Genomic DNA, 44,588 nt, shown 5'->3' on the forward strand with positions numbered 1-44,588 from the left:
GAAAAGAAAAGAAAGCCGGCCACCGCAGGTAAACCAAAAAACCCCAGCCACCCGCAGGCAAAACAAAAAAATCACCGAACCACAACCTCAACAGCGCGAACGCGCTCCCGATGCACAGCATCCTTAATCCCACCAGGCGAGTCCACGAGCAATTTAGCCACGGCCCCAGCATCCACCCCCCGCGCAGCAACAAGCGCAACCCGCAGCCGCTCCGCCTGCGGATACTCCCGCATCTCAAACCCCAACCGCCCCCGCGCATCCGCCTCGCAAGCCTGCAACGCTTCAGCAAACCGCGCAGGTTTCCGAATCGCATCACACCGCTCAAGCAACCTCACCAACGCGGCAGCGCCCATCTCCATCACGCGATGGATATTCCCATGCTCCCGCGCAACCAGCACCGCCAGATCGCGACACTCATTCGGCACCCGCAAGCGCTCACACAACGGCTTCAACAAATCCACGCTACGCGATTCATGCCCGATATGCCGCGGCAATACATCCTCCGGTGTCGTCGCCTTGCCGAGATCGTGCGTCAACGCAGCAAACCTCACCGCCAACGCATAACCCTGCGCAGCCGCATGATCGACCACCATCATCACATGCACCCCCGTGTCGACTTCCGGGTGATAGTCAGCCCGCTGCGGCACACCGAACAACGCGTCGATCTCCGGCAGAATCCGCACCAACGCACCGCACTCCCGCAACACCTCGAACATCCGCGACGGCTTCTTCTCCATCAAACCGCGTGATACTTCCTGCCACACACGTTCGGCCACCAGCGCATCCACCTCGCCATCAGCGACCATCTTGCGCATCAGCGACATCGTCTCCGGCGCCACGGTGAAGTCGACGAAACGCGCGGCAAATCGCGCAATCCGCAAAATCCGCACAGGGTCTTCCAGAAACGCATCGCTCACGTGACGAAACACCCGCGCCTGCAAATCGCGCCGTCCATCGAACGGGTCGATCACCGGTCCCGTCAATTCGCCGTCCGGGCGCACTTCGCGCGCCATCGCGTTGACCGTCAGATCCCGGCGCGCAAGGTCTTCTTCAAGCGTGACGTCCGGTGCGTAGAAAAACTGGAAGCCGTGATAACCCGCCGCCGTCTTGCGCTCGGTGCGCGCCAGCGCGTACTCATCCTGCGTCTGCGGATGCAGAAACACCGGAAAATCCTTGCCCACCGGACGGTAACCCTGCGCCACCATCTGCTCGGGCGTTGCACCGACCACCACGTAGTCCCGGTCCTGCACCGGCACGCCCAGCAACTCGTCGCGGATCGCTCCGCCTACTGCATAGATATTCATGGGCATACGTCTTGATAGGCAATCCTGTGCGTTTCCCGAAGCGCCGCGTCGATCCACGCCTCCACCGCCGGTTGCGTCTTCATACGCTCCACATAAGCCGTGGAGACTTCCGACAACGCCGGCCGCCACGTGTTGAAGCGCATCACGACGGGCGCGTACATCGCGTCGGCAATGCCGAAATCGCCGAACAGGAACGGACCGCCATAGGTGTCGAGACAATCGCGCCAGATCGCCTCGATCCGCGCGATATCGGCCATGGCACCCGGCGTCGCGTTCTTGCCGGCAAACGACGCGCGTATGTTCATCCACATGTTCGAGCGCAATTCGCCGAAGCCCGAATGCATCTCGGCGCTCACGCAGCGCGCGCGGCGCCGCGCCGCCGGATCGCGCGGCCACAGCGCATGCTGCGGATAACGCTCGGCCAGCGTCTCGGCGATCGCGAGCGAATCCCAGGTGGCCGAGCCGTCGTCTTCAACGAGACACGGCAGCTTGCCCGGGCTCGTCGGCGCGTGAGCGAGGATCGCGGACTTCGTGCCGGGGTCGTTCAGATGAATCAGCACCTCGTCGAACGGAATGCCGAAATGCGTGAGGATCAGCCACGGACGCATCGACCATGACGAATAGTTCTTGTCACCGATTAGCAGTTTCATGCTTCGTATAAGCGAGAAAGATAAAAAACTCAGCGACCCGCGCTGGCGCGGAAGGTATTGAAGCGCGAACGCATCGACGCGCCGGTCAGGTACACCGGCGCGATCGTTTCGATGCTGGCCGGCTCGATGCCGAGTTCGGGCGCAAGCGGTCCGCTCAACACGTTGTCGACTTTCATCGAATCGAGATTGTCGCGCGAGATCACCGGTTCGCCAGGCGCCATTTCGAATGAGAACGCCTGCAGCCGCGCGAGCGCTTCCGGCAGACGAATGATTCGCGCATGCTTGCCGATCGCGTCGCCGCAATACTTCACCAGATCTTCGAGCGTATAGACGGTCGGTCCGCCGAGCTCGTACGTGTGGCCGCTGGCGGCGTCGAGATCGAGCACGTTGCAGATCGCGCGAGCGACATCGGCAACGTACACGGGCTGGAATTTCGCGTCGGGCATTGCCAGCGGAATCATCGGAAAGACCCGTTGCAGGAACGCGAACTTGTTGAGGAACTGATCTTCCGGACCGAACACGACAGAAGGCCGGAAAATCGTCCACGCGAGATTCGCCGCATGCACGGCCTTTTCGCCATCGCCCTTCGAGCGCGAGTACATGCTTGGGCCGTTAGGGTCGGCGCCGAGCGAGCTGATATGAATCAGCCGATGCACACCCTTCCCCTCGCAAGCGGCAACGATTTTCGTCGGCAGTTCGACGTGCATTCTCGCGAACTCCGGCCCGTATGGTTTGCCGCGTTTGCCTTGCAGCGTGGCCACGAGATTGATCACACAATCCGCGTTCTCGACAAAACGCGCGAGTTGCACCGGATCGAACACGTCGGCTTCGATCACATCGATGGGAAGCAAGGTGAGATGGCGCGCGTTATAGCGGCGCCGGGTGGCGATGCGTACGTCTTTGCCCATTTCGACGAGCGCATTGACGAGATGGCTGCCGATAAAACCGGAACCACCGATGACCGCTATGGCTTGATGTCGCATTTTCGACTCCCTGGTGGAAGCCGCGGCAACGGCTGGCGTGGCGCGCCGCCGAGTCGAAGGGACGCGGCGGCGGCACGGCGCTTACGGTGCGATGTAACCCAGACGCGCCTTCAGCGATTGCGGACGGCCTTCGAACAATGCCGCGTAGTAGACCGTGTTCGACAACACGTTTTTCACGTAGTCGCGCGTTTCCTGGAACGGAATGGCTTCAGCGAAGATCGCGCCTTCAACCGGACGCTGCAACTGCTGACGCCAGTTGCGCGGACGGCCCGGCCCAGCGTTGTAACCCGCGGTGGCCAACACGGCGGAACCGTCGAACTGATTGTAGATCATCGACAGATAGTTCGTGCCGAGCAGGATATTGGTGTTGATGTCGTTCATCTGCTCGCGCGAGATCGGGCCGAGGCCGATCTTTTTCGCGACCAGTTGCGCGGTACCCGGCATCAACTGCATCAGACCGCTCGCGCCGACTTCCGAGCGCGCGTTCATGATGAAGCGCGACTCCTGACGAATCAGCCCGTACGCCCATTCCACATCGAGCCCGTTCGATTGCGCGTCGCGCTCGACGATATCCTTGAACGGCGACAGATAACGCAGCGAGAAATCGTGTTCGCTCACCGTGCGATCCGCGGTGTTGACGGTGCGGTCGTACAACTGGATACGGCGCGCGTATTCCGCGGTGGCGAGCAACTGGCGGTCGGTCATGGTGCGCAGCGGCCAGTTCCATTCGCGATTGCCTTCGAGCCGCAAATTCAGCGCATAGAAACGCTGCGCCAGATCGAAACCCGGCGTATTGCCGGCCTGCTGCACCTCAGCATCGCTGACAGTGGTTTTCGGCGGCACCGTTATCTTGCGGCCAAGTTCTTCCGCGGCCAGTTGGCCGTAGAAGTTGAAGCCCTGCGAGATCGATTCGAATTCCTGGTTGGCCGTGGCCGTATCGCCGGCCTGCTTCAATGCACGCGCATGCCAGTAAATCCACGAAGGCTGGTTGCGCAACGCCGCCGGCATCTGTTCGATCGACCAGCGCACCATCGTCCAGTCGCCGGCGAGCAGCGCAGTGCGGGTGCGCCATTCATAAGCGGGGTTCGACAGCGGCGCATTCACCGAGAGCCGGTACCAGTCGACCGCGCCCGGCATCTGTTTGGCGGCCGCCTGATAGGCAATCGTGCCCCAGCCGATCGCGCGTTCCGGCGAACTCAGCGACGGCGCCACCGAAGCGAACGTAGCCGCGGCCATGGCCGGATCGTTGCGCGCCATCCGCGTGATCGCGAGCAACGCAAGCTGGTGCGACTGCGTGTCCGGGCCGACGCCGCGCGCGAGCAGCAACGGCGGCGTACTCGTTGCCTGATTGAACAGCACCGGATCAGGAGGCTGATTGCTGAGCGCGTCGACCAGTTTGCTGCCGGTGTTCGTGTAGTTCTGTTCGTACGCGAGACGGATCTGCTGCCACACGTCGTTCGAACTGAATTGCTGGTTGACCGCCAGCGACGTGATCAGATCGACGCAGCCGTCGCCGTACCACTTCGGATCGACCAGTAGCGCACGCGCTGCGTCCGCCACGTTTTCGCCGCGCGCGGCGCGCGATTCGAGCGCGTAGCACTTCACCTGGGTGTCGTCGTTCAATACGAAGCGCGCGTATTGCTGGTCGAAGTTGCGCCAGTCGTGACGCGCGCCGAGCACCGTGAGGTAGTCGTTGCGCAAGCGGTCGGCGATCGCCTGGCCGTCGTACTTCTGCAGGAACGCGAGCACCGGTGCGTCCGGCGCGTCGATGCGCGCATGACCGCTGGAATCGAACAACTGCGGCTTGATCTGGAAGTACTCCAGATACGACGGCGCCGGATAGCTCGGGATCATGCTCGCCAGTTGCGCTGCGCGCGCTGCGTCGTTACTGCGCGCGGCTTCGCGAAGCTGGACGAAAATCTGGTCGTCGTTCGTGAGTTGCGAGAGAGGAAGAGGCTTGACGGCGGAGGCCGTACTGCAGGCGACGAGCGCACCGGCGGCCAGCGCCAGACCGGCTGCGCGATATACTCGATAGAGTCGTTTTGACATCGTTGTTTCTGGAGCGCGAATTGGACCCAAGCATAGCACGCAACCCCGCCGCGGAATCGAAAAAGGCGCTGCGTCGAATGCTATTGGAAGCAAGGCTACAAGCGGCTTCCGAGCCCGCGCACAACGCCGCGCTCGGGCGTCGTCTGCTCGACGCGTTGAAGCACTATGGCGTGCGCAGCGTGGGGTTTTACTGGCCGCTCGCGGGCGAGTTCGACGCGCGCGGCGCGATCGCCATCTGGCTCGCGGCCGGCGCGCCTCGCGAAGCGAGTTTGCCAATCGTCAAAGGGCGCGGTGAGCCGCTCGAGTTCCACGCGTGGACACCCGACATGCCGATGAAAATCGGCCATCACAAGATCGCCGAACCCACCTCGGAACAGGTGGTGACGCCTGAACTGCTGTTCGTGCCGTGCGTCGGCTTCGATGCGCACGGTTACCGGCTCGGCTACGGCGGCGGCTACTACGACCGCACGCTAGCCGCATGGCCCGCGGCGAAAAAACCGGTCACGGTCGGCATCGCGTATGAAGCCTGCCGCACCGAAGCGCTGCAACGCGAAGCTCACGACATCCCGCTCGATCTCATCGTGACCGAAGCCGCTCTTTATCCGCAGCCCGATCGCGCGAATTAAGCGTTCGAGGAGCGCGGCGCGCCGCACGTCCCGCAGCCATCGCGCTCGTCAGCGCCGTTATAAAGACGCCGCGGCCCGCGCCGCCGTGTCGTACAAGCCGGACGCGTTGCGCATCAACTGCGCGGCCTCGCCGATCTGCTCATTGGTCAGGCCGCTTTCCTTCAGCGTCGAAATCAGGCAGCTCTCGCGCACCTCGCGATACTTCAGACAGAGCTCGCGCCCTTTGTCGGTAGCGGAAAAGAACACTTCCTTGCCGGTCTTTTCGCTGTTTACATACCCTCTAGCTACGAGCTTCTTCAACGCGTAGGTCGCGACGTGCGTGTCCTCGATGTTCAGCACGAAGCAGATATCCGCGAGCTTCTTGCGCCGCTCGCGATGGCTCACGTGATGCAGCAGCGAGACTTCGATGGCGGTCATGTCCTTTTCGCCGGCCGCCGACATGCAGCGCACCATCCATCGGTTGAATGCATTGCCGGCCATGATGAGCGCGTACTCCAGTTCGGACAATTCCGCGCTGGTCTCGGACACGAGATGTTCCGACGAGACGATCTTGGTGGGATGGCGCGACATGATGGCGATTCTCGGCAACAGGATGAAAGGTGTCGGGAGTGTACGACGAGCGCTTCCAAACCGGGAGCCTGGCAAAAACTCTTATTGATAATTTGTTGATATTTTATTGATAATGTACGCTTCAATCGTCGCGCATCGGATGCCGTTATCCAGATGATGAGGTGCGCCGCAACGAATTCCTCGACTCGACCTGAGCTATCAAGCAATGAGCCAACCAAGAATCTTCCCGCTCGGCGATGCCGCGCTAGTCTGCGAAGCGCCGCCGCCTGCCACGCTGGACTGCCAGCGGCGCGTGTGGGCCGCCGCCGATGCCGCGCGCGACTGGCCGCATGTACTCGAAGTCGTGCCGGGCATGAACAATCTGACGCTCGTGTTCGATCCGCTCGAAACCGACTGTGACGCGCTCACGAGCCGTTTGCAGGACGCATGGAACGCCGCCGGCGACACGCCCGCGCCCGGCCGCGAAGTGGAAATCCCCGTGCAGTACGGCGGCGAGTTCGGCCCCGATCTGAAGGTGGTGGCCGATCACACCGGCTTCACCGTGCGCGAGGTCGTGCAGCGTCACGCGGATGGCGAGTACGTGGTGTTCTTCCTCGGCTTTCAGCCCGGCTTCGCGTACATGGGCGGACTCGAGACCGCGTTGCACACACCGCGCCGCGCGTCGCCGCGGCTCGAAGTGCCGGCCGGGTCGGTCGGCATCGGCGGTGAGCAGACCGGCATCTATCCGGCTACGTCGCCCGGTGGCTGGCAGGTGATCGGCCGCACCGAAACGCCGTTGTTCGACCCGTCGCGCCGCCCGCCCACGCTGTTGCAACCGGGCGACCGGGTGCGCTTCACCGTCGCGGGGATCCACGCATGATCGATGTGATTCGCGCAGGTCTGCTGACCACGATTCAGGATCTCGGCCGTCATGGCTACCGGCATCTCGGTGTCGCGATGGGTGGCGCGCTCGACCGTCTGTCGCTCGAAGTCGGCAACCGGCTGGTCGGCAACCGGCCCGACGCGGCCGGTCTGGAAATAACGTTCGGCCCCACCGTGCTGCGCTTTTTGCGCGCCACGCGGGTGGCTATCACCGGTACCGAATTCGGCGCGACGCTCGACGGCAAACCCGTCTACTCGTGGTGGAGCCTGCCGGTGCAAGCAGGCCAGGAACTGGTGCTCAACGCGGCCAAACGCGGGATGCGCGGCTATGTGTGCATCGCGGGCGGCGTCGACGTGCTGCCGATGCTCGGCTCGCGCAGCACGGATCTGGCGGGCCACTTCGGCGGACTCGGCGGCCGTCCGTTGCGCGACGGCGACCGGCTGCCGGTCGGCGCGCCGCCGCAGCGCGGCCACGTCGGCTTCAGTCCCGACGCGCCGGAGTTCGGCGTGAAGGCGCCGGCCTGGTGCAAGTTCGTGCTGGTCCACGAACCGCTGCGACGCGGCCGCCATCCGTCGGGGGTGCCGTGGGCGGTGCCGATCCGCGTGCTGCGCGGTCCCGAATACGACAGCTTCACCGCCGACGCGCAGGAAACCTTCTGGGCCGACGAGTGGCTCGTCACGCCGAACAGCAACCGCATGGGCTATCGGCTCGCCGGCACGGAGCTGAAGCGCACGCACAAGACCGATCTGCTGTCGCACGCGGTGTTGCCCGGCACGATCCAGGTGCCGCCGAACGGTCAGCCGATCGTGCTGATGGGCGACGCGCAGACCACCGGCGGCTATCCGAAGATCGGCGCGGTGATCCAGGCGGATATGTGGAAGCTCGCGCAGGTCCGGCTGAACGCGGCCATCCGCTTCATCCCGACCACGCCTTATGAGGCGCGTCAGGCTTTGCTGGAAGAACGCACGTATTTGCGGCAGATCGACGCCGCGATCGCGATGCACGAAGAACGTTGCGCGCGGCAGCAAGCCGTCGCGGCGCTGTCATAGCGAGCAGGAGAAACACCATGGAAATCGATCTGAACGCCGACCTCGGCGAAGGCTGCGGCTCCGACGAGGCGCTGCTCGAACTCGTCAGCTCGGCGAATATCGCGTGCGGCTGGCATGCGGGCGGCGCCAACGCAATGCGCGACTGCGTGCGCTGGGCTGTGCAGAAAGGCGTGTCGATCGGCGCGCATCCGAGCTTCAACGATCCCGAGAATTTCGGCCGCAAGGAAATGGATCTGCCGGCCAACGACATCTACGCGGGCGTGCTGTATCAACTCGGCGCGCTGTCGGCGATCGCGCAGGCCGAGGGCGGCCGCATCGCACACGTCAAACCGCATGGCGCGCTGTACAACCAGGCCGCGCGCGACGCGAAGATCGCCGACGCAATCGTCTCGGCGGTGCACGATTTCGACCCGTCGATGGCGGTGTTCGCGCTTGCCAACAGCGGGCTCGTGACGGCCGCACGCAACGCGGGCTTGACCGCCGTCGAAGAAGTGTTCGCCGATCGCGGCTATCGCGCCGACGGCTCGCTGGTGCCGCGCAAGGAGCCGGGCGCGTTGCTCGACGACGAAGAGCGGGTGCTCGAACGCACGCTCGCGATGGTGCGCGAGCAACGCGTGCAGTCGGTGGACGGCCAATGGGTGCCGCTGCACGCGCAAACCATCTGTCTGCACGGCGACGGTCCGCACGCGCTGGCCTTCGCGCGGCGTATCCGCAACGCGCTGCAGGAGGCCGGTATCGAAGTTCACGCTGCCGGCGCGGCAAGCGTCTAACCGGCTCGCGATCGGCACGAAGCCGACGCCAAAGCCGACGCCGCCGCCGACATCGCGAGTTGAATCGAATCGAATTGCAGAACCCTGAACGCCCCGCTCCACGCGGGGCGTCTGCCAGGTGGGTGTGCACGTGAAGTTGCAGGTGCAGGTGAAGTCGAAGCAAGGCGGCCAGCAAGAGCCGCAGCAGTTAAACGGCGCGTGGCTCAACCAGGCGCCGGCCCACGTCGGCCGCAATAAGCGGCATGGTTGAAAAAAACCTGTTTGGAGATCCAGATGCAAGCAACTGTCAGTCTATGGCCGCTGATTGGAGTGGCCGTGATCATCGTCGGCTTTTTATTGCGGTTCAATCCGATGCTGATCGTCGCGGTCGCGGCGATCGTCACGGGCCTCGCCGCGCACTTTCCGCCTGAAAAGGTTCTCGCCGAAATCGGCACCGGCTTCATCAAGACGCGCAACATCCCGCTGATCATCCTGCTGCCGCTCGCCGTAATCGGTCTGCTCGAACGGCATGGTCTGCGCGAGCGCGCGCAGGCGTGGATCGGCGGCATCAAGGCGGCGACCGCCGGGCGTCTGTTGATCGTCTACCTGCTGGTGCGCGAATTGACCGCCGCGGTCGGCCTGACCGGCCTCGGCGGCCAGCCGCAGATGGTGCGTCCGTTGATCGCCCCGATGGCCGAAGGCGCGACCGAAACCCGCTACGGCAAGATCAGCGACGCGGTGCGCTTCAAGCTGCGCGCGTTCGCCGCGGCAACCGACAACGTCGGCCTGTTCTTCGGCGAGGACATCTTCGTCGCGTTCGGCGCGATCGTGTTGATGACGACCTTCCTGAAAGAAGCGGGCATCGTCGTCGAACCGATTCATGTGGCGGTGTGGGGTATTCCGACCGCGATCTGCGCGTTCCTCGTGCACGGCTTCCGCCTGTATCTGCTCGACCGCAAACTCGAACGCGAACTGGGCGGCCAGGCCGCCGCGAACGGCGCCGCCGTTGCACCGAAGCAATCCGCAGGAGACAAAGCATGACGCTCACGATTACCTATCTGTTCTGGCTGCTGGGCGTGGTGCTGCTGATCATCGGCGGCATGATCGTCACCGACCGCGAGCATCCGCGCCGCTTCACCGCGGGTGGCTTCTGGCTTCTGTACGCGCTGATCTTCCTGATCGGCGACAAGCTGCCGCCCGCCGTGGTCGGCGTGGTCGTCATCGTGATGGCGCTGATCGCCGGTTTCGGCGGCGTCACCGCGGCAAAGCCGAAAGTGTTGTCGCTCGAAGCACGCAAGGCGAGCGCCGCGCGACTCGGCAACAAGCTGTTCGTGCCCGCGCTGACGATTCCGGTGATCACCGTGATCATCACGCTGGCGGCCAGTCATCTCGTGTTCGGCGGCATGCCGCTGTTCGAGAAAGCGAACGTGACGCTGATCGGTTTCGGCATCGGCTGTGTGATCGCGCTGGCGGTGGCCTGCGTGATGACGCGCGACACCGTCGGCCAGTCGATGAAGGAAGCCCGGCGCCTCGTGGACGCGTTGTCGTGGGCCGCGGTGTTGCCGCAGATGCTCGGGATGCTGGGGCTCGTGTTCTCCGACGCCGGCGTCGGCAAGGCCGTCGCTCACGTGACGACCGCGTACATCAGCCTCGACTACCGCTTCGTCGCGGTGGCCGTGTACTGCATCGGCATGGCGCTCTTCACGATGGTGATGGGCAACGGCTTCGCCGCGTTTCCGGTAATGACGGGCGGCGTCGGCGTGCCGATTCTGGTCGGCGTGTTTCACGGCAACCCGGCGGTGATGGTCGCGATCGGTATGTTCTCGGGCTACTGCGGCACGCTGATGACGCCGATGGCCGCGAACTTCAACATGGTGCCGGTGGCATTGCTGGAATTGCCGGATAAGAACGCGGTGATCAAGGTGCAGGTGCCGACCGCGCTGACGTTGCTGGTCGTGAACATCTTCCTGCTGAATTTCCTGATGTTCCTGTAGGACGCGGGCAGTCGACCTCAAGTCGATGCCGAAGCGGTGTCGGAGCGATCCGGCGCCGCTTCGGCCAGGTCACCCCGGCTTCGACGAAATACCGCAATCGAATTAGGACGCGTCCGACCTCCCGGACGTGAGGTGAGCCATAAGCTGGCGGATGATTTTTCGGCTCCTTGCCGTAGCGCGTACGAAACGCGCCGCCGCCATTCCTCATCTCCCACAGGTCCACATGGAACAGCAGTCCCGCTCCGATGACGCGCGTGTCGCCGCGCCGCCTTCTTCCTCGCCGTCCTCCTCGCAGTTCACCTCGCAGTTCACCTATCTGGTCTCGGTATTCGAGGCCGCGCTCGACGCCCATCAGGCTGGCCGGCTGGACGACGCCGAGCCGCTCTACCGCGAAGCGCTTGCGCTCGACCCCAGACACGTCGGCGCGCTGCACTACTACGGCGTGCTGCACCACCAGCGCGGCAATCATTCCGCCGCCGCGCAATGGATGAGCGAAGCGCTCGAACTCGACCGCACCGACGCTGCGTGCTGGAGCAACTGCGGCCTCGTGGCCGCCGCGCTCGGTCATCACGACGAGGCGCTGATCTGCTATCACCAGGCGCTGCAGTTGCAGCCGGACTTCGCCGACGCGCGCAACAACCTCGGCGTCGCGCTGCAAGCGCAAGGCGCGTTCGACGCGGCGATCGAACAGTATCGGCTGGCGTTGTCGGCGAATCCCGCTTTCGGCGACGCGCAGTTGAACCTGGGTAGCGCGCTCGCCCGACTGGGCCGCCACGACGAAGCGCTGACCTGCTATCGGATTGCGTTGTCGCTCGATCCGCGCTCGGCGGAAGCGCACTTCAACGCGGGCAACGCGTACACCGCGCGAGGCGAGCATGCCGAAGCGATTGCGAGCTTCGAACAGGCGCTGGCGCTGCGCCCTCAGTACGCGCAAGCGCATATCAACCTCGGCAGTCTGATCGGCAAGCTCGGCGACTATGCCGGCGCCGAGGCGAATTATCGGCGCGCGGTCGCGCTCCAACCGAACCCGACGAATCTCGTTTGCCTCGGCGGGTCGCTCGGCGCGCAAGGCCGTCTCGACGAAGAGGAAGGCTACTATCGCCGCGCATTGGCGCTCGACCCGAGCTATGCGGATGCGCATCAGAATCTCGCGTGGTCGTTGCTCAAGCGGGGCGATTACGCGCAAGGCTGGGGGGAGTTCGCGAAACGCTGGCGCAAGCGCGACTACGAAGCGATTGCCGTTCCGGGTGTCGCCGAATGGCACGGCGAGCCGCTTGGCGGACGCCGTCTGCTGCTGGTCGGCGAACAGGGATTCGGCGACCACTTCCAGTTTCTGCGCTACGTGCGCGTGCTCGAACAACTCGGTGCGACCGTCGACGTTCGTGTGCGCGAACCGCTGTTGCCGCTGGTCGAGCGCATGGCGGGCGTGCACCGCGCATTCAGTGGCGAGCCGCAGCACGACTACGACTTCTGGGTGCCGATGATGAGTGTGCCGGCGTGCGTCGGCACAGACCTATCGACCATTCCCGCCGACCTGCCCTATCTGTTCGCCGACCCCGCGAAGATCGGCGCGTGGCGCAAGCGAGTGAATGCGGGAAGTCGCAAGACAGCACGCAAAGTGGGCCTGGTGTGGGCCGGCAGTCCGACATTCGGCAACGATCGCTACCGGTCGATCGCGTTGACCGAGCTGAATACGCTCGCAGCGTGGGACGACATCGCGTGGTACGCGCTGCAGAAAGGGGCGGCCTACGACCAACTGGCCGATGCGCCGCAAGTCTTCCGCGCTAACGATTTCACCGCCGACCTCCAGACCTTCGACGACACCGCCGCGCTCATCATGAACCTCGATCTGGTGATCGCGGTGGACACCGGCGTCGCGCATCTGGCCGCTGCGCTCGGCAAACGGGTGTGGGTGCTGCTGCCGGCGAACTCGGATTGGCGCTGGCTTGAAAACCGCAGCGACTCGCCATGGTATCCGTCGATCAAACTGTTCCGGCAAGCGATGTTGGGCGAGTGGGCGTCGGTGGTGCAGCGCGTGGCCGGCGAACTCCGCAGCAACGGTCTTTGAAAACCGCGGCTGTGCCGATTCGCTACCTATCGGCACAAGGGGCACAACGGGCACAAGGGGCACAACGGACTCAGCAGACTCAGCGTTCGTCTGAAATCCATTGAGGCGTGCGCAAACGGGCGTGCCCTTTAGCGCTTGCGCTGCTGCGCGAGCATGTACGCGCGCAACAGCTTGTTGATGCGCGTCTGGTAGCCGGCGCCCTGCTCCTTGAACCAGTTCAGTACGTCTGCATCCAGACGCATTGTCACCGCCTGCTTCGGCGGCACATGCAGTTCGGCATTGTCGAAAAAGTCAGCGCCCAATTCGGGCAAATCGCTTGTGTCGATCTGTTCGTCGCCTGCCTTTGCAAGCCGCTTCCAGTCTGTTCCCGATGTTTTACCCATGATTCACCTCTGCTCGTTTCCGGTTTGTCGCTCATCCGCACGTCAATTCCAGGCTCTGTACTTGTAGCGCGCGACTTCGTGTTTCGTAGCCTTGCGGGCCGAAATGATCCGGATCACGTCCGCATCGCGTTCGACATACACCACCACACCGACGATTGCCGCCATCCAGCCCAGCGCGATCCAGCGTTCCTCACCGTAGTCTTCGCGCTGGTCCAACGCAGTCAGCACGGGATGATTGAACACGTCGATCGCATCGACGAAATCGATGCCGTGCTTGCGAATGTTGATCTGATTCTTGAGTTCGTCCCATTCAAAACGCACTGAACACCTGTATTGACGTTTGTACATACATCATAGCACGTAGACGCACTATGGCCATACGGGCCGCGAGCAGTGTGCGGCGCACGTCAGCATCGGACTAACGGTTCGAAATTGCGGTTCCAAAGTTGGCCGAACGGCCTACCCGGCTTAAGGAAAGGGACGACAAGCTGCTGCGCGCGACTCGTGAAAAGCAGGGGGAAAACTCAAAACGCATCCACCACGAACCCATGCTGCCGCAACAACTGCAGCACGCCCTTGCGCCCGCCCAGATGCAACGCGCCGATCGCCACGAACACCGGCTTGTTCGGCCCGGCGATCAGCAGCATCCGCGAGACGAAGCGGCGGTTGCGCTCGTACACGATCTTGTTGTCGATCTGATTGGAGACGCGCTGGTCGCGCGCGAGTTTTTCCGACTTCGCCGCCTGCCATGCGGCGATCGCATCGGCGTCGCCCAATCGCCATAAGCGGTGCAGCGTGCGCACGTCCTCGACGTTTTCTTCGGGTGTCTGCACGAGGTCCTGCGCGAGCATTTCGCGCTGCTGCGCGAGCGTCAGCCCCGTGAACGCGCGCATCTGTTGCGACAAAGTTTCGAGTCCGACGATCTTGCCGCGCGTGCGGATATAGACATTCTGCAGTTGCGCTTCGGTGCCGTATTCGGTCTGCAATCCGGCGCTCAGCGACGCGTAGGTTTCGACCAGCAGCGACGCGAGCCACGGCCGCATCTTCTTGATCGCGTCGAGCGCGGCGGGGTTGCCGCGCAAGCGGAACGCGAGCTTGCGCCACAACGGATCCGGCAGCAGGCCCGGCAGACAGTCGCTGCGGCACACGCCGTACTTCGACACGTCGTCTTGCGACACGAGCAGTTCGTCGGGGGAGAGTTCGAGCGCGAGCGTCGGCGAAGCGGCCAGCGCGCCGAGAATCGGTGGCCGGAACGGCTGCGCCGCCGGATAGTCGGCGGGATCGCCGACATGCAGGGTGCCGAGCACGTAAATGGTGGTGGTGCCGCGTGTTGCGACATAGAACGGCATGCGCGCAGGTTGCGTGCGCACCGGTCCGCTTGCGGTGGTGCCCGGCGAGGCAGGCGGCGGATTGAAGCCCGGCAGTGTGGCGCGCGGCTGCGCCGGCATATTGGGCACCGGCAGCGCCGGTCGGCCAGCCTGGGAAGGCGCATTGGCAGCCGCGCCGGCCGCATGCGCGAGGCCGACCGGCGCCGTGCCCGGATCAAACACTGAACACGCGCCGAAGAGCGCGGCACCGGTCAGTGCACGCACGCTCCAGCGCCGCGCGAAAGCAGCGCTGCGGCCGCCATCACGCAAGCGGCGCGTAGGACGACGCGCCGCCAGGCCATCAGGCATCCACGTCCCCCACCTCCTCGGCGCGGTGACACGACACCTGGCGGCCATCCACTTCACGCAGCTTCGGTTCCTCGCTGCGGCAGCGGTCGATCACGTACGGGCAGCGCTGATGAAACGTGCAACCCGACGGCGGATTCAGCGGCGACGGCATTTCGCCTTGCAGCTTGATCTTGATCGTGCGATCCGCTTCGAAGATAGACGGCGTGGCCGACATCAACGCACGCGTATACGGATGGCGCGGATTCGAGAAAATCCGCTTCTTGTCGCCGAGTTCTGCCACGCCGCCGAAGTACATCACCATCACGTCGTCGGCGATATGCTCCACCACCGACAGATTGTGCGAGATGAACACGTAGCTGGTCTTGAACTGCTGCTGCAGATCCATGAACAGATTGAGAATCTGCGCCTGAATCGACACGTCGAGCGCGGACACCGGTTCATCGGCCACCACGATCTGCGGATCGAGAATCATCGCGCGCGCAATCGCCACGCGTTGCCGCTGGCCGCCCGAGAACATATGCGGATAGCGCTTCGCATGTTCCGGCCGCAAGCCGACGGTGCGCATCATCTGCGCGATCCGCTCGGCGCGCTCGCCGGTGGTCAACTGCGTGTTGATCGCGAGCGGTTCACCCAGCGTCTGCTCGACGGTCTTGCGCGGATTGAGCGACGCGAACGGATTCTGGAACACCATCTGCACGCGCCGCCGCAATGCTGCGATCTTCGCGTGATCGGCGCCGGCCACGTCTTCGCCGTCGATCAGCAGGCGGCCCGCGCTGGGCGCCTCGATCATCGTCAATTGACGCGCGAGCGTCGATTTGCCGCAGCCGGATTCGCCGACCACCGCCAGCGTCTTGCCACGTTCGAGCGCGAACGACACGCCGTTCAGCGCCTTCACCGTGCCGGACGTGAACATGCCGCGTTTGACGGTGTAGTAGCGCGCCAGGTGTTCGGCGACCAGCACGTGATCGCCCGCATGGTCCGACTGGCGCCGCGTTTCGAGTACTGCGTTCATCGTGCGCCTCCATGAGTGTGAACGTTGGCGTCGCCGCTCAGGTTCAGAGGTTTGATACAGCGCACGCGGGCGACTTCCGCGTGGCCCTGCATCGGCGCGAGCGCCGGGCGTGCTTTCATGCAATCGTCGACCACGTACTTGCAGCGCGGCGCGAACAGACAGCCTTTCGGACGGTCGTCGCGGCCCGGCACCATGCCCGGCAACGCAGCAAGCCGCACCGCGCCGACATTGTGCTCGGGAATCGCCGCGAGCAACGCCTCCGTGTACGGATGATGGGGCGCGGCGAAGATATCCGGCACGCGGTTCGTTTCGATCACTTCGCCAGCGTACATGACCGCGACGCGCTGTGCGACTTCCGACACCACCGCCAGATCGTGCGAGATCAGCACGAGCGCCATGCCGCGCTCCTTCTGTAGCTTGATCAGCAGTTCCATGATCTGCGCCTGGATCGTGACGTCGAGCGCGGTGGTCGGTTCGTCGGCGATCAGCAGCTTCGGATTGCAGGCGATCGCCATCGCGATCATCACGCGCTGGTTCATCCCGCCCGACATCTGATGCGGAAACGAGCCGATGCGGTTCTTCGCGTCCGGAATGCCGACCTGATCGAGCAGTTCCAGCGCGCGCCTGTCCAACGCGCTGCCGCGCAGGCCTTCGTGCAGCTTCAGCACTTCCTTGATCTGATAGCCGACGGTGTAGCTCGGATTCAGGCTGGTGAGCGCGTCCTGAAACACCATCGCGATATCTTTGCCGATGATCTTGCGGCGTTCCTTCGCACTCGCCTTCAGCAGATTCTGGCCGTTGAAGGTGACTTCGTCGGCGGTGACTTTGCCTGGTGCGTCGATCAGGCCCATCAGCGCCATCATCGTCACGCTCTTGCCCGAGCCCGATTCGCCGACTACGCCGACCACTTCACCCGGCGCGACATCGAGGTTGATGCGGTCGACCGCGGGAAGTCCGTTGAAATTGACCGCCAGGTTGCGGATGGTTAATAGGCTAGTCATTCATGCCATCCGTTTCAGTTTGGGGTCGAGTGCGTCGCGCAGCCCGTCGCCGAGCAGATTGATCGCGAGCACCGAGATCAGAATGGAAAGACCCGGCATCGTGACGATCCACCAGGCGCTGTCGATGTAGTCGCGTGCGGACGCGAGCATCGCGCCCCACTCCGCCGACGGCGGTTGCACGCCGAGGCCGAGGAAACCGAGCGCCGCGGCGTCGAGAATCGCCGACGAGAAACCCAGCGTAGCCTGCACGATCAACGGCGCGGTGCAGTTCGGCAACACTTGCGAGAACATCAGGCGAATCGTGCTGGCGCCTGCGACACGCGAGGCCGTCACATATTCCTTCTGCAATTCACCTTGCGCCGACGCACGCGTCAAGCGTACATAGCCGGGCAACGCGACGATCGCGATCGCCAGCATCGTGTTGACGAGACCCGGGCCGATGATCGCGACCACCGCCACAGCCAGCAGCAGCGAAGGCAACGCGAGCAGCACGTCCATGATGCGCATGATCGGCGTATCGGCCCACTTCTCGAAGAATGCCGCAATCAGACCGAGCACGACGCCAGGAATCAGCGCGAGCACGACCGACACGAAGCCGATCCAGAACGACAGCCGCGCGCCGTACATCAGACGCGAGAGGATGTCGCGGCCGGCTTCGTCGGTGCCGAGAATGAACTTCCAGTTGCCGCCGTCGAGCCATGCGGGCGGAATTTTCACGAAGTCGCGGTACTGCTCGATCGGGCTGTGCGGCGAGATCAGCGGCGCGAAGATCGCAATGAAGATCAACGCGAGCACCACGACGCCGGCGCCGACCGCGCCACGATTACGCGAGAAATTCGCCCAGAATTCACGGGCGGCGATCGCGCGGCCGCTGGGCGGGGTGACGGCCTGGGGGACTGTGTTTTGTATGTCTGCCATTTTGAAATTCACCTCGTATGGCGGATGCGTGGATTGAGCACGCCGTACAACAAATCGACGACAAGGTTCACGACGATCACCAGCGTGGCGATCATCAGGATACCGCCCTGCACCACGGGATAATCGCGCCGGCTGATCGCGTCGATCAGCCATTTGCCGATGCCGGGCCAGGAAAACAGCGTCTCGGTCAGCACCGCGCCCGCAAGCAGCGTGCCGATCTGCAAGCCGATCACGGTCACGACCGGAATCAGCGCATTGCGCAACGCATGCACGACGATCACACGGCCCGGCGACAAACCCTTCGCGCGCGCGGTGCGGATGTAATCCTCGCGCAGCACTTCGAGCATCGACGAACGCGTCATCCGCGCGACGACCGCCAGCGGAATCGTGCCGAGCACGATCGCCGGCAGGATCAGGTGGCTCAGCGCGGACTTGAACGCGCCTTCGTCGGTGGACATCATCGCGTCGATCAGCATGAAGCCGGTGACGTGCGGAATGTCGTATTCGACCGCGATGCGGCCCGACACCGGCGTCCAGCCCAGTTTGACGGAAAACACCATGATGAGGATCAAGCCCCACCAGAAGATCGGCATCGAGTAGCCGGTGAGCGCCGTGCCCATCACGCCGTGATCGACCACCGTGCCGCGCCTGAGCGCCGCGAACACGCCCGCCGGCAAGCCGACGATCAGCGCGAACAGCATCGCGCAGATGGACAGTTCGATGGTAGCGGGGAAGCGCGCGAGGAATTCGCCCATCACGCTGGTGTTGGTGATGATCGACGTGCCGAGGTCGCCATGCAGCGCGCGGCCGACATAGTGAACGTATTGCATCGGCAAGGACTCGTCGAGCCCGAGGCGATGCATCGCGGCGGCATGCATTGCCGGATCGACGCCGCGCTCGCCCATCATCACTTCGATCGGGTCGCCCGGTATCAGGTGAATCAGCGCGAACGCGAGGATCGTGATGCCGATGAAGGTCGGTATCACCATGCCGACGCGGCGCAAAACAAAGCGGAACATGGTTCGTCCCTATGGTCTTGATGAAGAAAAAACGCAACCGGCGACGAGGGCTTGTGACCCCGGTCGCCGGACCATTCCGACCAGTTTTCTAACGGTGCGAAAAGCTACTGCGTAAGGGGGAGTATCGTCCTTTTACTTGACGCTGACGCCGTCGAAGCGCGCATAACCGAGCGGCTCGATACGCATGTCGACCACCTTCTTGCTGACAGGCTGATAAACGGTCGAGTGAGCGATCGGCGAGAACGGCAGTTGCTGCGCGAAAATCTGCTGCGCCTGCATGTACGCCGTGGTGCGTGCGGCTTGATCCGACGTCACGCGCCCCTTCTGGACCAGATCGTCGAACGGCTTGTAGCACCACTTCGAGAAGTTGTTGCCATTGACCGCTTCGCAACCGAGCAGCGTGCCGAGCCAGTTGTCCGGATCGCCGTTGTCGCCGGTCCAGCCGATCAGCATCGTGTCGTCTTCACCCGCGTGCGCGCGCTTGATGTACTCGCCCCATTCATACGTGACGATCTTCGCCTTCACGCCGATCTTGGCCCAGTCGGCCTGGATCATTTCCGCCATCAGGCGGGCGTTCGGGTTGTACGCGCGTTGCACCGGCATCGCCCACAGCGTGATGTCGAAGCCGTTCGGGAAACCGGCCTTCGCGAGCAGCGCCTTGGCTTTGTCCGTATCGTAGGACGCGCTCTTCAGGTTCTTGTCATACGACCATTGGGTCGGCGGCATCGGGTTCGTCGCGGCCTGGCCTGCGCCTTGATACACCGATTCGATGATCGCCTTCTTGTTGATCGCCATGTCGAGCGCCTGACGCACTTCGAGCTTGTCGACCGGCTTGTGCGTCACGTTGTACGCGAGATAGCCGAGGTTGAAGCCCGGCTGCGACGGCATGTCGAGGCTCGACTCGGCCTTCAGCGGCGCGATGTCGGCCGGACGCGGATAGCTCATCACCTGGCATTCGTCGCGCTTCAGCTTCTGCACGCGCACGCCGGCGTCCGGCGTGATCGAGAAGATCAGCTTCGAGATCTTCACCGCGTTCGGCTTCCAGTAATCCGGATTGCCGTCGAAGCGGATCGTCGCGTCTTTCGTGTAGCTGCGGAAAATGAACGGGCCCGTGCCGACCGGGTACTGGTTGATGTCGGCAGCCTTGCCGGCCTTCAGCAGTTGATCGCCATATTCGCCCGACAGGATCGACGCGTATTCCATCGCCAGATTCTGGATGAACGGTGCGTTGACTTCCTTCAGCGTGAACTTGACCGTGTACGGGTCGACCTTTTCGACGCTCGTGATCAGCTTGTCGAGGCCCATGTCCGTGAAGTACGGGAACTGAACCGGGTAAGCCTTATGGAAGGCCGAGTTCGGGTCCAGCATGCGCTGGAACGTGAACACGACGTCGTCCGCGTTGAATTCGCGCGTCGGCTTGAAGAACGACGTGGTCTGGAACTTCACGCCGTGACGCAGATGGAACGTGTAAGTCTTGCCGTCCGCGGAGACATCCCACTTCTCGGCGAGGCCCGGTTCGACTTTGGTGCCGCCGCGTTCGAATTCGACGAGGCGGTTATAGACGGTGAACGTGTTGGCCGTGAAGTCCACACCCGTGGTGTATTGGGCCGGATCGAAACCCGCAGGGCTGCCTTCTGAGCAGTAGACCAGGGTTTTATTCGGAATCTCAGCGCGGGCCATGCTTGCACCCAGCATCGATGCCGCTGCAGCTGCGACGAGCGTCGTAACACGCGCGGCGCGCAACAGGTTGTTTTGCTTCATGTTTCCTCCAGGTTCAGGGCCGGCTCCCGCCAGCGTAGCGCGATCTTACTTGAGCTTGGCTCGCGGCAACAAGCGGAGGAAATTACCCGTATCGATCGGAAACCGTTCGGGCATAAGGGCGGCCGCATGTCGGCGCCGGCCGGGCGTGACGCGCTAGAGGATAGGCTCGGGGAAAACCAGACTATTGGGAAGCCGGACGTCATTTGAAGCCGAAATTGATGAATTCGGGTCGCGCCGATCGCCGAAAACCTGAAGCTGACTCACTTTATAAGCGCGATTCAGCCGGCCGACTCTGTTGCAACGCAACAACGAAGTAACGCGCTGGCGGCGCGATGGGCCGCCCGCTTCCCTGTGCAAAGACATATCGCGCGAAATGCACGGCTCAAAAAAAACCGTGCGGCATGGGTAAGCCGCACGGTTTCTCTGTCCAGATGACGCTTCTGGAAGCTTAAACGCCCAACCGCTCGCAGATCGCCTTGGTCGCCGCCGCGCCGTTCAGCGTGTAAAAGTGCAGACCCGGCACCTTCGCGTCGAGCAGACGCTGGCACAGGTCCGTCACCACATCCAGACCGAACGCTCGAATCGACTCGCGGTCGTCGCCGAAACTCTCAAGACGGCGCGCAACCCAGCGCGGCACTTCCGCACCGCACATTTCCGAGAAGCGCATCAACTGCGAGAAGTTCGTGATCGGCATGATGCCCGGCACGATCGGCACGTCGACGCCGAGCTTTTTCGCGTCGTCGACGAAACGGAAATACGCGTCCGCGTTGAAGAAGTACTGCGTGATCGCGGAATTGGCGCCGGCCTTCACCTTGCGGGCGAAGTTTTCCAGATCCTGACGCGGCGAGCGCGCCTGCGGATGGTATTCCGGATAGCCGGCCACCTCGATCCAGAACCAGTCGCCGAACTCGGCGCGAATGAAGCTCACCAGTTCCGACGCATAACGCAATTCGCCGACTTCGCCCATGCCGGACGGCAGATCGCCGCGCAGCGCGACGATATGGCGAATGCCGTGCGCGCGATACTCGTTGAGAATTGCGCGCAGGCTCTCCTTCGACGAGCCGATGCACGACACGTGCGGCGCCGCTTCGAGCCCTTCCTTCGCCATATCGACGACGGTGTCGAGCGTGCCCTGTTGCGTCGAGCCGCCCGCGCCGAACGTGACGGACACGAACTTGGGCTTGAGCGACGCGAGCTGCGCACGGGTGGCGCGCAGCTTGTCGACGCCTTCCTGCGTTTTCGGCGGGAAGAATTCGAATGAAAGTTCGATCGGGTTCATGATTCAGTAGTCAGCCTGCGGTCAACCGAAATTGCGGTTGCCGAAAATAAGCGCGGACAGCAGCCACGAAACGATGCTGTACAGAATCGAGCCGAAGAACGCCGACCAGAAACCCGACACTTCGAAGCCCTTCAGCAACGACGCGCACAGCCAGAAGCACAACGCGTTGACCACCAGAATGAAGAGTCCGAGCGTGACGATCGTGACGGGCAGCGTCAACAGGATCAGCACCGGCCGCAGGATCGTGTTGATCAATCCGAGCACCACCGCGACGATCAATGCGGTGCCGAAACTGCGGATATGAATCGACGGAACCAGGTAGGTGATGATCAGCAGCGCGAGCGCATTGATCAGCCAGGTCAGCAGCACGGTCATGTAAAGCTCCTTGCAGGCAGAATGTCCGTTGAATGAAAGAAGGCGGCTACGGCGAACAAAGCGGCGCATCGCGCGCCGCCGTGTTCTCAAACCATGATGCTTTCAAGCCGCCCGCATGCGTGAGCGTACTCGAGGCACGCGCTCAATAACGGTAGTGGTTCGGCTTGAACGGACCGTTCTTGTCGACGCTGATGTAGTTCGCCTGATAGTCCGACAGCACCGTCAGTTCCGCGCCGATACGGCCCAGATGCAGACGCGCCACCTTTTCATCCAGATGCTTCGGCAGCACGTAGACCTTGTTTTCGTACTTGTCGCCGTGCACGAACAGTTCGATCTGCGCGATCGTCTGGTTCGTGAACGATGCCGACATCACGAACGACGGGTGGCCCGTCGCACAACCCAGATTCACCAGACGCCCTTCAGCCAGCAGGATCACGCGCTTGCCGTCCGGGAAAATGATGTGGTCGACTTGCGGCTTGATGTTTTCCCACTGGTACTTGCGGGTCGACGCCACGTCGATTTCCGAATCGAAGTGACCGATGTTGCAAACAATCGCGTTGTTGCGCATCGCAGCCATATGATCGTGGCCGATCACATGGAAGTTGCCGGTTGCCGTCACGAAGATATCGGCCTTGTCGGCCGCGTATTCCATCGTCACGACACGATAGCCTTCCATCGCCGCTTGCAGCGCGCAGATCGGATCGATTTCCGTGACCCACACGGTGGCGCCCAGACCGCGCAGCGATTGCGCGCAACCCTTGCCCACGTCGCCGTAACCGGCCACGACCGCGATCTTGCCCGCGATCATCACGTCGGTTGCGCGCTTGATACCGTCGACCAGCGACTCGCGGCAGCCATACAGATTGTCGAACTTCGACTTGGTGACCGAATCGTTGACGTTGATCGCCGGGAACGGCAGGCGGCCGTCCTTTTCCATCTGATACAGACGGTGCACGCCGGTCGTGGTTTCTTCCGTCACGCCCTGAATGTGCGCGAGACGCGTGGAGTACCACACCGGATCGGCATCCAGATGACGCGCGATCGACTTGTACAGTGCGATTTCTTCTTCGTTTTCCGGCTTTGCGATCACCGAACGGTCTTTCTCGGCCTTCGCGCCGAGGATCAGCAGCAACGTGGCGTCGCCGCCGTCGTCGAGGATCATGTTGGCGAATTCGCCATTCGGCCATTCGAAGATGCGGTGCGAGAACTCCCAGTATTCGTCGAGCGATTCGCCCTTGAACGCGAACACCGGCACGCCGCCTTCCGCGATGGCGGCCGCTGCGTGATCCTGCGTCGAGAAGATGTTGCACGACGCCCAGCGCACGTCGGCGCCGAGTGCGGTCAGCGTTTCGATCAGCACGCCGGTCTGGATCGTCATGTGCAGCGAACCCGCGATGCGCGCGCCCTTCAGCGGTTGCGACGCCTTGTATTCCTCGCGCGTCTGCATCAGGCCGGGCATTTCGGTTTCGGCGATGTTCAGTTCCTTACGGCCCCAGGCAGCAAGCGACGTATCGGCGACGTGGAAATCTTGAGTGTTCTTTGAATCGAGAACTGCGGCGTTCATCACGCCCTCCTTTCTAAAAAATTGACTAGAAATTTGACGTGAGCGCGGTTCGATGGGGTGGCCAGACCGCATGCTGCGGATTCCGACCCTCCGATTGAAGCCTCCGAGCCTGGCGGGCGGCCGGCGAATGTGGAAATTCGCGGTACCCGTCGCAACGCTCCTCGAAGACGAACGGCGATTGTAGCAAATCAAGATGGCTTCGGGGCGTCGATCGGGAACGCGATCTACGCGCGAAGGGTGTCGGTTTTCAATCTCGCCGCGCGCAGTTGTTCGATGCTTGCTCGCGCGGTGTCGAGGAATTGTCGCGAGAAGCGGAACGCGTCGGCGGTGTCGGCGGGATCGGCTTGCTGCATGCCGAGCGCAATACGGAAATAGCGCTCGGCGTGGATCCCCGCGTGATGGTGCATGCGCACGCGCTTCGCGTCGCCGAGCCGCCGGTTGCCGAAGATGTCCCGCAGCGCCCACGAAAACGCACCGTCCTCGCCGCCGATGCGGCGAAACGCGTCGTCCATCGGAAAACCGCCGAGCGCCGCGAACGCCGCGCGACGGATCACGAGGCTGCTCGGCACGGTATTGCTGAGCGTCGCCGCGTGCTGTTCGAAGTCTGCGTGCGCGGTCAGCTCCGTGGGAAAGTCCGCGTATTCGACGTCGAGCCGCACCGACATGTCCTCCGGATTCGCGGCGAGAAAAGCGCTGGCGGCCGCGAGCGCGCCGGGCAGATATTCGTCGTCGGCATCGAGGAACGCGAGCACGGCGTGCGCCGCGTGCAGCGCGCCCCAGTTGCGCGCGCGCGCCGCACCGCCGTTGACCGGCATGCGCAACAGGCCGACGCGCGCATCGAGCCGCCCGCAATCCGCGACGATCCCGGCGCACGCATCGGTCGAACCGTCGTCCACGACGACGATCTGCGCGGCTTCCGGCTGGATCAGGCAACTGTGGAGTGCGCGAGCGAGCGTCGCCGCGCCGTTGTAGCAGGGAATGATGACGGAGATCGGGAGCATGACGCAGGTCCGGGTGTGAACGGCCGCCGATGTTAGCCCGTCGCCGGCCGCGTCCATCCTGAAAAAGCGGAGCGAAAACGCGGGGGCGCGGAATGCTTTTGCGCGAAGTCCTCGGAACATGCACCGAAACATAAATTTAAAGACTTACAATCCCCGAGATCATTCCAAATTGGAATTCTGGAGCCTGGGAATCGTGGAACTACGCGCGCTGCGGTATTTCGTCGAAGTGGTACGTCAGCAGAGCTTCACCGTCGCCGCCGAACTGATGTTCGTCACGCAGCCGACCATCAGCAAGATGGTCAAGTCGCTGGAAGACGAAATCGGCTCGCCGCTGCTGCTGCGCGACGGGCGTCAGATGGTGCTGACCGACGCCGGCCGCATCGTCTATCAGCGCGGCCAGGACGTGCTCGCCGCGCACGCGCGCCTGCAGGCCGAGCTGAACGATCTCGACACGCTCGGCAGCGGCGAACTCACGATCGGCATTCCGCCGATGGGCGGCTCGCTCTTCACCCCCGCCATTGCCGCGTTCCGCCAGCGTTATCCGAAGATCGAACTCAAGCTGTTCGAGCAGGGTTCGCGCGCGATCGAAACAGCGCTGATCAACGGTGAGCTGGAACTGGGCGGCGTGCTGCAACCGGTCGACCCCGAAAACATCGACGTGCTGCCGATCACGCGGCAACTGCTATGGCTGGTCGCGCGTGCCGGTTCGCGGTGGGACGATCTGCATGAAGTGCCGCTCGCCGAACTGGCCCACGAACCCTTCGTGTTCTACGGCGAAAGTCTCGCGCTCAACGATGTCGTGCTGAACGCGTGCCGCACAGCGGGTTTTGCACCGACCATCGTCGGGCGCAGCGGACATTGGGATTTCATCGCGGCGCTGGTGCAAGCCGGCGTCGGCATCGCGCTGTTGCCGGCGCCTTATTGCCGGCGGCTCGACCCGGCGCAGTTCACCTGCCGCCCGGTGGTGGAACCGGAAATTCTGTGGGAAATGGCGATCGGCTGGCGCCGCAACGGTTATCTGTCGCATGCGGCGCGCGCGTGGCTCGCCGTTGCGCGCGAAGCGTTGCCCGGCCAGGCCGGCGACGACTTCATGCTGGGGCCGGGCATCGGCATATCCGGCATCGCGGCGTCCGCTCAACCGACGCCCGCTAAATAACGACGCCGCCCGGCGCAAAGCGGGCGGCGGCCGTCACCGGATTATCGGGCGAGTCAATCGCTATAGATTTTCGGCAATATGCCAAAAACATGAAAATACCGTTTTCAATATAGATGCAAAACGGTGCATATTTAATTCCGAGTCAATTAAATGCCGCCGACCAGGGAAACTTCGTATTTTCGAGCCGACCTTCGCATAACAACATGTTCATCTAAATACATATAGCAAGAATGCAATCCGGTCGCAGCAGATTTCCTCCATTGAGATAAATAATTCCTGGAGATTCCAATGTCTGCTGGAATCGAAGGGATAAGCGGTGGTGCTCGGGTGAATGGGTCATAAGCCGATAACTCAAGCAGGCAAAGGGGCTATCAGCGCCCTATCGAAAGGCAATCGACGAAACAATCAGACCTCAAACGGTCCTCAACAAACAATGGACCGGGATAACACACGCACCAGGCCGTGCGATTTTCCACGTCTGAAACTAATCGATATCCATTTCACATAATTATCCGGCTTTAAAGCGTTGTTTATACCTTATAAAAACCAAGATGCATAACCACACCGACTCACGCATAGCACATTCAGGCGATCTGTCAGCCGGGAACGTTAGCGTAAATAGTGATGGGGACCTCCTGCGGAATATCCGCGTTTTTAAAACACGAAGGAGTTCATATGTTAAGTGTTAGTCATACCCGCTTCGCGCTTACTGCCGCAGCGGCCATCGCCATGGCCGTCACTTTGGCGGCATGCGGCGACGGCGACGGCATCGGCGGTTCGTCCGCCAGCGTCGCTCATACGCAAACGCCCAGCGCCAACCTCAAAGCCGCCGCCCGGCTCGCCACGTCGAATACGCCGGACTTCGGTCCGAATGTGATCGTGTTCGACCCGAGCATGTCGAGCGCGTCGATCCAGTCGCAGCTCGACAACGCGTTCAATTCGCAACTGCTCAGTCCCACCGCGCAATTCGGTTCGCAACGTTTTGCATTCCTGTTCAAGCCGGGCAGCTATAGCAACATCAATGCGAATGTCGGCTTCTATACGTCGATTGCCGGCCTCGGACAAAACCCCGACGACACCGGCATCAGCGGCAGCATCAATGTGGACAGCGGGTGGAATTACGGCGATCAGTCGAACGCCACGCAGAATTTCTGGCGTTCGGTGGAAAACCTCGCGATTTCACCCAACGGCGGCACCAATCGCTGGGCGGTCTCGCAGGCCGCGCCGATGCGCCGGGTCCATGTCCAGGGCAATCTGACGCTCGGTCCGTCGAATCAGGGCGACGGACAAGGCTACGCGAGCGGCGGCTTCCTCGCCGACAGCAAGATCGACGGCATCGTGTCCTCGGGCTCGCAGCAGCAGTGGTACACCCGCGACAGCACGATTGGCGGCTGGACCAACGGCGTGTGGAACATGGTGTTCTCCGGCGTGAACGGCGCGCCCGCGCAAGCGTTCCCGGCGCCGTCGTACACCACGCTCGCCACCACGCCGGTGTCGCGCGAAAAGCCGTATCTGTATATCGACAGTGCGGGTAACTACAACGTGTTCGTGCCCGCGCTGCGCAGCAACGCAAGCGGCATTTCGTGGGCGTCGGGTTCGACACCCGGCACGTCGATTCCGATGAGCCGGTTTTACGTCGCGCATCCGTCCGATACGGCCGAAACGCTGAACACCGCGTTGCAGCAAGGTCTGCATCTGTTCTTCACGCCGGGCACCTACCATCTCGACCAGCCTATCGCGATCAAGCGTGCCAATACGGTCGTGCTCGGCATCGGCTTTCCGACGCTGACGCCCGACAACGGCTCGAACGCGATGACGGTTGCGGACGTCCACGGCGTGAACATCTCCGGCCTGCTGTTCGACGCCGGCACCGTGAACAGCGACGCACTGCTGACGGTGGGCTCGCCGGGTTCGCCGGCCATTCACGCGACCGATCCGATCAGCGTGCAGGACGTGTTCTTCCGCATCGGCGGCGCGCAGCCCGGCAAGGCCACCAATAGCCTCGTGGTGAACGCGAACGACACGCTGATCGACGACATCTGGGCATGGCGCGCGGATCACGGCTCGGCGCCCACCGGCTGGACTGTCAACACCGCCGATACCGGTGTGATCGTCAACGGTGCGAACGTGCTGGCCACCGGCCTGTTCGTCGAGCACTACCAGAAGTACAACGTGTTGTGGAACGGTCAGAACGGCAAGACCATTTTCTTCCAGAACGAGTTGCCGTACGACGTGCCCGATCAGGCTTCGTGGATGAGTCCTGCCGGCAATGGCTACGCCGCGTATAAAGTGGCCGACAGCGTGACCAGCCATGAGACCTGGGGGATGGGCAGCTACTGCTTCTTCAACGTCAATCCCTCGGTCAATGCGCTGCATGGCTTCGAAGTTCCGCAGACACCGGGCGTGAAGCTGCACGACACGCTCACCGTGTCGCTCGGCGGCGTCGGGACCATCACGCACATCGTCAACAATACGGGCGCGCAAGCGGCCGGCGTGTCGACGATTCCGGTGACGCTCGTGAGCTATCCGTAAGTCAGGACCGCTTGCCGATCGCATCCGCGGATAGGGATGCGGTCGGCAGACTGGAGCGGCGCGGCGGTGCTCGCCGCCGCGCGCGTTTCTTCGCTAACTTCACCGCTAGCTGCCTGCGACAGCGGCGGCAACGCCCGCCGCTGTCGTCGGCGCTACAACCGACGCCACGCTCCCTGCGCGCCGCGCCGTCGCCATCAACTCCGCCGCGCGCTCGCCGATCATCACGGTCGGCGCATTCGTATTGCCGCCGATCAGCGTCGGCATCACCGAAGCATCGACGATTCGCAATCCCGTCACGCCCCGCACCCGCAGTTGCGGATCGACCACCGAGCGCGCATCGCCGCCCATCCGGCAGGTGGCCACCGGGTGATAGATCGTGTCCGCATGCGCGGCGATGGTTTGACGCAATTCGGCCTCCGTTTGGCCCGGATGCGTGTACAGCTCCTTGCCGCCGTGCAGCGCGAGCGAAGGCGCGGCGAGAATCCGCCGCGCCATCTGCGCGCCTTCCACCAGCAGATCCAGATCGCGCGAATCGCTGAAAAAACGCGGATCGATCACCGGCGCGAGGCGCGCATCCGCGCTCGCCAGCGTCACCGTGCCGCGGCTATGCGGACGCAGCACGCACACGTGCAGCGAATAACCGTGACCCCAATGCATACGACGGTTGTGATCGTCGACGAGCGCCGCACAGAAGTGCAATTGCAGATCGGGACGATCGAGCGTCGGACGGCTCTTCAGAAAGCCGCCCGCTTCGGCGACATTGCTCGACAGCATGCCGCGCCCATCACGCATGAAGGTGACGAACTGCGGCAGCATCCGCGCGATGCCGCGAATCGAAAAGCCGGTCGGTTCGATCGACGAAACGCGCTTGTTGATCGTGAAGTCGACGTGGTCGATCAGGTTCTGGCCGACCTCGGGCGCGTCGTGCAGCACCGGAATACCGAGCGACTGCAGATGCGCGGCGGGCCCAATGCCCGAGCACATCAGCAATTGCGGCGAATTGAACGCGCCGCCCGCGAGCACCACTTCCGCGCGCGCTTCGAGATGCTCGGTGCGCCCGCCGCGCACGATCTCGACACCGTTCGCGCGCTTGCCGTCGAAGGTGACGCGCAGCACGGTCGCATCGGCGACGGTGTGCAGATTCGCGCGTTGCCGGTCGTAAATGTAAGCGCGCGCCACGCTGCAACGGCGGCCGTCGCGTTGCGTCACCTGATAGAAGCCGATGCCTTCCTGCTCGGCGCCGTTGAAGTCGTCGTTCGGCGCGTAGCCGGCTTCGAGCGCGGCCTGCACGAAGCGCTTCGAAAACGGATTGCGGTAGCGCAGATCGGATACCGTCAGCGGGCCGGCGTCGCCGTGCCATGCATCGGCGCCGCGCTCGTTGCCCTCGGCGCGGCGGAAATACGGCAGCACCTCCGCCCACGACCATCCTTCGCAGCCGAGCTGCGCCCATTCGTCGTAATCCAGCGGATGGCCGCGCGTGTAGATCATCGCGTTGATCGCGCTCGAACCGCCGAAGCCGCGGCCGCGCGGCTGATAGCCCTGGCGTCCGCCGAGTCCCGGTTGCGGCGTGGTGAGATAACCGTAGTTGGTTTTGAGCTTGTTCGGCACGACGGCCGCGACGCCAACCGGCATGTTGACGAACAGATTGCGGTCCGTGTGCGGCCCGGCTTCGATCAGCGCGATTGTCGCGTCCGGGCAGTTGTCCGCGAGACGGCTCGCGAGCGAGCAGCCGCCCGAGCCCGCGCCGACGATGATGTAGTCGTATTGCATACGCTCCTCCTGGTGGGCCGCGTTGTCGCCGGACCCTGTCTCTCGTCTCTGTGTGTTGTCTTTGTCGACCTCACGCAAGCGATTGCGTGCACACTTGTCTACGTGTTTTCATCCGCATTGTAGGGAGCGTTCGGGATGCGCGGCATCCCGGAGACAGAGCGATTACTCTAAACGAAAGCGGCGTCGCGACCCTATGATGAAAGACGCGCCTACGCCCGCCAGGCTGCCGCGCGCAGCATTCAAACGCGGCGCGGCAAGCGCCGTCCTCCCAGCGTGCGGCACGACACGCGGCAATGAAACAGCACACCGTGGATCAACGCCGGAAGCGCATCCGGCGAACGGAGACAAGCAGATGGAATTGCACGAACTCGACGCCGGCCGCGACTTTGCCCCTGGCCGCACTCATGATGTGACGAATCAGGCCCCGCCGCTCGCGGACTACAACCTGTTTTCGAGCGACGCCGCATTGTCGGCCGCCCTCGAACGCGAAGGCGCGGGATGGCATCGCGACGCGCTGCTGCGCCACGGCGCCGCGCTCACCACGCCGGACACGCTCGCGCTCGCCGAACTGGCGAACCGTCACACGCCCGAACTCTTCACGCATAGCCCGCGCGGCGAACGCATCGACGCGCTCGAATTTCACCCTTCGTGGCATGAACTGCTCCGGCTGCTGCGCCGCGAAGGCCTGCATGCGCTGCCGTTCTCCGATCCGCAGCGCGGCGCGATGGTCGCGCGCTGCGCCGGTTATTTCCTGCACGCGCAACTCGAATCCGGCTCGCTGTGTCCGCTGACGATGACCTTCGCGAGCATTCCGGTACTGCAACGCGAGCCCGCGCTGTTCGACATGCTGCGCGACAAGCTCTATGCGCGCGAACACGATCCGCGCGATGTACCGCTCGCGCAGAAAACGTCGGCGATGATCGGCATGGGCATGACCGAGAAGCAAGGCGGCTCCGACGTGCGCAGCAACCAGACCCGCGCTTACGCGACGCGCGGCACGGGCCGCGGCGGCGAATACCGGCTGGTGGGCCACAAATGGTTTTTCTCCGCGCCGCAATGCGACGCGCACCTGGTGCTCGCCCGCACCGACGATCAAGCGGGCCTGTCATGCTTCTTCGTGCCGCGCTTCGCGCCGGACGGCAGCAAGAACGCGGTGCAGATCCAGCGTCTGAAAGACAAACTCGGCAACCGCTCGAACGCAAGCAGCGAAGTCGAATTCTTCGACGCGTTCGGCATCATGATCGGCGACGAAGGGCGGGGCGTGCCGACCATCATCGAGATGGCGAACTACACGCGACTCGATTGCGTGATCGGCAGCGCGGCGTTGATGCGCGCGGCGCTCGTGCAGGCGATCCACCATGCGCGGCATCGCAGCGCATTCGGCCGCCATCTCGCCGACCAGCCGCTGATGCGCAACGTGCTGGCCGATCTCGCGCTCGAATCGGAAGCGGCCACGGTGCTGTTCATGCGGCTCGCGCGCGCATTCGAGGCTTCCGCGGACACGGCCACGGCGTCGCCCGCCGAGCGCGCGTGGCGGCGCATCGTCACGCCCGCGGCGAAATATTGGGTCTGCAAACGCGCGCTGGAATTCACCGGCGAGGCAATGGAAGTCTGGGGCGGCAACGGCTACGTCGAAACCGCTCCGATGGCGCGCTTCTATCGCGAAGCGCCGGTGAATTCGATCTGGGAAGGCTCGGGCAACGTGATGTGCCTGGACGTGCTGCGCGCAGTGGAGCGCGAACCCGAAGCCGCGCAGGCGTTGTTCGCGTCGTGGCAGGCGGATGCGCAGGGGCAACCGGCATTGAGCGCCGCGCTCGGCAAACTCGCCGCGACGCTGAACGGCGCGGCCGACACGCGCGAAGCGTCGGCGCGGCGAATCGCGCAGCAGATCGTGCTGATCGCGCAAGCGGCGTTGCTCGTGAAGCACGCGCCCGCCGACATTGCCGACGCGTTCATCGCCACGCGTCTCGCCGACGGTTGCGGCGAAAGCGGTCGCGTGTACGGCACGCTGCCGGCGTCGATCGATCATGCGGCGATCGTCGCGCGGGCTTTTCCAGCGTGACGGCCGTCGGCACCCCGCGCCCATAACATCGACACCAACACAACACCAATAAGCGCGGCTCACGCGCATCGACATCCATCAGGGAGAGAACACCTATGAAGAACGATCTGCCCGAGGTCGCCGCGCTCGAAGCGCTGCTGCGCGATCAACGCCATGCTTATCTGCGCGCGCCGTATCCGTCGTGGGAGATGCGCGCCACGCATTTGCGGGCGTTGCGCAAAGTCCTGCTCGACAACCGCGACGCGCTGGCCGACGCGATGAACGCCGACTTCGGCAATCGCGCCAAACAGGAAGTGCTGCTCGCCGAATTCCTGCTGGTGAAGGAAGAGATCGATGCGGCGCTCCGGCACGGCAAACGCTGGATGAAAGCGCAGCGCCGCAGCACCAACAAATGGCTGATGCCGGCGCGCGCGAAAGTCGTGCCGCAGCCGCTCGGCGTGATCGGCATCATCGTGCCGTGGAATTATCCGGTGCTGCTCGCGGCCGGTCCGCTGATCAGCGCGTTGACCGCCGGCAATCGCGCGATCATCAAGATGTCGGAATTGACGCCGCGCACGTCGGCGCTATTCGAGCAATTGATCGGCCAGAGCTTCGCGCGCGATCACGTCGCGGTCGTGAACGGCGACGCGGCGCTCGCCGCCGCATTCAGCGCGCAGCCGTTCGATCATCTGCTGTTCACCGGTTCGACCAAGGTCGGCCATGAAGTGATGCGCGCGGCCGCTGAGCATCTGACGCCGGTCACGCTCGAATTGGGCGGCAAGTCGCCGGCGCTGATCGGCGCGCATGCGCGCTTCGACAACGCGGTGGACAACCTTGTTGCGGGCAAGACGCTCAACGGCGGCCAGACCTGCATCGCGCCGGATTACGTACTGGTGCCGCGCGGCAAGGAACAGGCGTTCATCGAACGGGCGCGCGCGCGGATGGCGAAAATGTATCCGGACTTCGCGAGCAATCTCGACTACACGTCGATCATTTCGGAGCGGCACTTCGCGCGCCTGCAACGTCTCGCGGACGAAGCCGCGGCCGCCGGCGCGCAACTTCACCTGCTCGCCGACGGCACGCCCGATCCGGCGAGCCGCCGCTTCCCGCTGGTCGCGGTCACGAACGCACCGGACGAAAGCGCGCTGATGCAGGAGGAAATCTTCGGACCGCTGCTGCCGATCGTCCCGTACGACACGCTCGACGACGCGATCGCGTACATCAACGCGCGCCCTCGCCCGCTTGCGCTGTATCTGTACGCCGACGATCCGGCCACGATCGACCGCGTCACGCACGACACGATCGCGGGCGGCATGGCGGTCAACGAAACGCTGATGCATCTGGCGTGCGAAAGCCTGCCGTTCGGCGGCGTCGGCGCGAGCGGAATGGGTGCGTATCACGGCTACGAAGGCTTCGTCACTTTCTCGAAGATGAAGCCGGTGTTGACGCAGGCGCGTCTGAACGCGCGCGGCTGGATTTCGCCGCCGTACGGCAAACGGGTGAACGCGTTGCTGAAGTTGATGATGCGGTTCTGACGCGCGCTCAGCGCGCCGTGCCATCGCCTTCGATTTCCGTGGCGACCACGTCGGTGACATCCGCCACGGCGGTGCTGCCGGTACTACCGGTATTCACCGGCTCCTCCGCCGCGCCGCTTTCCAGCCGATGCAGCCACGCGAGCAATTCCGCTACCGCCTGATAAAGCTGCGGCGGAATCCGTGTGTCGAGATCGACCTGCATCAGCAGCGACACCATTTCCGGCGCCTCGTGCACATACAGGCCCGCTTCCTTCGCGCGCTGCACGATCATCTCGGCCAGCATCCCGTAACCCTTCGCGATCACGCGCGGGGCCGGGTCGGCGCCTCTCGGATCATAGGCAAGCGCAGCCGCGCTGCGGCGGTGTTTACGGCTCATAGCGCGACGCCCATCACATGTCCCAGTCGAAATCGTCGGACGCCGCCGCGCGTGACGCACGGCCGGCCGCCGCACCCGCCTTCGCGCCCGAAGCCGAACGCGCGTAGGCCGATGCCGCCGCCTGCGCAGCCGCTGCGGCGCCCGGTCCGCTCGCCGCGGCAGCCGGCGCGCCGCCGCCGATCTCGCGGATCGTCAACCCGTTCAATTCGATGCCCGCCGCCGCGAGCCGCTGACGAAAACTCTCACCTTCCATCGCCAGCCGCGCCGCGCCGCCGGGACTCGCCTGCACGCGCGCCACCAGCCGCGTGCCGGTGAGCGTCAATTCGGCGTCGACGGTGCCGAGCGTCGGCAGTGACAGCGTCAGGCGTGTGTGCCAGGGCTGATCGTCCTCGCTCGCCGCGCCGCCGCCGCCGCGATCCCATTCGTCGCCGTCCTGCTCGACGGTCCAGTCGAGCTTGGCGCCCGGCCACGCTTCGCCGGTCCAGCGAAACTGGCCGGTCGCGAGCATGTCGAGTTGCTGGCGTACCAACGCCACGGTCGCGGGATGCACCGCGGCCGCCATCGATTGCGAAGATTGGGTGGTGCCGTCGCCGGCCTGTTGCGCCGACCCGCTATGCAGATTCGAAGGCGCGCTCTTGCCATTCAGGTCGGACAGCGAATTCGCCAGCACCTCGCCCGCGACGAAGCGTGCTGCCTGCGCGGTCTGGATCGACGGCATCGCGCGCGCGGCACTGCCGTCCTGCGCGCCGTTGGGCGCCGCGCCCATCCCCTGGCGAGGCGTACCGTTCGCGCCCGGATTCGGCTGCGAGGCCGGATCGCCGTCGCTGACCCAGTCGAGTGGAAGTTGGGCGGCTGCGGCCACCAGCTTGTTTTGCGGCTCGCCGGCGAGGTCGGCCGGCGAACGCTGACCGGCGAGCCACTGCGCGAGATGCGCTTCATAGAAGAGACCGCTGTCGCCGAGTGTCTGTGCAAGCGCGGCGGCAAGCGCCGCGACCGGCACCTGCGCGGCGGCCACGTTGGCGGCCGCCGCAGTGGCGGCGGCGCTGCCGGCATTCGGATTGGCGGTGGAAGAGGCGGCGGCCGAGCCCGCCTCGAACAACGGCAGCGCGTCGATTTCGATATCGAGCGCCGGCGCGGCCGGCCAGATCGGCGTCTGACCGAGCACGGCGGGTGTCGCTTCGCCGCCCGAGCGCACGATCGCGTCGAGCGTCAGCGCCACGGCGGACAGCGCGGTTTGCGCGGACGCCTGCGGCGTCGGCGTAACGATCGGCGCAACGGTGGCGGGCGCGGTGTCGACGCCCGCTGCGCCGGTCTGCGAAGCCGTCGCGCTACCCGGCGCAATATTGAGCAGACTGTCGACCCGGTTCGCAAGCAGCGAAGTGACGGCCGCGTCGATTCCGTTCATCCCGATTCCTTGGTCACATTTGCGTCGGCGCGTTCACGCGGCTCTGGCGCGATCAAACAGGTTCGCGGGGACGCTACCCTCAACGCACCCCGTACAGTTCCTTGAGCATCCGGGTCGGACGTCCGGTGAACAGCGCGGACAGATTGGCCATGCGCGGATTCGCGAGATCGCGGATCGCGGCGTCGTCCGCGAGAATCTGCCGGATCAGCGCGTATTTGCGCAGGCGCTCCGAATCGTCGAGTTTGACGTCGATCTCGGCGTCGCTCAATGTCTCCACCAGATGCCGGTACTCCTCCTGCAAATGAACCAGATCGTTCCACAAAGCTCGCCGCGCAGCCGTCAGCATGCGGCGGGAAATCGCTGCGATCGCCTCGTAGCGGGCGAAATATTCTGCGTTCGATGTCATCTCATGCTTTCCGCGGCCGGCTGGGCTGCCATCCGCGCGATCTCCGGGGCGATCCCGATCCATGCTTCTTCGAGTGTCGCCAACAGGCCGTCGACCTCGACCAGCATCGCCTCGCTTTGTTTTATGTTGGCTTCGAGCAGACGACGCGACATATAGCCATATAACGCGTTCAACCGCTCCGCAATTTCGCCCCCCGCCTCGAGGTTGAGCGACTGTTGCAGCCCGCTTTCGACGATTTGAATCGCCTTGCCGATCGCCTCTCCACGACCCGGCACATTGCCCTGCTGGATATGCATGCGCGCTTGCGAAATCGCCTGACGGGCGCCCTGATACAACATCACGATCAGACGATGCGGACTCGCGCCCATCACCCCTGTCTCGACGCCGACGCGTGCGTACGCATTGGCTCCAGAGTGTCCTGGGGAAAACATCGGCGCTCCTCCTTGATTGCATTGCGGTTGGTCGTGGCCCCCCATCCGGGCACGCTGCCGCACCCCGATTTCTGCCTGTATCTGGTTATCGGATACGCAGCGGGAAAGCTTTAGGCCGGGTAAGGAGGATTAAGGAACGCGGCGCCGCGGCAACGCTTCGGCCGCATGGCAGGGCTTCGGACACACGGGACTCGGGACGGGCGAACCTGCGTTGCCGCCCGAGCCACGCTCATACCGTCATCTGCATGATGTCGTTGTAGGCCGACACCAGCTTGTTGCGCACCTGCAGGCCGAACTGGAAGCCGATGTTGGCCTTCTGCGAGTCGACCACCACGTCGTTCAGCGACACGTTCGACGCGCCGAGTTCGAACGCCTGGGCTTCGCCGGCTACCTTGGTCTGGTCGCCGCTGATCTTGTCGAGCGAAGCCTTCAGCGCCGAGGCGAAACCGCTCGCCGTCGCGGCGCCGGACTGGTCTGCGACGGTATTGCTGCTGCCGGCCGCTTGCGCCGCCATCGACTGCATCTGTTGCAGCGCCGACGAAAGCGCGTTCACGGGCATAGTCATGTTCTCTCCAGGGGAATGACGACCGGCATGCCATACCGTACCGATCTGGGATGAAAGCATAGCAGCGGCCCTTTAGGGAAAGCCCCGAAACTAGGGGGGAAACCCCGCTCTATTCAAGCAATCGGCTCGCTCGCCGGTGCGGATAATTTCAAGGGTGAAAGTGTCTGTCCGCACGCCCGCCGACCCTCGGTGCGGCGGCTGGCGGCAGAACGCAAAAGCATTCCGGAGAAACCCGACGCATGGATTCGTCAGCCAACTCTTTGATCAACCCCGACGCCCGCATGGGCCTCGCCGGCGCGCAGCCCGGCGCCGGTGCGGCCGGTGCCGGCCAGGCCGGCGGCGCAGCCGACCTCGGCGGGCTCGGGGGCAACCTGGGCGGCAACTTCGGGGCGCGCCTGTCGGGCCTCACGCAAATGCGCGGTAACCCGCGCGCGCCGCTGATCTTTGCAGTCGCGTTGCTGGTCGCGATCGTGGCGGGCCTGTTTCTGTGGTCGCGCGCGCCGGACTACAAGGTGCTCTACAGCAATCTGTCGGACCGCGACGGCGGCGCGATCATCACCGCGCTGCAGGCGGCCAACATTCCGTACAAGTTTTCCGACGCCGGCGGCGCGATCCTCGTGCCGGCCGACCAGGTGCATGAAATGCGCTTGCGCCTCGCGTCGCAAGGCTTGCCCAAGAGCGGCTCGGTCGGCTTCGAACTGATGGACAACCAGAAGTTCGGCATCAGCCAGTTCGCCGAGCAGATCAACTATCAGCGCTCGCTGGAAGGCGAGCTCGAACGCACCATCGAATCGATTTCGTCGGTGAAGTCGGCGCGCGTGCATCTGGCGATTCCGAAGCCGTCCGTGTTCGTGCGCGACAAGGAAGCGCCGTCGGCCTCCGTGCTGGTCAACCTGTATCCGGGCCGCGCGCTCGATGAAGGCCAGGTGCTGGCGATCACCCATATGGTGGCGTCGGCGGTGCCGGACATGCCGGTCAAAGGCGTGACGATCCTCGACCAGGACGGCAACCTGCTGACCCAGCCGTCCACCGGCAGCGGCCTCGACGCGTCGCAACTCAAGTATCGCCAGCAGATCGAGCGCAGCACCCAGCAGCGGATCGACGCGATCCTCGCTCCGCTGTTCGGCTCCGGCAATGCGCACTCGCAGGTCAGCGCCGACATCGACTTCTCGCGCAGCGAGCAGACCTCGGAAAACTACGGCCCGAACGGCAATCCGCAGCAGGCCGCGATCCGCAGCCAGCAGACCAGCACCGCGACCGAAATGTCGCAAGCCGGCGCGTCGGGCGTGCCGGGCGCGCTGTCGAACCAGCCGCCGCAGCCGGCCTCGGCGCCGATCAATGCGCCCAACGGCGCGAGCGGCGTGACGACCACGCCGGTCAGCGACCGCAAGGACGCGACCACCAACTACGAACTCGACAAAACCGTGCGCCATCTGGAACAGCCGATGGGCGGCATCAAGCGGTTGTCGGTGGCGGTGGTGGTCAACTATTTGCGGGTCATCGACGGGAAGGGTCACGCGACCATGCAGCCGGTCACCGCCGACAAGCTCGCGCAGGTCAACCAGCTGGTGAAGGACGCGATGGGCTTCGACCAGGCGCGCGGCGACTCGGTCAACGTGGTCAACAGCCCGTTCACCGCCGACGTCGACCCGGACGCCGACCTGCCGTGGTGGCGCACGCCGGACATGATCGCGCTCTACAAGCAGATCGCGACTTACCTCGGCATCGGCGCGGTCGCCCTGTTCCTCTACTTCGTGATGGTGAAGCCGGCGCTGCGCCGCGCGTTCCCGCCGCCGGAGCCGGTCGCGGTCGCCGCGCTGGCTTCCCCGGACGACGAACCGGTGCTGCTCGACGGCATTCCGGCCGCCGAACGCGAAGGCGCGGTGGTCCAGATCGAAACCGACAGCGAAATGCTCGCGCTCGAAAACGCGAAACACAAATACGAGCGGAACCTGGAATTCGCGCGCAACATCGCGCGTCAGGATCCGAAGATCGTTGCAACCGTCGTGAAAAACTGGGTGTCCGATGAGCGCTGAAGGCGTAATGAAGAGCGCGCTCCTGCTGATGTCGATCGGCGAGGAAGAAGCCGCGCAGGTGTTCAAGTTCCTCGGACCGCGCGAGGTCCAGAAGATCGGCGTCGCGATGGCCGCGCTGAAAAGCGTGACGCGCGAGCAGGTCGACGAGGTCTTGCAGGAGTTCGTGCGCGAGGCGGAAACCCACACCGGCATGTCGCTCGATTCGAACGAGTACATTCGCTCGGTGCTGACCAAGGCGCTCGGCGACGACAAGGCCGGCGCGATCATCGACCGGATTCTGCAAGGCAGCGATACCAGCGGTATCGAAGGCCTGAAGTGGATGGACTCGGCGGCGGTCGCCGAACTGATCAAGAACGAGCACCCGCAGATCATCGCGACCATTCTCGTGCACCTGGACCGCGATCAGGCGTCGGAAATCGTCGCGTGCTTCACGGAGCGACTGCGCAACGACGTGCTGCTGCGGATCGCGACGCTCGACGGCATCCAGCCGGCCGCGCTGCGCGAACTCGACGACGTGCTGACGGGCCTGCTGTCCGGCAGCGACAACCTGAAGCGCAGCCCGATGGGCGGCATCCGCACGGCCGCTGAAATTCTCAACTTCATGTCGAGCAATCATGAAGAAGGCGTGATCGAGAACGTTCGCCAGTACGACGCGGAACTCGCGCAGAAGATCATCGATCAGATGTTCGTGTTCGAGAACCTGCTCGATCTGGAAGACCGCGCGATCCAGTTGCTGCTGAAGGAAGTCGAGTCCGAAGCGTTGATCATCTCGCTGAAGGGCGCGCCGCCCGCGCTGCGCCAGAAGTTCCTGTCGAACATGTCGCAGCGTGCCGCCGAACTGCTCGCCGAAGACCTCGATGCGCGCGGTCCGGTGCGCGTCTCCGAAGTCGAGACGCAACAGCGCCGCATCCTGCAGATCGTGCGCAACCTGGCGGAAAGCGGCCAGATCGTTCTAGGCGGCAAGGCGGAAGATGCTTATGTCTGATCAGGACTCCCCGGCGAAGCCGAGACTTTCGGCCTATCAGCGCTGGGAGATGGCGTCGTTCGATCCGGCGCCCCCGGCTCCGCCCGAACCCGAAGTCGACGACGGCGCGTTCGAAGCGGAACTCGAACGCCTGCGCGACGCGGCGCACGCTCAGGGCGTCGCGACCGGCCACGTGGCCGGTCAGGCGCTCGGTTATCAGGCCGGTTACGACCAGGGTCACGCGCAGGGTTTCGAGCAGGGCCAGAGTGAAGCGCGCGAAGAAGCGGCGCGTCTTGCCGCGCTCGCCGAAACTTTCAAGGCCGCGTTGCAGGGCGCGCAAGCCGTCATTTCGGAAACGCTCGTCGCGCTCGCGCTGGACATCGCGCAACAGGTCGTGCGCCAGCACGTGCAGCACGACCCGACTGCGCTGATCGCCGCCGCGCGCGAGGTGCTGGCCGCCGAGCCCACGCTGGTCGGCGCGCCCGCGCTGATCGTGAGCCCGGCCGATCTGCCGGTGGTCGAAGCGTATCTGATGGAAGAACTGCAAACGCGCGGCTGGACCGTGCGCACCGATCCGTCGGTCGAGCGCGGCGGTTGTCGCGCGCAGGCCGGCTCCGGCGAAGTGGACTCCGGTATCGACACGCGCTGGGAACGCGTCGCCGCCGCACTCGGCAAGGTGAGCACATGGTGAAGCCGACGCTCGAAGAAATCCGCGCCAGCGATCTGACGCCGCTCGAACGCGAGCTGGCGCTGGCGTCGTTCGGTGCGGAGGCGCTGGCGGAAGAGCCGCCGCTTGCGCCGCCGGCGTTGCCCACGGCGACGTCCGCCGCGGCGGCAGTCGCGGCCATCGACGCCGCGCTGCGCGACGCCGACTCCAACGCCGACTCCAACGCCGGGCAGCCGGCTGCCGGGGAAGCGGCGAAAGGCGCTGCTGCGCCATCAACCCCTGAGTCCGACGCCGCGGATACCGTTCCTTCGAGTCCCGAATCACATTCCTCCGCCCCCTACGATCCCGCTCTCGACAGCAACCCGCACATGCAAGCGTGGCGCGACCGTCTCGACGCGCTGCGCGCGCGCAACGCGATCGCCAAGCCGATGCGCGCATGCGGCCGCCTCACGCGCGCCGCGGGACTGGTGCTCGAGGCGGTCGGTTTGCGCCTGTCGGTGGGCGCCGAAGTCATGATCGAACTGCCGGCCGGCAGTTCGTTGCCGATGGCCGAAGCCGAAGTCGTCGGTTTCTCCGGCGACAAGCTGTTCCTGATGCCGACCACCGAAGTGATCGGCCTGTTGCCCGGCGCCCGTGTGTTTCCGCTCGAAAGCGCGCCGATCGCCGACCCGATGGCGGGCGCGAAGCGTCTGCCGGTCGGTTGGGAATTGCTCGGCCGCGTGCTCGACGCATCGGGCCGCCCGCTCGACGGGCTCGGCCCGCTCGGCGCACACGCCGATGCGCCGCTGTCCGCGCCGGTCATCAACCCGCTGCACCGCGAGCCGATTCACAAGGTGCTCGACGTCGGCGTGCGCGCGATCAACGCGCTGCTGACCGTCGGCCGTGGGCAGCGGATGGGTCTGTTCGCCGGCTCGGGCGTCGGTAAATCGGTGCTGCTCGGCACGATGGCGCGCTACACCAGCGCCGAAGTGATCGTGATCGGCCTGATCGGCGAACGCGGCCGCGAAGTAAAGGAGTTCATCGAGCAGATTCTCGGCGAGGAAGGCCTTGCGCGCTCGGTGGTGATCGCCGCGCCGGCCGACGTGTCGCCGTTGCTGCGGATGCAGGCCGCGTCGTACTCGACCTCGCTGGCCGAATATTTCCGCGACCAGGGCAAGCACGTGCTGCTGCTGATGGATTCGCTGACCCGCTATGCGATGGCGCAGCGCGAGATCGCGCTGGCCGTGGGCGAGCCGCCCGCCACCAAGGGCTATCCGCCTTCGGTGTTCGCCAAGCTGCCGGCGCTCGTCGAGCGGACCGGCAACGGTCCGGCGGGCGGCGGTTCAATCACCGCGTTCTACACCGTGCTGACCGAAGGCGACGACCAGCAGGACCCGATCGCCGACTCCGCGCGGGCGATTCTCGACGGTCACATCGTGCTGTCGCGCTCGCTCGCCGAGGCCGGCCACTATCCGGCGATCGACATCGAAGCGTCGATAAGCCGGGCAATGACCGCGCTGATCGACGATAACCATCTGGATAAGACGCGTATGTTCAAGCAGATGCTGTCGCGCTACCAGCGCAACCGCGATCTGATCAACGTCGGCGCCTATTCGAGCGGGCGCGACGCGTTGCTCGACCGTGCGATTGCGCTGTATCCGCGAATGGAAGCATTTTTGCAGCAAGGTTTTCGCGAATGCGCGAACTTTGAACCGAGTCTTCAGATGCTGGACGCGCTGTTTGCCCAAGGAGGCTGACGATGGCGAAACATTTCCCGATCAAGACACTCATCGGTCTCGCCAAAGACGATGTGGACGCCGCCGCGCAACGCCTTGGCCGCGCACAGCGCGAGCGCGGCGAAGTGCAGTCGCAGCTCGACGCGCTGGTGCAGTATCGCGACGAATATCACGCGCGTTTCACCGCGACTGCTCAGAATGGGATGCCGGCCGGCAACATGCGCAATTTTCAGGCGTTCATCGACACGCTGGACGCCGCGATCGAACAGCAGCGCAATCTGCTGCTGACGGCCGATGCGCGCGTCGAGGCGGCGAAGCCCGACTGGCAGCGTCAGAAGCAGAAGCTCGGATCATATGAAGTGCTGCAGGCGCGCGGCGACGCCGCCGAGGCGAAAACGGTCGCGCGGCGCGAGCAACGCGACGCCGACGAACACGCAGCCCGGATTCTGAGGATGCGCGCCGAGGGCGTTTAACGCCTTGCGGACCGCCTCGACCGGCAGAATTTCCCGTTTGACGGATTGACAGGATCACCTATGTCGCTTCTTTCACAGATCGGCTCGTTGCTCGGCACGGCCAGCAGTTCGTCCACCAATGCGGCGATGGCCGCCGCGGCGAACGCCCAGCCGTTCTCGCAAACGCTCCAGCAAAGCATCGTTCAGCAGAACAGCGCGGCCGCGCAAAAGGCGAGCACGCCGCCGCCGGCACCGCCTGCGCAATCGGCGAGTTCATCGAGTTCGTCGCAGGCGAATTCGTCGAGCGTGCACGACGCACCGCCGCCGGCCGATCCGTCGACGCAGAACACGAGCGCCTCGAACAGCAACAAGGACAACAGCAACACGACGAGCGCGTCGTCGTCGAATTCGTCCGCGAATGCGAGCCAGCAGGCCGGCAACGACAAGCCGGCCGCGCCGCCGGCGAAAACGTCCAGCACGACGACGCAAACCGACGCCAACACGGCAGCCGCCGCAGCGGCCGCCCAGGCGCAGGCGCAGGCGCAAGCACAGTCAGACGCGAGCGATGCGGCGACGCCGGTCGCGACCGATCCCGCGGCGGCGCTCGCCGACGCTGCGGCCGGCCTGCCCGGCACGGGCACGGACGGAACGACGGGCACGAGCCCCGGCAAGAAAACCAGCGCGACGGATACGAGTGCGACGCAGGACGCGTTGCAGGCGGCGTTGGCTGCACTGGCAAACGGACAGGGCGTAGCGCCGCAACAGTCGTTGGCGAGCGGCGCGGCGGCGAACCTGGCGAATGGCGGCATGACGGCCAACAATGGCCTGAACGGCACGGCGGACGGCAAGAGCCTGGGCGGATTGTTCGGTGACGGCAAGGGATCGGGCGCGACGAAGAGCGCGTTGAACGCGGCTGCGACGACGGCGGCCGACCCATCGGCGGCGGCCAGATCCGCGGCGGATGCATTGGCGACGACGGCCGCGGCGGGCGGCGCACAGGGTGACGATCTGGCGGCGTTCAAGAGTGCTGCGGACGCGGCGACGGCGGCGCTGGCCGCGACGCAGGCTGGCGCTAGCGCTGCGAGCGCGACTGCTGCGGTGCAGACGACGGGTAATGCTGGCGCGGCGGAGGCGGCGAATTCGTTGGCGCCGCACGTGGGGACGGCGGATTGGGAAGATGCATTGAGTCAGAAGGTGGTGTTTTTGTCGAATGGGAATTCGCAGAGTGCCGAGTTGACTTTGAACCCGAAAGATCTTGGGCCGTTGCAGGTGGTGCTGCAGGTTGCGGATAACCATGCGCATGCGTTGTTTGTTTCGCAGCATCAGCAGGTTAGAGAGGCCGTCGAGGCGGCGTTGCCGAAGTTGCGGGAGGCGATGGAGTCCAATGGGATTGGGCTTGGCAGCGCTAGTGTCAGTGATGGGTTTTCGCCCCGGCAGGGGGGTGGGCAGCAGAGTGCTGGGTCTGGGTCACGATCTGGTTCTGGGTCTTCTGCTGGTGGGGCTGAGGCTTCCGCCGGGGATGCTGCTGATGTTCAGGTTGCCGGGCGGCGGAGTGTTGGGTTAGTTGATACTTTTGCCTGATTCTTCAGGGTTTTGGGGTTTTTGGTTTGCCTACGGCGGTTGGGGGTTTTTCATTTTTTTTGT

General features: G+C 64.3%; 40 protein-coding genes and 1 riboswitch. Of the genes, 17 read left to right on the plus strand and 23 right to left on the minus strand.

Annotation, left to right across the window (positions count from 1 at the left end):
• Positions 1-71: 71 nt before the first annotated feature.
• The 4 genes from PQQ51_RS30675 to PQQ51_RS30690 form a co-directional block, all read right to left on the minus strand.
• On the minus strand, positions 72-1,304 hold the full coding sequence (locus tag PQQ51_RS30675; RefSeq protein WP_408500952.1) for a multifunctional CCA addition/repair protein: 1,233 nt from the start codon (positions 1,302-1,304) through the stop codon (positions 72-74).
• A complete protein-coding gene (locus tag PQQ51_RS30680; RefSeq protein ID WP_408500953.1) occupies positions 1,301-1,954 on the minus strand; it encodes a glutathione S-transferase family protein in 654 nt (217 codons plus the stop codon). Before PQQ51_RS30680 ends, PQQ51_RS30675 begins: the two co-directional genes overlap by 4 nt.
• A 29-nt stretch (positions 1,955-1,983) precedes the next feature.
• Positions 1,984-2,937: a complex I NDUFA9 subunit family protein gene (locus tag PQQ51_RS30685; RefSeq protein ID WP_408500954.1), complete on the minus strand. Its 954-nt coding sequence runs from the start codon at positions 2,935-2,937 to the stop codon at positions 1,984-1,986.
• 81 nt (positions 2,938-3,018) lie between these two features.
• Entirely contained in the window at positions 3,019-4,986 is a 1,968-nt protein-coding gene (locus tag PQQ51_RS30690) for a lytic transglycosylase domain-containing protein (RefSeq protein ID WP_408500955.1), read from the minus strand.
• Between the two features lie 77 nt (positions 4,987-5,063).
• Here PQQ51_RS30690 and PQQ51_RS30695 point away from each other — a divergent pair, with 77 nt between their 5' ends.
• Positions 5,064-5,612, plus strand: a complete 549-nt coding sequence (locus PQQ51_RS30695; protein ID WP_408500956.1) for a 5-formyltetrahydrofolate cyclo-ligase — start codon at positions 5,064-5,066, stop codon at positions 5,610-5,612.
• Positions 5,613-5,669: 57 nt separating this feature from the next.
• On the opposite strand, the gene PQQ51_RS30700 is transcribed toward PQQ51_RS30695, so the two are convergent.
• Positions 5,670-6,182: a winged helix DNA-binding protein gene (locus tag PQQ51_RS30700; RefSeq protein ID WP_408500957.1), complete on the minus strand. Its 513-nt coding sequence runs from the start codon at positions 6,180-6,182 to the stop codon at positions 5,670-5,672.
• Between the two features lie 205 nt (positions 6,183-6,387).
• On the opposite strand from PQQ51_RS30700, the gene pxpB reads away from it, so the two are divergent.
• The 6 genes from pxpB to PQQ51_RS30730 all read left to right on the plus strand — a co-directional run bounded on the left by pxpB (position 6,388) and on the right by PQQ51_RS30730 (position 12,904).
• Complete coding sequence (gene pxpB / locus PQQ51_RS30705) at positions 6,388-7,041, plus strand: 5-oxoprolinase subunit PxpB (RefSeq protein ID WP_408500958.1); 654 nt, start codon at positions 6,388-6,390, stop codon at positions 7,039-7,041.
• Positions 7,038-8,093, plus strand: coding sequence for a 5-oxoprolinase subunit C family protein (locus tag PQQ51_RS30710; RefSeq protein ID WP_408500959.1), 1,056 nt, complete (start codon positions 7,038-7,040; stop codon positions 8,091-8,093). The genes pxpB and PQQ51_RS30710 overlap by 4 nt, the downstream gene beginning before the upstream one ends.
• 17 nt (positions 8,094-8,110) lie before the next feature.
• Positions 8,111-8,863, plus strand: coding sequence for a 5-oxoprolinase subunit PxpA (pxpA, locus tag PQQ51_RS30715; protein WP_408500960.1), 753 nt, complete (start codon positions 8,111-8,113; stop codon positions 8,861-8,863).
• Between the two features lie 273 nt (positions 8,864-9,136).
• Positions 9,137-9,883: a DUF969 domain-containing protein gene (locus PQQ51_RS30720; protein ID WP_408500961.1), complete on the plus strand. Its 747-nt coding sequence runs from the start codon at positions 9,137-9,139 to the stop codon at positions 9,881-9,883.
• Positions 9,880-10,836 (plus strand): DUF979 domain-containing protein, encoded by a 957-nt coding sequence (locus tag PQQ51_RS30725; RefSeq protein WP_408500962.1) that lies wholly within the window; start codon positions 9,880-9,882, stop codon positions 10,834-10,836. The genes PQQ51_RS30720 and PQQ51_RS30725 overlap by 4 nt, the downstream gene beginning before the upstream one ends.
• Positions 10,837-11,059: 223 nt before the next feature.
• A complete protein-coding gene (locus PQQ51_RS30730; protein WP_408500963.1) occupies positions 11,060-12,904 on the plus strand; it encodes a tetratricopeptide repeat protein in 1,845 nt (614 codons plus the stop codon).
• A gap of 128 nt (positions 12,905-13,032) precedes the next feature.
• Here the strand turns inward: PQQ51_RS30730 and PQQ51_RS30735 are convergent, their stop codons facing one another.
• The 12 genes from PQQ51_RS30735 to PQQ51_RS30790 all read right to left on the minus strand — a co-directional run bounded on the left by PQQ51_RS30735 (position 13,033) and on the right by PQQ51_RS30790 (position 24,893).
• Positions 13,033-13,287, minus strand: a complete 255-nt coding sequence (locus PQQ51_RS30735) for a BrnA antitoxin family protein (RefSeq protein WP_408500964.1) — start codon at positions 13,285-13,287, stop codon at positions 13,033-13,035.
• A gap of 42 nt (positions 13,288-13,329) precedes the next feature.
• Positions 13,330-13,608, minus strand: a complete 279-nt coding sequence (locus PQQ51_RS30740; protein ID WP_408500965.1) for a BrnT family toxin — start codon at positions 13,606-13,608, stop codon at positions 13,330-13,332.
• A gap of 203 nt (positions 13,609-13,811) precedes the next feature.
• Complete coding sequence (locus tag PQQ51_RS30745; protein ID WP_408500966.1) at positions 13,812-14,963, minus strand: TraB/GumN family protein; 1,152 nt, start codon at positions 14,961-14,963, stop codon at positions 13,812-13,814.
• Complete coding sequence (locus tag PQQ51_RS30750) at positions 14,956-15,975, minus strand: peptide ABC transporter ATP-binding protein (protein WP_408500967.1); 1,020 nt, start codon at positions 15,973-15,975, stop codon at positions 14,956-14,958. Before PQQ51_RS30750 ends, PQQ51_RS30745 begins: the two co-directional genes overlap by 8 nt.
• On the minus strand, positions 15,972-16,976 hold the full coding sequence (locus PQQ51_RS30755; protein WP_408500968.1) for an ABC transporter ATP-binding protein: 1,005 nt from the start codon (positions 16,974-16,976) through the stop codon (positions 15,972-15,974). The genes PQQ51_RS30750 and PQQ51_RS30755 overlap by 4 nt, the downstream gene beginning before the upstream one ends.
• Positions 16,977-17,894, minus strand: a complete 918-nt coding sequence (locus PQQ51_RS30760; RefSeq protein WP_408500969.1) for an ABC transporter permease subunit — start codon at positions 17,892-17,894, stop codon at positions 16,977-16,979.
• Positions 17,895-17,902: 8 nt separating this feature from the next.
• Entirely contained in the window at positions 17,903-18,913 is a 1,011-nt protein-coding gene (locus PQQ51_RS30765; RefSeq protein ID WP_408500970.1) for an ABC transporter permease subunit, read from the minus strand.
• A 132-nt stretch (positions 18,914-19,045) separates the two neighbouring features.
• Complete coding sequence (locus tag PQQ51_RS30770; protein WP_408500971.1) at positions 19,046-20,674, minus strand: ABC transporter substrate-binding protein; 1,629 nt, start codon at positions 20,672-20,674, stop codon at positions 19,046-19,048.
• Between the two features lie 448 nt (positions 20,675-21,122).
• On the minus strand, positions 21,123-21,953 hold the full coding sequence (gene metF, locus PQQ51_RS30775) for a methylenetetrahydrofolate reductase [NAD(P)H] (RefSeq protein ID WP_408500972.1): 831 nt from the start codon (positions 21,951-21,953) through the stop codon (positions 21,123-21,125).
• A 21-nt stretch (positions 21,954-21,974) separates the two neighbouring features.
• A complete protein-coding gene (locus tag PQQ51_RS30780; RefSeq protein ID WP_408500973.1) occupies positions 21,975-22,328 on the minus strand; it encodes a phage holin family protein in 354 nt (117 codons plus the stop codon).
• A gap of 142 nt (positions 22,329-22,470) precedes the next feature.
• Entirely contained in the window at positions 22,471-23,892 is a 1,422-nt protein-coding gene (gene ahcY, locus PQQ51_RS30785; protein WP_408500974.1) for an adenosylhomocysteinase, read from the minus strand.
• A 33-nt stretch (positions 23,893-23,925) separates the two neighbouring features.
• A riboswitch (S-adenosyl-L-homocysteine riboswitch) is annotated at positions 23,926-24,061 on the minus strand.
• Between the two features lie 55 nt (positions 24,062-24,116).
• Positions 24,117-24,893: a glycosyltransferase family 2 protein gene (locus PQQ51_RS30790; protein ID WP_408500975.1), complete on the minus strand. Its 777-nt coding sequence runs from the start codon at positions 24,891-24,893 to the stop codon at positions 24,117-24,119.
• Between the two features lie 193 nt (positions 24,894-25,086).
• Here PQQ51_RS30790 and PQQ51_RS30795 point away from each other — a divergent pair, with 193 nt between their 5' ends.
• Both PQQ51_RS30795 and PQQ51_RS30800 read left to right on the plus strand, forming a co-directional pair.
• Entirely contained in the window at positions 25,087-26,049 is a 963-nt protein-coding gene (locus tag PQQ51_RS30795; protein WP_408500976.1) for a LysR family transcriptional regulator, read from the plus strand.
• Between the two features lie 675 nt (positions 26,050-26,724).
• Positions 26,725-28,581 (plus strand): pectate lyase-like domain-containing protein, encoded by a 1,857-nt coding sequence (locus PQQ51_RS30800; protein WP_408500977.1) that lies wholly within the window; start codon positions 26,725-26,727, stop codon positions 28,579-28,581.
• A gap of 105 nt (positions 28,582-28,686) precedes the next feature.
• On the opposite strand, the gene PQQ51_RS30805 is transcribed toward PQQ51_RS30800, so the two are convergent.
• Positions 28,687-30,351: a GMC family oxidoreductase gene (locus tag PQQ51_RS30805; protein WP_408500978.1), complete on the minus strand. Its 1,665-nt coding sequence runs from the start codon at positions 30,349-30,351 to the stop codon at positions 28,687-28,689.
• 352 nt (positions 30,352-30,703) lie between these two features.
• Here PQQ51_RS30805 and PQQ51_RS30810 point away from each other — a divergent pair, with 352 nt between their 5' ends.
• Together PQQ51_RS30810 and PQQ51_RS30815 are read left to right on the plus strand one after the other, a co-directional pair.
• The gene (locus PQQ51_RS30810) at positions 30,704-32,413 is read left to right on the plus strand and encodes an isovaleryl-CoA dehydrogenase (RefSeq protein WP_408500979.1); all 1,710 of its coding nucleotides are present in this window, start codon (positions 30,704-30,706) and stop codon (positions 32,411-32,413) included.
• Between the two features lie 95 nt (positions 32,414-32,508).
• A complete protein-coding gene (locus tag PQQ51_RS30815; protein WP_408500980.1) occupies positions 32,509-33,927 on the plus strand; it encodes a coniferyl aldehyde dehydrogenase in 1,419 nt (472 codons plus the stop codon).
• A 7-nt stretch (positions 33,928-33,934) separates the two neighbouring features.
• Here the strand turns inward: PQQ51_RS30815 and PQQ51_RS30820 are convergent, their stop codons facing one another.
• The 5 genes from PQQ51_RS30820 to fliE all read right to left on the minus strand — a co-directional run bounded on the left by PQQ51_RS30820 (position 33,935) and on the right by fliE (position 37,110).
• Positions 33,935-34,303: an EscU/YscU/HrcU family type III secretion system export apparatus switch protein gene (locus tag PQQ51_RS30820; RefSeq protein ID WP_408500981.1), complete on the minus strand. Its 369-nt coding sequence runs from the start codon at positions 34,301-34,303 to the stop codon at positions 33,935-33,937.
• 13 nt (positions 34,304-34,316) lie between these two features.
• Entirely contained in the window at positions 34,317-35,708 is a 1,392-nt protein-coding gene (locus tag PQQ51_RS30825; RefSeq protein WP_408500982.1) for a flagellar hook-length control protein FliK, read from the minus strand.
• Between the two features lie 79 nt (positions 35,709-35,787).
• Positions 35,788-36,114 (minus strand): flagellar protein FliT, encoded by a 327-nt coding sequence (gene fliT / locus PQQ51_RS30830; RefSeq protein WP_408500983.1) that lies wholly within the window; start codon positions 36,112-36,114, stop codon positions 35,788-35,790.
• Positions 36,111-36,545 (minus strand): flagellar export chaperone FliS, encoded by a 435-nt coding sequence (gene fliS, locus PQQ51_RS30835; protein WP_408500984.1) that lies wholly within the window; start codon positions 36,543-36,545, stop codon positions 36,111-36,113. Before fliS ends, fliT begins: the two co-directional genes overlap by 4 nt.
• A 229-nt stretch (positions 36,546-36,774) precedes the next feature.
• Positions 36,775-37,110 (minus strand): flagellar hook-basal body complex protein FliE, encoded by a 336-nt coding sequence (fliE, locus tag PQQ51_RS30840; protein WP_408500985.1) that lies wholly within the window; start codon positions 37,108-37,110, stop codon positions 36,775-36,777.
• A gap of 239 nt (positions 37,111-37,349) precedes the next feature.
• Here fliE and fliF point away from each other — a divergent pair, with 239 nt between their 5' ends.
• The 6 genes from fliF to PQQ51_RS30870 are packed head-to-tail and all read left to right on the plus strand — an operon-like array spanning position 37,350 to position 44,525.
• Positions 37,350-39,146, plus strand: coding sequence for a flagellar basal-body MS-ring/collar protein FliF (gene fliF / locus PQQ51_RS30845; RefSeq protein WP_408500986.1), 1,797 nt, complete (start codon positions 37,350-37,352; stop codon positions 39,144-39,146).
• Positions 39,136-40,131, plus strand: coding sequence for a flagellar motor switch protein FliG (gene fliG, locus PQQ51_RS30850; protein WP_408500987.1), 996 nt, complete (start codon positions 39,136-39,138; stop codon positions 40,129-40,131). Before fliF ends, fliG begins: the two co-directional genes overlap by 11 nt.
• Entirely contained in the window at positions 40,118-40,801 is a 684-nt protein-coding gene (gene fliH, locus PQQ51_RS30855) for a flagellar assembly protein FliH (RefSeq protein WP_408500988.1), read from the plus strand. The genes fliG and fliH overlap by 14 nt, the downstream gene beginning before the upstream one ends.
• Positions 40,795-42,513 carry a flagellar protein export ATPase FliI gene (gene fliI / locus PQQ51_RS30860; protein ID WP_408500989.1) on the plus strand — a complete coding sequence of 573 codons (1,719 nt, stop codon included), beginning with the start codon at positions 40,795-40,797 and terminating at the stop codon, positions 42,511-42,513. Before fliH ends, fliI begins: the two co-directional genes overlap by 7 nt.
• Positions 42,514-42,515: 2 nt before the next feature.
• Positions 42,516-42,965, plus strand: a complete 450-nt coding sequence (fliJ, locus tag PQQ51_RS30865; protein WP_408500990.1) for a flagellar export protein FliJ — start codon at positions 42,516-42,518, stop codon at positions 42,963-42,965.
• Positions 42,966-43,025: 60 nt separating this feature from the next.
• The gene (locus PQQ51_RS30870; RefSeq protein ID WP_408500991.1) at positions 43,026-44,525 is read left to right on the plus strand and encodes a flagellar hook-length control protein FliK; all 1,500 of its coding nucleotides are present in this window, start codon (positions 43,026-43,028) and stop codon (positions 44,523-44,525) included.
• The last annotated feature ends 63 nt before the right edge of the window (positions 44,526-44,588 follow it).

The organism is Paraburkholderia xenovorans (genome assembly GCF_046030735.1).
GTDB lineage: Bacteria > Pseudomonadota > Gammaproteobacteria > Burkholderiales > Burkholderiaceae > Paraburkholderia > Paraburkholderia xenovorans_A.

Excerpts from the sequence above, each read along its gene's own strand:
- PQQ51_RS30805 (WP_408500978.1), bottom strand. The coding sequence starts at position 30,351 with ATGCAATACGACTACATCATCGTCGGCGCGGGCTCGGGCGGCTGCTCG.
- PQQ51_RS30720 (WP_408500961.1), top strand. The coding sequence starts at position 9,137 with ATGCAAGCAACTGTCAGTCTATGGCCGCTGATTGGAGTGGCCGTGATC.
- PQQ51_RS30800 (WP_408500977.1), top strand. The coding sequence starts at position 26,725 with ATGTTAAGTGTTAGTCATACCCGCTTCGCGCTTACTGCCGCAGCGGCC.
- PQQ51_RS30755 (WP_408500968.1), bottom strand. The coding sequence starts at position 16,976 with ATGACTAGCCTATTAACCATCCGCAACCTGGCGGTCAATTTCAACGGA.
- fliT (WP_408500983.1), bottom strand. The coding sequence starts at position 36,114 with ATGACATCGAACGCAGAATATTTCGCCCGCTACGAGGCGATCGCAGCG.
- PQQ51_RS30825 (WP_408500982.1), bottom strand. The coding sequence starts at position 35,708 with ATGAACGGAATCGACGCGGCCGTCACTTCGCTGCTTGCGAACCGGGTC.
- PQQ51_RS30820 (WP_408500981.1), bottom strand. The coding sequence starts at position 34,303 with ATGAGCCGTAAACACCGCCGCAGCGCGGCTGCGCTTGCCTATGATCCG.
- PQQ51_RS30685 (WP_408500954.1), bottom strand. The coding sequence starts at position 2,937 with ATGCGACATCAAGCCATAGCGGTCATCGGTGGTTCCGGTTTTATCGGC.
- fliI (WP_408500989.1), top strand. The coding sequence starts at position 40,795 with ATGGTGAAGCCGACGCTCGAAGAAATCCGCGCCAGCGATCTGACGCCG.
- ahcY (WP_408500974.1), bottom strand. The coding sequence starts at position 23,892 with ATGAACGCCGCAGTTCTCGATTCAAAGAACACTCAAGATTTCCACGTC.
- PQQ51_RS30750 (WP_408500967.1), bottom strand. The coding sequence starts at position 15,975 with ATGAACGCAGTACTCGAAACGCGGCGCCAGTCGGACCATGCGGGCGAT.
- PQQ51_RS30770 (WP_408500971.1), bottom strand. The coding sequence starts at position 20,674 with ATGAAGCAAAACAACCTGTTGCGCGCCGCGCGTGTTACGACGCTCGTC.
- PQQ51_RS30780 (WP_408500973.1), bottom strand. The coding sequence starts at position 22,328 with ATGACCGTGCTGCTGACCTGGCTGATCAATGCGCTCGCGCTGCTGATC.
- PQQ51_RS30680 (WP_408500953.1), bottom strand. The coding sequence starts at position 1,954 with ATGAAACTGCTAATCGGTGACAAGAACTATTCGTCATGGTCGATGCGT.
- PQQ51_RS30790 (WP_408500975.1), bottom strand. The coding sequence starts at position 24,893 with ATGCTCCCGATCTCCGTCATCATTCCCTGCTACAACGGCGCGGCGACG.
- PQQ51_RS30810 (WP_408500979.1), top strand. The coding sequence starts at position 30,704 with ATGGAATTGCACGAACTCGACGCCGGCCGCGACTTTGCCCCTGGCCGC.
- fliG (WP_408500987.1), top strand. The coding sequence starts at position 39,136 with ATGAGCGCTGAAGGCGTAATGAAGAGCGCGCTCCTGCTGATGTCGATC.
- PQQ51_RS30765 (WP_408500970.1), bottom strand. The coding sequence starts at position 18,913 with ATGTTCCGCTTTGTTTTGCGCCGCGTCGGCATGGTGATACCGACCTTC.
- PQQ51_RS30695 (WP_408500956.1), top strand. The coding sequence starts at position 5,064 with ATGCTATTGGAAGCAAGGCTACAAGCGGCTTCCGAGCCCGCGCACAAC.
- fliS (WP_408500984.1), bottom strand. The coding sequence starts at position 36,545 with ATGTTTTCCCCAGGACACTCTGGAGCCAATGCGTACGCACGCGTCGGC.
- PQQ51_RS30730 (WP_408500963.1), top strand. The coding sequence starts at position 11,060 with ATGGAACAGCAGTCCCGCTCCGATGACGCGCGTGTCGCCGCGCCGCCT.
- PQQ51_RS30710 (WP_408500959.1), top strand. The coding sequence starts at position 7,038 with ATGATCGATGTGATTCGCGCAGGTCTGCTGACCACGATTCAGGATCTC.
- PQQ51_RS30690 (WP_408500955.1), bottom strand. The coding sequence starts at position 4,986 with ATGTCAAAACGACTCTATCGAGTATATCGCGCAGCCGGTCTGGCGCTG.
- pxpA (WP_408500960.1), top strand. The coding sequence starts at position 8,111 with ATGGAAATCGATCTGAACGCCGACCTCGGCGAAGGCTGCGGCTCCGAC.
- fliF (WP_408500986.1), top strand. The coding sequence starts at position 37,350 with ATGGATTCGTCAGCCAACTCTTTGATCAACCCCGACGCCCGCATGGGC.
- fliE (WP_408500985.1), bottom strand. The coding sequence starts at position 37,110 with ATGACTATGCCCGTGAACGCGCTTTCGTCGGCGCTGCAACAGATGCAG.
- fliH (WP_408500988.1), top strand. The coding sequence starts at position 40,118 with ATGCTTATGTCTGATCAGGACTCCCCGGCGAAGCCGAGACTTTCGGCC.
- pxpB (WP_408500958.1), top strand. The coding sequence starts at position 6,388 with ATGAGCCAACCAAGAATCTTCCCGCTCGGCGATGCCGCGCTAGTCTGC.
- PQQ51_RS30745 (WP_408500966.1), bottom strand. The coding sequence starts at position 14,963 with ATGCCTGATGGCCTGGCGGCGCGTCGTCCTACGCGCCGCTTGCGTGAT.
- fliJ (WP_408500990.1), top strand. The coding sequence starts at position 42,516 with ATGGCGAAACATTTCCCGATCAAGACACTCATCGGTCTCGCCAAAGAC.
- PQQ51_RS30700 (WP_408500957.1), bottom strand. The coding sequence starts at position 6,182 with ATGTCGCGCCATCCCACCAAGATCGTCTCGTCGGAACATCTCGTGTCC.
- PQQ51_RS30735 (WP_408500964.1), bottom strand. The coding sequence starts at position 13,287 with ATGGGTAAAACATCGGGAACAGACTGGAAGCGGCTTGCAAAGGCAGGC.
- PQQ51_RS30760 (WP_408500969.1), bottom strand. The coding sequence starts at position 17,894 with ATGGCAGACATACAAAACACAGTCCCCCAGGCCGTCACCCCGCCCAGC.
- PQQ51_RS30815 (WP_408500980.1), top strand. The coding sequence starts at position 32,509 with ATGAAGAACGATCTGCCCGAGGTCGCCGCGCTCGAAGCGCTGCTGCGC.
- PQQ51_RS30725 (WP_408500962.1), top strand. The coding sequence starts at position 9,880 with ATGACGCTCACGATTACCTATCTGTTCTGGCTGCTGGGCGTGGTGCTG.
- PQQ51_RS30675 (WP_408500952.1), bottom strand. The coding sequence starts at position 1,304 with ATGAATATCTATGCAGTAGGCGGAGCGATCCGCGACGAGTTGCTGGGC.
- metF (WP_408500972.1), bottom strand. The coding sequence starts at position 21,953 with ATGAACCCGATCGAACTTTCATTCGAATTCTTCCCGCCGAAAACGCAG.
- PQQ51_RS30870 (WP_408500991.1), top strand. The coding sequence starts at position 43,026 with ATGTCGCTTCTTTCACAGATCGGCTCGTTGCTCGGCACGGCCAGCAGT.